The following is a 57671-nucleotide window of genomic DNA, read 5'->3' as shown; positions in this document are numbered from 1 at the left end:
GCCATGTCAGATGTGAAAATTTGAGCATTATCACGGCCTTTCTCTTTTGCACAGTACATAGCAATATCGGCCTGTTGAATCAGCTTATCAGCATCAGCCGTTTGTTCATTAGAAGATGTGATACCAATGCTAGTTGGAATAGAAAAGTTCTGACCGCTTAAATGAATAGGTTCTCGCATGACTTCTAATATTCTCTGGGCTCGATTTACAAGGTCGCTTTCAGTGACTTCCTTTGTCATCATAAAAACAAATTCATCTCCCCCCAACGAGCAATAACATCAGATTCATTCGAGGTATCAAGTAAACGTTTTGCCACTTCACATAAAAGCTCATCCCCAGCTTTATGGCCTAATGTATCGTTAATAAGCTTAAAGTTATCCAGATCTAAAAACAGTAAGCCGACAACAGTTTTTTCTTTAGTCGCAAAAAGCAAAGCACTATCTAATGCATCCATTAGATAGGTTCGATTATATAGACCAGTCAGAGGATCGCTATAAGCCAGAAACTTCAACTTCTCTTGTAACTTCATGTGACGAGTCATATCTCTAATATGAAGTGTATATTCACTATCAGATGATAATTTAGCATTTGCTTTGGTTATGGCTATTTCGGCAGGAAAGTGATTATTAGGACCTCGTTGCAAACGAAAAGGATTACGACGATTCAATATTAATCCGTTAGAAGAAAATCCTGAATTTAAACTCTCAAAAATTGTCTGTCTATCCTTTTCAAGAATAAACAAACCAATAAAGCTTTTTCCTTCAACCTGCCTTTTTAAACATCCAAAAGTACGCTCTGCAGCTGGATTAAACTCCATAACAGAACCAAATCGATTGATTGTTACAATACAATCCATAGATGAATTCAAAATCGCTGATTTTCGAATTTCGCTTTCTTGAAAACGAGCTAAAGCATCATCTCGCTGTGCTATCTCAGTACTTACGCGACTAATAACTTGGTTATATTTTTGTGCGATTTGTCCGACTTCTGTAAAAGGCTCTTCTGGAACAGGGTTAGAAAAATCAGCATTATTTTGTTGATATTGCATGGATGTCAGTAAATCAAACAATTCTGTGGTTGCCCGATGTTCTGCCACATTTAACCCTTGTTCCTCATGCTCCTTACTTGCTCGTAATGGCATCAAACGATTCAAAAACCACATAGCAGCATAACCAACAAAGAAACAGTACAAGCCAATCACAACGACACCTAAAAGCTGTACCAATAGCTGCTCTGAAAAGCTAAGACCATTATTAATTCTGTCGGTTTGCCCAAAAAAAGCCACACTTAAAGTACCCCATATGCCAGCAAAAAGGTGTGCAGGAACAACGTCAAGAGCATCATCTAAGCGCCATTTTTCCATCAATACACTACCGTAATACACGATAAAGCCTGAAATACTACCAATGATGATGGATGCTCCTGGGGAAACAATATGACAAGCAGCCGTTATACCAACTAAACCAGCAATACTACCGTTAAGAACAAAGCCAACTTCAACATAACCATCGCGGAAATAATTAATCATTGTTGCTATTAATCCGCCCCACGCAGCCGAAATAAAAGTGTTTAAAATGATCATTGGCACATCATTAGTTAACGCTAATGTACTACCACCATTAAAACCAAACCAACCAAACCAAATTAATAAAGCTCCAAGTGCAGACAAAGGAAGATTATTCCCAGGAGGTAAGCGTATACCTTGTTCAAAACGCCCGATACGAGGACCAATAATCATAATAGCCGCCAAGGCCAACCAACCTCCGACAGAATGAACAACGGTCGACCCAGCAAAATCGATAAAACCTAATGACTCAAGCCAACCTTGTGGACCTTCTGCTCGATAGGCCCCTGACCAAGCCCAGTGCCCTACAATTGGATAGATAAGCCCACTGAGTACAACTGTAATTGCCAAATAGCCAACAAAAGTCATACGTTCTGCAACAGCCCCTGAGGTTAAAGTCGCAGCGGTTCCACAAAACATCATTTGGAAAATAAAGAAACTAGTTTCCCATGGTGAATGTTGCTCATCAAAAAAGAAATCGCTCGCTCCAAACAGCCCAGCGACAGAGTCACCAAACATAATACCAAAGCCAAAAAGCCAAAAGAGAGTTGTTGAAAGGATAAAATCAGAGATGTTTTTTGCGGCCACATTAATGCTATTTTTACTACGAATACGACCACTTTCTAAACATAAAAAACCCGCCTGCATCATAAAAACAAATGCCGAAGCAACAAGTAACCAATAGAAGTTTTCCATATACATCCTAGGTAAACGCACTAAAAAAAGCGTGATAAGTAAAAGTAGTGCAAATAATATCCGTCATAAAAAATAACGACCGTAATCAAAACATAAAGACACGCAACTTAAGCCCCATTCAATAGTTAAGCCAACTATTACAGAATCCCCATCTATTCTTCAAAAACGAAAAAGGCCACCCTAAGGTGACCTTTTTAAAAGCTCTTTATTTAACTTAAATGGCTCTAGCCATTAAGTGTAAGTACACTTGTCTTACTAATACGATGACGATAAATTTCACGAAGATATTTAATCGCATTTTTCACATTATTTATATCTAAGCGAATGTCGTTAATAGACACAAAGCTTTGAGGGCTTTCTATCAATTCACGATATTTTTTCTCATACATTGGTTTAATTGCATACCAGTTTGTGTCCAAAATCTTAGCTGGGTTTTCATACGTCGTGAAGTATTCATCAATCAAAGATTCATCCAACTCTTCACTTTGAATCATGCTAATAATGGCTTGATCAATTTCATTTGTGTATCGATAAGCATCACGAGCAAAACAGCGCTTCATGTATGCAACCATAAGCGTTAAGAAATCATCACTTAAACAAGGGCTCTTAGCAATCAGAGTCGTTAATGACAAATTAGCCGATGCACCAATAACAAGAGCGTAACGCTTCAATGTTGTATTAGGGCATAGACGATTCAAGTGCATTTTTAAACGATTCAATGCCGTGAAAGACAACTTATAGTCTCGTGGCAAAGAAATAATAGAAACGATTGACGAACAGTTTTTAAAGAAATGCAGATGATTCAATGTGCTCGCATCATAACCACTCTTTCTATAAACCTTAATGGCTTCACGATATTTTTCTGATTCCACAGGTAAAACACTTACCCCTTCAATAGCCGAGGTATCTGCGTTGAAATGTGGTAATTCGATTGAACGACAGAACAAGTCATCAATATCAACATTGTCTTGACGTACACCTGCCCCCACAACACTTTCCGCATAAGCAACAGCAACTGGACCGGCTAAACTCATAAATAGGTCGTTGGCGTCTAGACGAATGGTTTCAGAGATATCAATCCCTGCACGACGGAAGTAATCTTCATCGTAATCTGTTGTTACCGCTTGAGCAGTTAGAATGTTAAAAATTTGCTGAGAAATATACTGGTTTGCATATTTCTCCATAGTATTCACGTCTATATTATCTGCATTACCACCGTTTTCTTCTTCTGCATAACGCATGATGTCATTAGAAATCAACATCATAGAGTTCCACGGACGAATACGCTCCATCACATCAGCTGGAACTTCGTCATTATCTCTTTCTTCGTTATAAGAGAAGTTCCACTCTTCAGAAATATATTTCGTTAACAAACGGCCTGCATTGATATGCAAAGCTTCTGAGATTTCAACATTCTTCCCAGAGATATTAGGTAAAATACAAATACCAGATGTAAAAATAGGTTCGAATACAAAGCTATGACGTTTATCAGCCAATTGGCTTTGACTCTGACCAGAACGATAATCAAACGTTTTACTTAAGTATGAAAACTGTTGTGCCAAACCGAACTCTGACGCCATACCAGACCCAGTACCACCACCAGCACTGAAGATATAAAAGTAAAGACGTGACTGGTTTGCTTTAATACCACACGAATCCACAAGATAAGAATGCATCTGTTTCCATTCTTCGTTAACAAATGTGGTCGCATCTTTATTAAGAATGATTTTGGCTAGATACTGACCCAATATAGGAGCATTACCCGCACCACCAGCATGAACTTCAGACAAATCCATTATCTGCAGTTTTTTGTATTCATCTAGAAACTGCGATCTTCCTTCTTGGCTAGAGAAACGAATTCGTCCTTCAATGTCTTTATCCAAATCACCAAGTAAAACAATCGGCTCGATTAAAAAAACAGGCTTAAAACCATCTTTTCCTTCTATCGGTAGATGTTTTCGAATCCAACGTAGGGGGCGAAATTCTCCTTCACCATCTAGCATCTCTTGGCTTTCGACTTCTCGCATATAGCTCGCTCTCGCTTCATATACGAGCGACGCAACATCTAATGCGATATTAGAACCACAACGACCTAGGCCAATAAGACAAACAGAAGGAAAAACCTGATCATTAACAACGGTTCCATCTGCTGCTGGTGGGTGAATTCTGTTACGAACTATATCTAAATTTTCTAAGATCTGTTCTAGATTCGTCTCAGTAAAATAAAGATGTTCTATTGGGAGGTTTTCTTGGCTCATGCGGTATCCTTTTTGAAGCAAATTACTTACAACAGATAATCATTCACGTTATTAACGAGATAATACGACATCAAAACAGATCTTCGACCTGTTAAATTTACAATTTTTTTGCTGTTTTGCGTATAGACAATATGCAAACAATATCATTCTTGATATAGCAATGACACTAATATGGTTAATCTGAATATAAAATAAATACAGATTTATAACCACCCACCATTAAATTTGTCGTAATAAAAATGTTTTTTTACAATGCTAAAAGTCAATTAACCAAAAAGTGCAATAACAACAGATATTTGTCATATAAAAAGATAGACAAAATACCTGGATGAAAAATGCATAACTTATTTTTTGTACTAAGCTATAGAAAGTCTCAGATAACTATCCAAGGTGGCTCCTTTGTCCGTTACTTCCATATCAAACAACAACGCATCCATGCTTTCTCTTTATTTACAGCCCGAGAAAGCAGAGGTTCGTCAAAGTATTAAGTACAACCAAGACGACTCAGTCCTGCTATCCAATCAAGCAAAGCAAATGCTATCGACCCAAGATCAAGCCGCAGAATCAAAAAAGGAAGATGAGGGGAAAGAGTCGGTACAAATATCGTCAAGTATAGGGAGAACCTCACGAATCACAGGATTGCATCGAGAAGATGTTGCTGCTTTGTACCGATCTATTGATAAGCTAACTTAATAGATAATCCATTAAATTTTCTTAGCTAAAAGTAAGAGTGTAGCCATTCGAAACAAGAGCTTCAGCCTCTCGTTGCAAATTAGCTAATGTTAAAGGTCTGCTATCTAACCATTCAGGTAGAAACTCAGCATGCAAATTTTTATTATTCGCTTTCAATGTAAAAATAGGCATATCGCCTTCTTTTCTATCGTCGTGCAATAAAATCGATAATCTTAATAAAATCGATAAGCGGTCTAGGTCTTGTTGATCACTTTTTGTGAAACGGTAATCAAGAGATTGTGTGAACTTGCGGCGATGACGCAAAATTAAATTCGCCAATGCTTGTTGCTCTTGTTGAGAGAAACCAGGCATATCAGATTCGCTTATAATATAAGCACCATGCTTATGATATCGACTATGTGAAATCCCAACGCCAACCTCATGAAGCAATCCAGCCCAACGAAGTAAATCTTCACTAGATATGCTGCTCAAGTTCCAATCATCTTTAACTTGGGCTAGAGCGGATAAAGCAGTGTGTGTTACCAGCTTAGCTTGCTCTGTATCAATATGATATTGATTCAACATATAGTTAACGGTGCGTTCTCGAATATCAGTTTCTGCATAACGTCCCATAATGTCATACAGCACCCCTTCTCTCAGTGCACCATTAGAGAAATCCATTTGCTTGATATCAAAACACTCAAAGACAGCGGTTAGTATTGCCATCCCTGCAGCAAATGTACCTTTACGCTCTGGCTTGAGACCAGGTAAATCTATGTTATCTGAGTGGCCAGCTAAAAATAATGCTTTTTGAATTTGTTTGAGTGATTTCGGAGTAATCCCTTTTTTGCTCCAATTATTTTCCTTAACAATATTAAAAGCGGCTTTAGCTGTTCCTGAGGAGCCAATCGCTACATCCCATGTTTCATCTAAATAATCATCTTGAATACTTAACAGTTCTAGACGTGCTGCAGTGACGGCCTTTTGAAAGTTAGATTTATTAATAGTACCGTCTGCGAAAAAACGTTGACGGAAGCTAACACAACCCATATGAAGGCTTTCCGTTAATATGGGCTCTAGCTGCTGACCAATAATGAATTCTGTACTACCGCCACCTATATCTACCACCAAGCGTTTTGAGTCACCATGATCCATGGTTCTTGAGACTCCTACATAAATCAGACGCGCCTCTTCCCTTCCTGCGATGATTTCAACAGGGTGGCTCATGATATCCATCGCTTTTCCAATAAAATCATATCGATTTTTAGCAACGCGTAGGGCATTCGTACCAACAACACGAACCGAGCCTGGTGGCATGTCTTCAATCACTTGCGCAAATTGCGATAAGCAATCCAAGCCCCTTTGCTGTGATGCATCATCCAGATAGCCATCCACCAAGCCTGCAGCCAACTGAACTTTTTCACCAAACTCCCCCGTAATACGCAATTGTCCATGCGTTACCTGAGCGACGACCATATGGAAGCTATTTGATCCTAAATCTATGGCGGCAATTTTTTCAAAGGGAAAGTCGTGAGATTGTTGCAAAAAGAGTGATTGCATTCAGAAAGCCTTTTTATTACAGAAGTCTTAATAGAAGGACAAAGTATATCAGCTACTGACAATATCTTTTGCAAGAAAGTATTAAAAAATAGCGATATATCTGATGATAGCGCAAATTCAGATAATAAGTGCACCACTCATGGTTGAGTAGGTGACGAGAGATCAACTGCCCATAGGTGGTATTCTAACGTCGCCAAACAATTAGAGTATTACCATGAGCTATAAGCAGTTGATCGAAGGACAACGATATCAGATTCAAGCCTATCTGAGCCAACATTTAAGTTACAGAGAGATTGGCAGGCGACTTAACATCAGTCATTCCAGTATCAGTCGAGAGTTAAAGCGGCATACTATCAATGGCACTTATGAGCCTAATGTCGCACAGCGCCGTGCTCAACATCGACGACACTGTGCTGCGAAAAGCCAGATATCACAGAAAACCATCGATTATGTTGAGTTTGGTCTAGCGCTAAAATGGAGCCCTGAACAGATATCAGGTGTAAGCCATTTAATAGGCTTACCTGTCAGTCATGAATGGATTTATGGCTATGTGCAAAGAGACAAGCGTCAAGGTGGAAAACTGTACAAGCATTTACGACACAACGGTAGGCGATATCGAAAAGGAAAGCATACCAAACGGGTCATTATTCCTAATAGAGTTGGTATCGAAGAACGCCCTGATATAGTGGATAGCAAGCAGCGTTTTGGTGACTGGGAAGTCGATACCGTTTTAGGCAAGCAAGGTACTGGAGCGATTGTTAGCTTGGTTGAGCGGAAGAGTAAGATGTACTTAATCCGTAAAGTGCCCAAGAAAAGTACTGAAGATGTGTGTCGAGCGGTTGGTGCTATGCTGTGGCGCTATCGTCGTCACGTGCATACGATTACCGCAGATAACGGAACAGAGTTTTGTGCCCATGAAAGCATTGCTCAAAAACTGAAGGCCGATGTGTATTTTGCTAACCCTTACGCTTCCTGGGAGCGCGGCTTAAATGAAAATTTTAACGGTCTGCTGAGGCAATATATCCCTAAGGGAACCGATCTTAGGACAGTGACAGATGAAGAAGTTGCGAAGGTACAAAGGTCACTAAATCTGAGGCCAAGGAAGTGCCTTGGCTATAGACAACCTGCGGTCGTGTTCGATGAACTACGAAGTGCAGCGTAATTTAGGGAGTGGTGCACTTCGGAGTTGAATTCGCGTAGTTTTATGAATTTTAGTGTTTCTTTGAGAAAAGCAAGCGTTACGTCACATGAAATTGAAAAAAAACCTCTCTCTCCCCCTATTATTCCTGAGTTTGATCAAAAAATTACCAGATTTTGTTTTTTTCCGAGGTTTGACTATAGACCTCGCCTGTAAGTCGAACTATAGTATGGAAGGTTTCAACAAAGATAAGACAAGCAATATATCTTGTTCGGACTCCAATCAAATTGTTTCGCGCTGTATTGGCTGTGCCCTATCCGGGCTTTTAAACAAGAACAAAAGACTTACTTATTATTGTTCCCTGTTTTTTTAGTGCCGAGTAGCTGATACATTGTTAAATACTTCCAGACACAAATTATTGTTACTTAACTCTAATTCCGTCAATTTTCCTCTAATGAGCTAACACAAAAAAAAACCCATTTATGAACCTTACCGACTTAAAACAGAAATCAGTACACGAACTTTTAGAAATCGCAGCAGAAATGGGCCTAGACAATATGGCTCGTTCTCGCAAGCAAGATGTTATTTTCTCAATCCTCAAGCGTCATGCTAAAGGTGGAGAAGACATTTATGGCGACGGTATTCTAGAAATTCTTCAAGATGGCTTTGGCTTCCTACGTTCTCCTGACTGCTCTTACTTAGCAGGCCCAGATGACATTTACGTATCTCCAAGCCAAATCAGACGTTTCAACCTTCGTACTGGCGATACAATCGCTGGGAAGATTCGTCCTCCTAAAGATGGTGAACGTTACTTTGCATTATTAAAAGTTAATGAAATTAACTTTGATAAGCCAGAAAGTGTTCGCAACAAGATTCTTTTTGAAAACTTAACACCTTTATTCCCAGATGAACGTCTATTAATGGAAGCCGGTAACGGTTCTACAGAAGACATTACATCTCGTATTATCGACCTTGTTGCTCCGATGGGTAAAGGTCAGCGTGCCTTGGTTGTTTCTCCGCCTAAAGCGGGTAAAACCTTCATGCTACAAAATATTGCAAACGCCATTACGCGTAACAGCCCAGATTGTCATTTGATCGTTCTACTAATCGATGAACGTCCGGAAGAAGTGACAGAAATGTCTCGTACTGTTCGTGGTGAAGTAGTTGCCTCTACATTTGATGAACCACCAGCACGCCACGTTCAAGTAGCAGAAATGGTAATCGAAAAAGCGAAACGTCTAGTTGAGCATAAACGTGATGTTGTTATTCTACTGGACTCTATCACTCGTCTAGCCCGCGCTTACAACACTGTTATTCCATCTTCAGGTAAAGTATTAACTGGTGGTGTTGATGCTAATGCCCTAGAACGTCCAAAACGCTTCTTTGGTGCTGCTCGTAATATCGAAGAAGGTGGTAGCCTAACTATCATAGCAACAGCACTTGTTGATACAGGCTCAAAAATGGATGAAGTTATCTTTGAGGAATTCAAAGGTACTGGTAACTCAGAACTTCATCTTGATCGTAAAATTGCGGAAAAACGTACTTTCCCTGCGATAAACATTCGTCGCTCAGGCACACGTCGTGAAGATTTGTTGACCTCCGAAGATGAATTACAACGCATGTGGATTCTTCGTAAGCTTTTGAACCCTATGGAAGATGTTGCTGCAACAGAATTCTTGATTGACCGTTTAAAAGTAACTCAAACAAACGATGAGTTCTTTGAGTCTATGAAAGGTAAGAATAAATAATTCTGCTTTGCACATTATAAAAAAGCCACTTTAATAAAGTGGCTTTTTTTTACTTATATAATCAAATTAGTGCATTATTATTGTTTGCCAGTTTTTACTGAAAATGACGGCGACAATATCGGAGTAACTATATGAAAGATATTACCGCTAAAGTAAACACCGTTGAATTAATTAATAAAGACGTATATCAAATAACACTGCAAGTGGATGGCTTTTCTTTTAAAGCTGGTCAATATTTAATGGTGACCTTACCAACGGGTGAACAAGTTCCCTATTCTATTGGTAGTGCCCCACATGAACTGCCTTATTTAACCTTATACATTCTAGTTTCAGACCCTGAATCACTCGCTAGTAAAGTAGTTGAGCATATGAAGTCAAATGACAGTGTCATAATCAAAGCGCCAGGTGGTGACTGTCATATACAAAACGGTGTCTTAGATACTGACCCAGAGCACATTTTATTAATCGCTGGCGGTACTGGTTTTGCTCAGGTAAAAAGCTTATTTGAAGATTTAGTAGCACGGGATTTTCAAGGTAAAGTATCTTTTTACTGGGGTGTAAGAACCTTTGAAGACACCTTCGCACATGCTTGGTTAGAGAACGCAAAAACAGATGCTAAGTTTGCATTAAATATCATCGTTAATGATGAAAATAAAAAGTGGCATGGCAGAACCGGTTGGTTGTATGAAGCTGTTTTGGCTGATCACTCAGACCTAAGCAAAAGTGTTGCTTTTATTAGCGGTTCAGTTGGCATGGTTTACGGAACATTTGATCAATTAGAGCTAAAGGGTTTAACAAAAGACCGCTGCTTCTCAGATGTTTTTGCCTACGCTCCACATCCGACGAAGCCACAACTATAGGAATCATATTTCATTTATTAAAAAAGGGGATAATCTAAAAGATTATCTCCTTTTTTAATTGCGCCTCATCTAACTTACTTGGCATTCTCACAGACTGTTTTCCATAATGTCAGAATGTATTCTTGATCACCCTCAGTTAAATTTTCAGCTTCTATCGTTTCATGCAAAATCACATCGAAATTAGCATCAAACTCTTCACTGCCTTCACCTTCAATACTACTATGCAAACCCAATAGCCCTAAAAGATAAGCACAATAAAAAAGCTGATCACCCTCTTCTGCTTGATGTTCTAGCTCTCGTAATTTATCGCACAATTGGTCTGCACGCTCAGCAAAAGTCATTGTCATATTAAATCTCTGTGTTGATGTATTTATGCCATACAAGTTAATCAATATAAAAAAGCTGGGAAATACCCAGCTTTTTAAAACACCATTACTTTATATCAATATTATGGTTTTAAATTAAGTATCTCTAAAGTGTGCTCTCGAATAGACAACAATAAGTCTGTATTTTCTACCAAGGACTCACCATAAGAAGGCACCATTTCTTTCATCTTCGTTTGCCATTCAATCGAAGTCAAACGATCTTCAAAGCAGCGTTCTAAAATGCCAATCATTGTATTCACTGTTGTTGAGGCTCCCGGAGAAGCACCAAGCAAAGCCGCCAAGGAGCCGTCTTCAGTCGTTATAGCCTCTGTTCCGAATTCCAACTTACCACCAGTTTTATCATCCTTCTTAATAATCTGAACACGCTGCCCTGCATAGGCAAGTTCCCAGTCTTTATCTTGAGCATCAGGAAAAAACTGACGTAACGAATCACAACGGTCTTTATGGGACTGCATTACTTCACTAATCAAATAACGAGTCAGGTCCATATTATTCTTACCTACGCTCAGCATAGGTTTAATATTATTAAAACGAACACTTTTTGGTAGATCAAAGAGCGAACCAGTTTTAAGAAACTTCGTCGTAAAGCCAGCAAATGGGCCAAACAAAATGGCTTTTTTTCCATCAATAATTCGCGTATCTAAATGAGGAACAGACATAGGTGGCGCCCCTATAGGCGCAGCACCATAGACTTTAGCAAAATGTTGATCAACCAGCTCTGGTTTTTCACATACCAACCATTGACCACTAACAGGGAATCCACCAAAACCACGACTTTCTTTTACTTCTGCTTTTTGCAAAAGAGGCAAAGCACCACCGCCAGCGCCCAAGAAAACAAACTTAGCGTCTATTTTGCTGCGAGAGCCATTCTGCTCAACAATGACATTCCATCGGCCATCGGCCTTTTTCTTTAAGTCTTTTACTTCAGTATTTAAACTAAGTGTAAAGTTCTCTAATCCTTCTAAATGCTTACTCATATTACGAGCAATCGCACCGAAATTCACATCTGTACCATGCTCAATACGTGTTGCCGCAAGAGGTTCACTATCATCACGATTATTCATAATAAGAGGCATCCATTCTCTCATTTTTTCACGGTCTTCTGTGTATTGCATTTCTTTAAAGGCAGGATGAGCACTCATGGCCGCATGGCGCGCTCTTAGCATTTCAACATTGTGCTCACCCCAGACAAAACTCTGATGTGGAACACGATGAATAAACTCTTGTGGCGCTGGCATCAAACCTTGCTTCACAAGATAAGACCAAAACTGAAGACTGATCTCAAAAGCAGCGTTAATACTCACTGCTTTATCTATATTGACAGAGCCATCTTCATTTGGAGAAGTATAGTTAAGTTCGCAATATGCAGCATGGCCCGTTCCTGCATTGTTCCAACCATCTGTGCTTTCTTTTGCGATACCATCCAAACGTTCAACCATAGTAATGGTTAACGTTGGATCAAGTTGTTTTAGTAACACTCCTAGGGTTGTGCTCATAGCACCCCCCGACTAATAAAACGTCTACTGAATTTGAGGTCATAGGATTTCGCCGTGTCATAGCCAATTGTGGATTTGAGACGTATTCAGAAAATAGGCTTTTGGCCAGCAGTAAATGTTTCGAAGGGTACTGCGTTGCTTTCTTATACTCTCTCTTCAGAACGTTTTTACTTGCATTTCGATGTTGCAAGCTAAAAAACTAACAACCTTTCAAGGGTTCTGAACAGGTTTGGCTAGATTATACGGATTTTAAAAATAATGTCTTGAGACCTTAGTATAAGAATGCAGATATATTCACATTCTCTAAAACAAGATAACACCATTTTCATTGACTTTAGCAGCAATAAGACGGATGTTAACAACATTAACAAAAAACATGCTTCGATTTTGCTGTTATATTTAAATTATAATATTGAATATAAATATACTAAATCTTCTCTTAGGTAACGGAGAGTACAAAATGAAAGCACAAGATATTATGGTTAAAAATGTTATTTGTGTGGATATGGATGACCGTCTTCCTGATATAAAGAAAATCATGGAAAGTCATGAGTTTCATCATCTTCCAGTTACTGACAGCGGAAGACTTGTAGGTATTATCTCGGATCGAGACCTTTTGCGGTTAATCAGCCCTTTTATTGACAAAGTATCAGAACAACCAAGAGATTTAGACACCCTAAACCGAGCTGCCCATCAGGTCATGACTCGCCAGCCGATTGCCGTAAAAGCAGAGACTCAGGTAGAAGAGGTTCTCGCGTGGTTTAAACGAGTAGATATATCTTGCTTACCTGTTATCGATGATAAAGAACAGGTTATTGGCATGATATCGTGGCGCGACCTTATCAGCCACGCCACGTTTTAGTCTTAAAAATAAAACTTAATGAACTTTGGCTTGATCACCAAGTACATCCTCTAAATCCGTTTCTGTAAATTCATATTTCTCGGCACAAAATTGGCAGTCAACTTTAACACTACCTTGCTCTATCAATATTTCGCGCACTTCTTCTTGACCAAGAGACATCACCGCATCCATGGTTCGTTGACGAGAACAAGAGCAACCAAATTGCATTGGTTTGATATCGTACAAACGAATTTCTTCTTCATGATATAAACGATGTAATAACTCTTCCGTTTCCAGCCCTAGTAACTCTTCTTCTTTTACCGTTGAAGCTAGATGTGTGAAACGCTCCCAAGCGTCTTCATCTCCTTCTTTAGATTGTTCATGCGGTAAACGCTGTAAAAACAAACCACCACACTGAGCACCGTTAGCAGCCAACCAAACTCGGCTAGGTAATTGCTCAGATTGGGAAAAGTATTGCTCAAGACATTCAGCCAATGTATCGCCTATGATTTCTACAATACCTTGATAGCGCTGTCCATTACGAGGTTGAATCGTAATAGCTAAATAACCGCCAGCCAATACATCTTTCAATGAAATAATATCTGGAACTTCTTGGCTTTCATCCCACTGTACAATACCGCGAAGATTTTGGAGTTCATCGCACTCCGTCATCAGCGTTGACAAAAAAGCATTGCCTTTTGCTTGGATAGATAACACACCATCTATTTTGATGATATCTCTTAATAATGCGATCGCAGCGACAAATTCACCAAGTAATTTCTCTAGCGCCAATGGGTATTGTTTGCGCTTAATAATTTCTTGATAAGCACTGTTTAAAAGCACTCGTTCGCCACGAACATTCGTGCCATCGAATGAAAATCGTTGGATTTCGTTGATTGATACATTATTCACTAAGTACACCTTGCCCAGTCCAAACGTCCTGAGTTAAAAATTCATATTAATATTTCCGCCATTTTACCCCTGTGTTAAGGAATCATCCACTTTAAACCATGGATATACTGGGAATATGCTTACTTGCTATTTCGTTTACGCTAACAGCACTCTAAAATGTTCCTCATTATATTTAAACGTCTATTTTTACTTCTCATAATAGAGATAAGAGATTTCTAGTTTTTATGATCCAATTTATTGAAGTTAGTTTACAGCGCGGCACTCAATTTTTACTTGAAGATGCCGACCTCACTATTTTCGAAGGTCAGAAAGTCGGTCTTATTGGTGCAAACGGGGCCGGAAAATCTTCTTTATTTGCGATGATAAAAGGCGATCTGCATGCAGATACAGGTGAAGTCATCCTCCCAAGTAATCGTCGTATTGCTTTTATGGCTCAGGAAGTGGAAGAAACGCAACGCAGTGCCCTAGATTATTGTCTAGATGGTGACGATAGACTGCGACTGATCGAAAGTAATATCGCAAAAGCACAAGAAAGCGGAGATGATCACGCTCACGCAACCTGGCTAGGCGAATTTGAAACCGCCCACGGCTATACAGCTCAGTCCAGAGCTGAAACGCTTCTTCAAGGTTTAGGCTTTAAAATGTCTGACATGCAAAAGCCTGTTTCAGATTTTTCTGGTGGTTGGCGGATTCGTCTAAATCTAGCCAAGGCGCTAATGTGCCCTTCTGATGTACTCTTACTTGATGAGCCAACCAACCACTTGGACTTAGATGCCGTTATGTGGCTAGAAAACTGGCTAAGACAGTACCCAGGCACTCTACTCTTAATTTCCCATGACCGTGATTTTCTTGATGGAATCTGTAGTCATATTGTTCATTTTTATCAGAAGCGTCTTACCTTATATAAAGGTAACTACTCAGACTACGAACGCCAGCGTGCAGAGCATCTTGCTCAACAACAGGCTAACCATGAAAAACAATTAGAAAAGCGTGCCCACCTACAAGAATATGTTGCTCGTTTCCGCTACAAAGCAGATAAAGCAAAACAAGCTCAAAGCCGTTTACGCATGTTGGAAAAAATGGAAATCATCGGGCCTGCACATATCGATTCGCAGTTTCAATTCTCTATTCCTGTCGCAGAGAAAACCTCACAGCAATTGATTGATTTATCACAGGCAGATTTAGGCTATACCTCAGATAACAATCAAATATCAATACAACTTAGTAAAGCCAATTTTACTTTGCGAGATGGACAACGTATTGGTCTACTTGGTCCTAATGGCGCAGGTAAATCGACCCTGATCAAATCGATTGTTGGCGAAATCAAAGTATTATCTGGAGACAGAGTCACAGGAGAAAACCTTAAAATAGGCTATTTTTCTCAACATCAGCTGAGTGCTCTGGACCTAGAAGCCTCCCCTCTGCTCCATATTCAACGCTTATCACCCAAAGTATTAGAAAGCGACATTCGTCGTTACTTGGGCGGCTTTGGGTTTGTTGGTGATGATGCTTTACGCGCGGTAAAAGGTTTTTCCGGTGGCGAGAAAGCTCGATTGGCTTTATCTCTTATTTCATGGACCAAACCAAATCTATTGGTGCTCGATGAGCCAACCAACCATTTAGATCTAGATATGCGTCAGGCTCTAACAGAAGCATTACAGGAATTTCCTGGGGCTATTTTGTTAGTGTCCCATGACCGTCATCTTTTAAACAGTACCGTCGATGAATTCTATCTTGTAGCAGATAACCAAATTCAAGCATTTGATGGCGATTTACCAGCTTATCATGCCTGGTTACAAGCACGACAAGCCAACGCCGCACAAATTGAAAAAGGCGAACAAAGTGTCGGTAAAATAGAAAAAACAGATCGAAAAGAAGAACGACGTAAAGCCGCAGAGATGCGTGAAAAACTTCGCCCCTTACGCAAGAAAATCGAGAAATTTGAAAAAACAGTTCTAATTGCACAAGAACACCTTGATAAGATCTCAGAAGCCATGTCCGATGCCACTCTTTATGAAGCAGAACAAAGGAATAAGCTACAAAATTTGTTAAATGAAGAAGCCAAATGGAAAAAAGCTCTGGCAGAAAGCGAAGAAGCTTGGTTTGAAGCTCAAGAAGAGTTAGAAGATGCTGAGTCACAATTGACCGAGCTGTAAATGCCTAGAAAGAATAAGAAAACCTAGAAATCCGTAAACATTGCCTTAACACAAAGCTTTTAGGCAAGCACTGACTTAATATTGTCACAATACTAAAGTAGATTTACAAACAGCGAAAAGGAGAAATATTGGATGACATTTCCATATACTCGTATGCGCCGCATGCGTAAAAATGATTTTTCTCGTCGACTCATGCGTGAACATCACTTAACAGCAGATGATTTAATTTATCCGATGTTTGTTATTGAAGGAGCGAAAGTACGCGAAGCTGTACCATCGATGCCAAACATTGATCGAGTTTCTATCGATTTACTTCTCGAAGAAGCTAAAGAATTAGTCGAATTGGGCATTCCTACAATTGCCTTATTTCCGGTTATTAAAAGTGACAAAAAGTCCTTGCTCGCAGAAGAATCTTATAACCCAGATGGATTAGTACAACGTGCGGTTCGTGCTTTAAAAGAAGCGTTCCCAGAACTTGGCGTTTTAACAGATATTGCTTTAGATCCTTATACCACTCATGGGCAAGACGGCATTATCGACGATACAGGTTATGTGCTTAATGACATCACTGTCGATACACTCGTTAAGCAAGCATTGTCACATGCTAAAGCTGGGGCTGACGTTGTGGCTCCTTCCGATATGATGGATGGTCGCATAGGTGAAATTCGCGATGAGCTAGAAGCTGAAGGATTCATCAATACCTTAATCATGGCATATGCGGCAAAATACGCCTCGGCTTATTATGGCCCATTCCGTGATGCAATTGGCTCAAGCGGTAACCTTGGTAAAGGCAATAAATTCACTTATCAAATTGACCCTGCGAACTCTAACGAAGCTATTCGTGAAGTGATGCTCGATTTGGAAGAAGGCGCAGATATGGTCATGGTGAAACCTGGTATGCCTTATCTGGATATTGTCCGCAGAGTGAAAACGGAATTAGAAGTACCAACTTTTGCTTATCAAGTAAGTGGCGAATACGCTATGCACATGGCCGCTTTCGAAAAAGGTTGGCTTGATAAAGATACGGTAATGATGGAATCACTTTTAGCATTTAAACGTGCTGGTGCAGATGGCATCCTAACCTACTTCGCAAAAGATGCAGCTCGTTTGCTTAAAAAACGCAATTAGCGAAAATAAGCACACAGAATCGGTGACCAATAGGCTGCATTGGTGTAATTTGTTAAGAAATACCTAAAAAAATCAAAGGGTAAAAAAATAACACTACACCAAAATCATGATATAGCGATATTTGGAGATAATAGAAGCACATGTCTGAGCAGTCAGTGAACGAGATCGAAAAAAAGAGTCTACGCCAAGCCAACCAGTTGAAATAGATGCTGAGTTGATCTTAGAGCCAATACCTGAACAGCCACAAGATCCTACCAAAATTGCGATCGAAGAACGCTTGCCGGAAGAAATTGACCTCGCCGACCCAGAACTCTATTTCAATAGAGAACTAAGCCATCTGCAATTTAATGCTCGTGTGCTTGAGCAAGCTATGGATGAAAACCATCCAATCTTAAATCGATTAATGTTTTTATGTATTTTTAGTTCAAACATGGATGAGTTTTTCGAAATACGAGTCGCAGGCTTAAAAAGTCAACTTGAGTACAGTCGGGAGAAGAATGGTCCTGATGGCATGCATCCGAAAAAAGTAATTGCTCTGATTAGTGAACAGGCTCACAAACTTGTTCGCCGCCAATACCGTATTCTTAATGACATTATTTTACCCAAGCTTGCGGAAGAGAATGTAAAGTTCATTCGCAGAACAGTCTGGAATGAAAAACAAGCCACTTGGGTCAAACGTTATTTCAGAGATAATGTACTGCCAATTATCAGCCCTATTGGTCTTGACCCTGCTCACCCATTTCCAAGACTGGCTAACAAAACATTCAACTTTGTTGTTGAACTAGAAGGTCGTGATGCTTTTGGTCGAGAGAACGGCCTTGCAATTGTTCCTGCACCAAGTTCATTACCTCGTTTGGTTAAATTACCTGACGATGTATGCGAAGGTGGCGATAATCTCGTCTTTCTATCTTCTATTATTCACGCTCACGCAGATCAACTCTTTCCAGGTATGACTGTAAAAGGTTGTTTTCAATTCCGTCTAACACGAAATGCCGATTTAGAAGTAGACTCTGATGATATTGGTGTGGATTTAGCCGGTGCACTGCGCACTGAATTACAAAGTAGACATTATGGTAGTTCAGTACGATTAGAAATAGCGGAAAATTGTCCTTCACATATCGTTGATTCATTGCTTAAACAATTTGATCTGGAACAACAGGACTTATACCGCATTAACGGTCCAGTAAATCTGAGTCGTTTAATGGCAGTGCTTGAACTTGTTGATCGCCCAGACCTTATGTATGCTCCTTTTTCTCCTGGTTTACCAAGAAAACTTGCCAGTTCAGGCGGAATATTTGAGGCAATACGTCAACGTGATTATTTGCTTATGCATCCGTTTGAAAGCTTCTCTCCAGTTATCGATTTGCTTAGTGAAGCGGCGAAAGATCCAAATGTTGTAGCGATCCGACAAACACTTTACCGAACAGGTGCACGCTCACCTATTGCCAATGCTCTTGTTGAAGCGGCACGTAATGGCAAAGAAGTTACTGTTGTTATTGAACTTCGTGCACGGTTCGATGAAGCCGAAAACTTAGCTCTAGCAAGCCGCTTACAAGACGCTGGAGCGATTGTTGTTTATGGTGTCGTAAGACATAAAACCCATGCCAAAATGATCCTCATTGTTCGTAGAGAAGGTGCAAACCTTAACCGCTATGTTCATTTGGGTACTGGCAACTATCACGCAGGTAATGCGCGACTTTACACCGACTACAGCTTCATGACCTGTAATAAAGATATTGGCGACGACGTTCATCGCGTGTTCCAACAATTAACAGGAATGAGTAAAGAGCTTAAAGTGAAAAAATTACTTCATGCTCCATTTACTCTCCGTGACCGTTTGTTAGAAATGATTGACCGTGAAGCAACCAATGCTAAAAACGGTGACCCTTCTCGCATTATTATTAAAGTAAATTCTTTAACAGAACAGAGACTGGTACAAGCTTTATATAAAGCTTCTCAAGCAGGAGTAAAAATAGACCTTATCATTCGAGGAATTTGTACATTACGCCCAGGTATAAAAGGCATATCCTCAAACATTCGGGTACGTAGTATTATCGGTCGATTCCTAGAACATACTCGAGTATATTACTTCTATAACAATCGCAATCCTGAAGTATATTTATCTAGTGCTGATGGCATGGACAGAAACTTAAATAACCGTATTGAAGTCGCCTTTCCTCTTCAAGATTACAAACAAACTCGTCGAGTCAAAAAAGAACTAGAATATTATTTAACCGATAATACTCAAAGTTGGATATTACAAAGCGATGGCTCCTACCAATTATCGAAACCGAGAAAGGGTGAATACAGAAGTGCTCAACGCGTATTGCTCAATGAACTAACAGACAATACTCGTTAACCCAAATGCTTTTAAGATGAAGTGACCCCAAAATATTGGCTGTCCAATTATTGAGAGCCACTTCAAGAGCCCTCTTTTCGAGGGCTTTTTTATACATATCCCACGTTATATTCTCTAATACCAAACCATAACGCTATAAAAATGCAAGTTGTTGTATATTTTGACTTTATTTACAATTAATAAAAGAGCTTAATAGAACTGTACTTTGTCATGCTACTTACTCATTTATAGTCTTACTTAATCAGACTATAGAAGTCATATATTTTTCAAATTTATTTGTACGCAAGTAACTACTAAAGACAAGGTTTAAAGCCTTATATTTACCACGCCACTTTGTACTTATTTACATCTAGGTTTTGGCTCGCATAAGAAAGCTAACGAATAATAATTTTCGATTGGAAAGAAATATGAAAAGGACAAACATAGAGAAGCTTCACCAGTTAACTACGGGGACTATGGTTGATTTAGAGATTTTGACATTAACTGGTAGCAAACGTGTAAAAACAGAGTTTGTGGGCTTATTAGAAAACCAATTCATTATTTTAAATTACCCTAGTGCAGCCCGATTAGCTAAAGCTGCAGACTACTTACCTGACGGCGTCACTGTAATAGTTAGAGCCTTAATAGAAGGAGATGGTGGCCAAATCATTGCTTTCCGACAGCCACTCTTAACCATATCCTTTCGACCGACTCGACTTTTATTCATTAGCTACCCTAAACAAGTACAACTATTTTCACTACGATCCCAAACACGTATACCAACATTACTATCCGCAAAATTAAAACTACCTAATGGGCAGATGCTTGCAGGCTTAATTAAAGATATTTCATTAACTGGCGTTATGTTCGAGATCACAAGCACACACTCAGTTGAAAATCTAAAAGACATACAATGCTCAATCATTATTGTGAACAATAATAAGAAAACAAATAATTTTGAAGGAATAATACGCAGTGTGAAGCTACATTCCTCAGGCGTACGTTGTGGTATTAAACTTTCAGCTAATAAAGATCAGATGAAAAATTTGATGCGAGAGTACTTTATAGACCCCTCCGTATTAGACCTTGAAACAAACTAAAGTATAAAACGATAAGCAAAGTGGATAAAACACGGAGTTATTCACAGTCTAGGCTTAACCTCATTTTCATGTATTGTATAAATGAAATACTAAGAAACCGTCCCATCAGAATTTTTCATTTATAGACATATCTCGACCCTCATTTACTCTTCCAATATCATTTTAGGTATTGTAGGTTGAGCTTCAGCTCACATTCAAAGCGACATTCAAATCAAGTATTGGCATAAATACCAGCCTACATTTTTTTGATTCCCAACAGCCAAAAAAGAAAAACGTCTTCCCTATTATTGACGCTGACACATGACGTTGGGATGTTGTTTTTCATTGACGCTGACGGGTCGAGGCACAGGGCACGAGGAAGGCCTAAACAATAGAAGGTAAGGTAAGTAACTTCTTGGTTGTCATTTACACTGATACCTTGAGCTTGAATTCAGAAAAATGATTAGGGCTGTAGTTTTCCATTTATGCAGACGCGTCGAGGCACGAGACAGGCGCAAGTAAATGGAGAGCCACACCCCATTTATTCAACGAGGCCTAAACGAAAAACCCCGCACGACATATTCGATTTCCTGCAGACGAAAAAAACCTGACAGCGGCTTTCTTAATTATAAGCTTGACGACTTAGTACTCTCTCACACGTGTGTTTGCAATCCCCCCACACACAGCGTTGGATATATGGGGCTCTTAGTATTATAAGCTTGACGACTTACTGCTCTCACATGCGTGTTTGCAATAAAAAGCCCCACACAGCGTTAGCTATCAGGGCTTTCTTAATTATAAACTTGACGACTTACTGCTCTCACATGCGTGTTTGCAATAAAAAGCCCCACACGGCGTTGGCTATGTGGGGCTCTTAGTATTATAAGCTTGACGACTTAGTGTTCTCACATGCTTATCTGCAATAAAAAACCCCACACAGCGTTCGCTATGTGGGGCTCTTAGTATTATAAGCTTGACGACGACCTACTCTCACATGCGTGTTTGCAATAAAAAGCCCCACACAGCGTTGGCTATGTGAGGCTCTTAGTATTATAAGCTTGACGACGACCTACTCTCACATGGGATCTCCCACACTACCATCGGCGATGACGCTTTTCACTTCTGAGTTCGGGATGGGATCAGGTGGTTCAACGTCTCTATGATCGTCAAGCAATTCGGTTGCGTTCGTTCTGGTGGCTTTCTTTCGTTGGCCTTACCAAAACACGCGAAGACATGCTTGGATCTTTAACAATTCGTTTTGAAATAACGTCAATCAAGTATTAAACCGATGCTCATCATTGCTGATGCTTTATCGTAATATGTGTCTCTTTCTGATGATCTATTAGAGTCTTTTTCATTCTCTCTTCATATCCATCCAAAACCACTTTGGTGTTATATGGTCAAGCCTCACGAGCAATTAGTATTGGTTAGCTCAATGCCTCACAGCACTTACACACCCAACCTATCAACGTCCTAGTCTCGAACGGCTCTTTAGGGGACTTATGTCCCAGTGAGATCTTATCTTGAGGGAGGCTTCCCGCTTAGATGCTTTCAGCGGTTATCCCGTCCGAACGTAGCTACCCGGCAATGCCACTGGCGTGACAACCGGAACACCAGAGGTTCGTCCACTCCGGTCCTCTCGTACTAGGAGCAGCTCCTCTCAAATCTCAAACGTCCACGGCAGATAGGGACCGAACTGTCTCACGACGTTCTAAACCCAGCTCGCGTACCACTTTAAATGGCGAACAGCCATACCCTTGGGACCGGCTTCAGCCCCAGGATGTGATGAGCCGACATCGAGGTGCCAAACACCGCCGTCGATGTGAACTCTTGGGCGGTATCAGCCTGTTATCCCCGGAGTACCTTTTATCCGTTGAGCGATGGCCCTTCCATACAGAACCACCGGATCACTAAGACCTACTTTCGTACCTGCTCGACGTGTCTGTCTCGCAGTTAAGCGTGCTTTTGCCTTTACACTCTATGCATGATTTCCGACCATGCTGAGCACACCTTCGTGCTCCTCCGTTACTCTTTGGGAGGAGACCGCCCCAGTCAAACTACCCACCACACAGTGTCCTCGATCCAGATAATGGACCTGAGTTAGAACCTCAAACATACCAGGGTGGTATTTCAAGATTGGCTCCAATAGAACTGGCGTCCTATCTTCAAAGCCTCCCACCTATCCTACACAAATAGGTTCAAAGTTCACTGTGAAGCTATAGTAAAGGTTCACGGGGTCTTTCCGTCTAGCCGCGGATACACAGCATCTTCACTGCGATTTCAATTTCACTGAGTCTCGGGTGGAGACAGTGTGGCCATCGTTACGCCATTCGTGCAGGTCGGAACTTACCCGACAAGGAATTTCGCTACCTTAGGACCGTTATAGTTACGGCCGCCGTTTACTTGGGCTTCGATCAAGAGCTTCGCTTACGCTAACCCCATCAATTAACCTTCAAGCACCGGGCAGGCGTCACACCCTATACGTCCACTTTCGTGTTTGCAGAGTGCTGTGTTTTTAATAAACAGTCGCAGCCACCTGGTATCTTCGACCGACTAGTGCTTACGGAGCAAGTCCTTCACACCGGCCGGCGTACCTTCTCCCGAAGTTACGGTACCATTTTGCCTAGTTCCTTCACCCGAGTTCTCTCAAGCGCCTTGGTATTCTCTACCTGACCACCTGTGTCGGTTTGGGGTACGGTTCGAACATATCTGAAGCTTAGAAGTTTTTCCTGGAAGCATGGCATCAACCACTTCACCCAAAAGAGGGCTCGTCGTCAGTTCTCGGTCTCCCCAATAAAGGGAGGTGCCCGGATTTGCCTAAGCACCTAACCTACCGCCTTAAACACAGACAACCATCGCTGTGCTGGCCTAGCCTTCTCCGTCTCTCCATCGCAATATGTACGAGTACAGGAATATTAACCTGTTTCCCATCGACTACGCATTTCTGCCTCGCCTTAGGGGCCGACTCACCCTGCCCTGATTAACATGGGACAGGAAACCTTGGTCTTCCGGCGGGGGAGTTTTTCACTCCCCTTATCGTTACTCATGTCAACATTCGCACTTCTGATACCTCCAGCCTGCCTTACAGCTTGACCTTCAACGGCTTACAGAACGCTCCTCTACCATGCCTAGTAAACTAAGCATCCGTAGCTTCGGTGTACAGTTTGAGCCCCGTTATATCTTCCGCGCAGGCCGACTCGACTAGTGAGCTATTACGCTTTCTTTAAAGGATGGCTGCTTCTAAGCCAACCTCCTAGCTGTCTAAGCCTTCCCACATCGTTTCCCACTTAACTGTAACTTTGGGACCTTAGCTGACGGTCTGGGTTGTTTCCCTTTCCACGACGGACGTTAGCACCCGCCGTGTGTCTCCCGTAATTGCACTCATTGGTATTCGGAGTTTGCATGGGGTTGGTAAGTCGGGATGACCCCCTAGCCCAAACAGTGCTCTACCCCCAATGGTGAGATACGAGGCGCTACCTAAATAGCTTTCGAGGAGAACCAGCTATCTCCGAGCTTGATTAGCCTTTCACTCCTATCCACAAGTCATCCCCGGACTTTTCAACGTACGTGGGTTCGGTCCTCCAGTTAGTGTTACCCAACCTTCAACCTGCTCATGGATAGATCGCCCGGTTTCGGGTCTATTCCCAGCAACTAAACGCCCTATTAAGACTCGGTTTCCCTACGGCTCCACTACTCGCTTAACCTTGCTACTGAAAATAAGTCGTTGACCCATTATACAAAAGGTACGCAGTCACGGAACAAGTCCGCTCCCACTGCTTGTACGTACACGGTTTCAGGATCTATTTCACTCCCCTCACAGGGGTTCTTTTCGCCTTTCCCTCACGGTACTGGTTCACTATCGGTCAGTCAGGAGTATTTAGCCTTGGAGGATGGTCCCCCCATATTCAGACAGGATATCACGTGTCCCGTCCTACTCGTTTTCATGATAAAGGTGTTTTCGTATACGGGGCTATCACCCTCTACGGCGGCCCTTTCCAGAGCCTTCTACTAACACCTAAACCACTTAAGGGCTAATCCCCTTTCGCTCGCCGCTACTTAGGGAATCTCGGTTGATTTCTTTTCCTAAGGGTACTTAGATGTTTCAGTTCCCCTCGTTCGCCTCGTATGGCTATGTATTCACCATACGATACCCGCAAGCGGGTGGGTTTCCCCATTCGGACATGTTCGGATCAAAGCCTGTTTATCGACTCCCCGAACCTTTTCGCAGATTACCACGTCCTTCATCGCCTCTGACTGCCAAGGCATCCACCGTGCACGCTTGGTCACTTGACCATATAACCCAAAATAGTTTCGGATCACATACCTAAGAGCTTTTGTACCTCCTAGGATTTACGATAATAGAAGTCACTAGGTTAAAGTGAACTTCCACCGGTTTAACGCTTGATTTATCGTTATTTCAAAATTCGAATTGTTAAAGAGCAAGTTTAGTGCAAAGCACTAAGTCAGAGACTAAAAATCACCAATCGCCAAGGCGCTTGATGCTTAGTGTCTTGCTTAGAACTTTGTTCTAATGCTTTTAAGATAGGTATCAGATAATTTGTGTGAACGCTCACCAGAGCTTCTATCGTTTAAGGAGGTGATCCAGCCCCAGGTTCCCCTAGGGCTACCTTGTTACGACTTCACCCCAGTCATTGACCACTCCGTGGTAACCGCCATCCCCGAAGGGTTAAGCTAGCTACTTCTGGAGCAATCAACTCCCATGGTGTGACGGGCGGTGTGTACAAGGCCCGGGAACGTATTCACCGTGGCATTCTGATCCACGATTACTAGCGATTCCGACTTCATGGAGTCGAGTTGCAGACTCCAATCCGGACTACGACGTACTTTATGGGATTCGCTCACTATCGCTAGCTTGCAGCCCTTTGTATACGCCATTGTAGCACGTGTGTAGCCCTACTCGTAAGGGCCATGATGACTTGACGTCGTCCCCACCTTCCTCCGGTTTGTCACCGGCAGTCTCCTTAAAGTTCCCACCCGAAGTGCTGGCAAATAAGGATAAGGGTTGCGCTCGTTACGGGACTTAACCCAACATTTCACAACACGAGCTGACGACAGCCATGCAGCACCTGTCTCACAGTTCCCGAAGGCACCAAGGAATCTCTTCCAAGTTCTGTGGATGTCAAGAGTAGGTAAGGTTCTTCGCGTTGCTTCGAATTAAACCACATGCTCCACCGCTTGTGCGGGCCCCCGTCAATTCATTTGAGTTTTAACCTTGCGGCCGTACTCCCCAGGCGGTCTACTTATTGCGTTAGCTGCGCCACTAAGTCATTACAACCCAACGGCTAGTAGACATCGTTTACGGCGTGGACTACCAGGGTATCTAATCCTGTTTGCTCCCCACGCTTTCGCACCTCAGTGTCAGTATCAGTCCAGGGTGTCGCCTTCGCCACTGATGTTCCTTCCTATATCTACGCATTTCACCGCTACACAGGAAATTCCACACCCCTCTACCGTACTCTAGCCTGCCAGTATCCGATGCCATTCCAAGGTTGAGCCCTGGGATTTCACATCAGACTTAACAAACCACCTACGCGCGCTTTACGCCCAGTAATTCCGATTAACGCTTGCACCCTCTGTATTACCGCGGCTGCTGGCACAGAGTTAGCCGGTGCTTCTTCTGGGGCTAACGTCAAAGTACGCTGGTATTAGCAACGTACCCTTCCTCACCCCTGAAAGTGCTTTACAACCCTAAGGCCTTCTTCACACACGCGGCATGGCTGGATCAGGCTTGCGCCCATTGTCCAATATTCCCCACTGCTGCCTCCCGTAGGAGTCTGGGCCGTGTCTCAGTCCCAGTGTGACTGGTCATCCTCTCAGACCAGTTAGAGATCGTCGCCTTGGTAGGCCTTTACCCTACCAACTAGCTAATCTCACGCAGGCTCATCTAATAGCGGAAGGTCACAAGTGATCCCCTCCTTTCCCCCTCAGGGCGTATGCGGTATTAGCATGCGTTTCCACATGTTGTCCCCCTCTACTAGGCAGATTCCTACGCGTTACTCACCCGTCCGCCGCTCGTCAGCAGGAGCAAGCTCCCCTGTTACCGCTCGACTTGCATGTGTTAAGCCTGCCGCCAGCGTTCAATCTGAGCCATGATCAAACTCTTCAGTTAAAGAACATGCTCACTCAAATCTATTACACTAACAAATAACTTAATTAATCCACCGTCCAATTAAGAACAGCAAACCAACATAAAGCGAATTGCGTGCAGACTCTCGTAAGTCTTCAATTTTTTTGACCAACTACACGCTACAAGTAGCAATGCGATGGTCTTCTGAAGTCTCTAGCGAGCGCCCACACAAATTATCTGATTATCTATTTTAAAGAGCGTTGCCGTTACACTTAAGCCACTTATCCTCTGCAAGAGAGTCAAGCCCTGTCCGTGTCAGCGAGGGCGTATATTAAGGATCTACAGATTTTCTGCAACCCTTTTCACCTAATTCTTTTAATTAAATGATAAAAAAGTGTTTTCTGGCTAATAAAGCACCAAAACAACCCTAAATAGATCAAATAGCAATCAACTACCTACCTGACAAGCATAAAAAAGCCCCAGACAAATTGAGGCCTATAAAGAGGGGACATTTTTAAAAACCAACTCATTCTGCATTTTGCGTTTGTAGTGACTCAAGCTGTTTTTGCAACTCTTCATATTTTGCATTTAGCACAGCCTCTTGCTCCAAAGGGTTTGAAATACTATTTAGATCCACTCTTGCATCTATATCAATCCCCATGTTTTGCAATTGCGCCACAATAGCATCAACTCTTGCTTGAGCATTAACAACAAATTCATTTGAAATAGTACTTTCAGCAGCAAACAGCCCCATTGAAAGAACTAAAACAATGCAAACCAAAATGGTCTTAAATGATGACTTCACGATAACCCTTCCAACCCATCCACTAAACATTAATCCATCAACACTAAATTAAGCCCACTTCCATCGAAACAGAAGTGGGCTTAGATACTATCGAATATTACTCGGCAGTTTTTGCTTGCAGGTCTTCAAGTTGAGCTTGTAACTCTTCATACTTAGCAGTCAATGCCGCTTCTTGTTCAATTGGTGTTGCCGCGGCATTAAGTTCAACAGTTGCATCGACTTCAGCACCCATGCTTTCAAGTTGTGCTGAAATAGCATCTACACGAGATTGAGCCTCTGCTAATGCATCATCATTTGCAAACGCTGCTGTTGAAATAGTCGTAGCTGCAAAAAGTGTTAACGCTGTTTTTGTAAATACATTCATGTCATATCTCCATTAATTAGATTTCAATTTTCAGATATAAATGTCAGCCAGTAATAAATTCTAGCGACGATAACGTTGAAATATCAGGTATTACTCAGCAGTTTGCGCTTGTAAACCTTCAAGTTGAGCCTGCAATTCTTCAAATTTAGCACCCAACATTGCTTCTTTTTCTTCAGGAGTTGCTGCTGCGTTTAAATCAACACTTGAATCAACTTCAGCACCCATGCTTTCAAGTTGAGCTGCAATTGCATCAACTCGAGACTGAGCATCAACTAAAGCATCGTCGTTTGCGAAAGCCGCTGTAGAGATAGCTGTTGCAGCAAATAAAGCTAGAGCTGTTTTTGTAAATGCATTCATAATATTTCTCCATTAATTGATAGTTTTCAATTCTAATAAAAGGTCTTTATTAAGAACGATTGCGTTCCCACGAGAGAAATAATAGCAATAGATTCTCATTAAAAAAGCATCTGAAAGCCGCTTCCCTGTTTGATTCAGAATGAAAGCAATAAACTCTCGATTGAGCGTTGAAAGTAAGAATAGGTAAAGAGAAATTGACGAAATAAAAGAAATACAGACACTTTATTTAGAGACTTAACCGCCAAATAAAGCACTGTAAAGTTGATATGATTTTTTAAGAGACAATCTTAGGAGCTATGACAGGAATGGAATAACTAACAATCATTTTTTTAGTGGTTATATCCACTTTATAAGCGAGCACTTCAACACCTCTACTCAACACATCATTAAAAGCGAGCGCATATTTTTCATCGATATGAGCCGCTGGAGAAACAGAATCAATACCCGTATGACTTACACAGAAAAACAAAACAGCTCTATGCCCTTCTTCAACCATTCTTGCTAATTCATATAAATGCTTACGTCCTCGCTCTGTTACCGCATCAGGAAAATAACCACCACCATCTTCTTCCAGCAAAGTCACGTTTTTCACTTCTACGTAACATTTTTGACCATCTCGTCCTGTCAACAACCAATCAATACGGCTATTTTCACCGTATTTCACCTCGGCTTTTTGCTCTGTATATTCAGATATTTCCTTTATCGCACCGTTACGAATCGCTTCCCCCACCAACTTATTAGGATAACCAGTGTTAATGCAGGCTAGATGCTTACCATCTATTTCGACTAACTCCCAAGTGTAGCCAAGCTTTCGCTTTGGATTATCACTTTTGGAAAGCCACACACGAGCGTCGTCTTGTTGGCAACGTTTCATCGAACCTGTATTTGGACAATGCGCAACAACCACTTCACCATTCGGCAGCTGGATATCAGATAAAAAGCGCTTATAGCGCTTAATTAGTCGACCTTCAATTAATGGGGTTGGAAAATCCACGTCATTACTCCAATGTTTTTATAGAAATAATATAAATAAAAAAACGGCCCTCTTTAACTAAAAAGAGAGCCGCCTATCTCTGAGCTCAAATCAAACGATTAATGAAAAAGAATTATTCCCACTCAATCGTTGCTGGCGGCTTAGAAGAAACATCATAAGCCACACGAGAAATGTTCTCGATTTCATTGATAATACGGCCAGAAACTGTTTCCAATAATTCGTACGGAAGATGAGCCCAACGCGCTGTCATAAAGTCGATAGTTTCAACTGCACGAAGTGCTACTACGTATTCGTAACGACGACCGTCACCAACCACACCTACTGATTTAACAGGCAAGAAGACAACGAACGCTTGGCTCGTCTTGTCATACCAGCCGGAACGGCGAAGCTCTTCAATGAAAATAGCATCCGCACGACGTAAAATATCAGCGTATTCTTTCTTCACTTCACCCAAGATACGCACACCTAGACCTGGCCCAGGGAACGGATGACGATAAACCATGTCATGGGGCAAACCAAGCGCAACACCTAACTTACGCACTTCATCTTTAAACAATTCACGAAGAGGCTCAACCAACTCCATTTTCATGTCTTCAGGCAAACCACCTACATTATGATGAGATTTGATGACGTGAGCTTTACCTGTTTTAGAAGCAGCAGATTCGATAACATCTGGGTAGATAGTGCCCTGAGCAAGAAACTCAATGTTATTCAGTTTCGAAGACTCTTCATCAAAGATTTCAATAAAGGTGTTACCAATGATTTTGCGTTTTTTCTCTGGGTCATCTTCACCTGCCAATTTACCAAGGAATAGATCCTCCGCATCAACACGGATTACTTTTACACCCATATTATCTGCAAACATCTTCATCACTTGATCGCCTTCGTTCAAACGAAGCAAGCCGTTATCAACGAAAACACACGTCAACTGATTACCAATGGCTTTATGTAACAAGGCCGCTACAACAGAAGAATCAACACCGCCAGACAAGGCTAACAGAACTTGTTTATCACCTACTTGCTCACGCATTCTTTCGATAGCATCTTCAGCAATATTAGCAGGAGTCCACAAAGTGTCACACTCACAGATATCCACAACAAAACGAGATAAAATTTTACCACCTTGTTTTGTGTGTGTTACTTCTGGATGAAACTGAACGCCATAAAATTTCTTAACTTCATTCGCCATCGCCGCGATAGGACAACTTTCAGTAGAGGCCATCAAAGCAAAATCTGCGGGCATAGCCGACACTTTATCGCCATGACTCATCCAAACATCTAATGCAGCAACACCGTTGTTTGCGACATGGTCTTGAATACCAGCCAACAAAGAAGTGCCTTCATGCTTACGAATTTGAGCATAGCCAAATTCACGCAACTCAGAACCTTGAACTTTACCGCCCAATTGTTCTGCCATTGTTTGCATGCCATAACAGATACCGAAAACAGGTACACCCAAAGTGAATACGGCTTCTGGAGCTCGAGGAGAACCCGGCTCAGGAACAGATTCAGGACCACCAGCCAAGATGATACCTTTAGGAGCGAAATCAATAACTTCTTGATCTTCCATATCAAAAGCACGAACTTCACAGTAAACACCAATTTCACGAACACGACGTGCAATCAGCTGAGTGTACTGGGAGCCAAAATCAAGAATAAGAATTTTATGAGCGTGGATATCTTGCGACATTGTTAGCCATTCCTTTCACTCTATCTAAAAGAACATCGTCTTTTAAAATAGAAGTAATTAATCAATAGATAGTAAGAGCAAAAAATAAAGATGGGGCGTGTTATACGCCCCATCCGAATATCAAATTATCAAGCGATTAACCCACGTGATAATTTGGTGCCTCTTTCGTAATTGTCACATCATGAACATGACTTTCACGCATACCAGCACCGGTGATTTGAGAGAATTGAGTTTTCGTACGCATCGTCTCAATGTCTGGAGATCCAGTGTAACCCATTGAAGAACGAACGCCGCCCATCAACTGATGAACAACAGCGACCATTGGGCCTTTTGATGGTACACGACCTTCAATACCTTCAGGCACAAGCTTTTCTACGCTGCTTGAATCTTGGAAGTAACGATCACTCGAACCTTGAGACTGAGACATAGCACCAAGCGAGCCCATACCACGATATGCTTTAAATGAACGGCCTTGGAATAAAACAACTTCTCCAGGAGCTTCATCTGTACCAGCAAGCAAACCACCAACCATGATGACACTTGCACCAGCGGCAATCGCCTTAGCAATATCACCAGAGAAACGAACACCGCCATCAGCAATAACAGGAATACCACGAGGATTCATCGCTTCAGCAACATTTGCTACCGCACTGATTTGAGGAACACCTACACCAGCAACAATACGAGTTGTACAAATTGAACCTGGGCCGATACCTACTTTCACGCCATCAGCACCTGCATCTGCAAGCGCAATCGCCGCATCCGCTGTTGCTATGTTACCACCGATCACTTGAATATGAGGGAACGTTTCCTTCACCCAACGAACGCGGTCAATAACACCTTTAGAATGACCGTGAGCCGTATCAACAACAATAATATCAACGCCTGCGTCAGAAAGTGCTTTGACACGATCTTCAGTATCAGCACCTGTACCAACAGCCGCACCAACACGCAAACGACCTTGGTCATCTTTGCACGCATTTGGATAGGTTGTTGCTTTATTAAAATCGGTTACAGTTACCATGCCACGCAATTCAAACTGCTCATTCACAATCAGCACTTTCTCAATGCGGTTTTCATGAAGCAATTTACGGATGGAACCAGAAGATGCACCTTCAAGTGCTGTTACCAGTCGATCTTTAGGTGTCATGATATCAGCAACGCTTTTATCAAAATCCTTAACGAAACGAACATCACGGCTCGTAACGATACCAACAAGATCCGAACCTTTAACAACAGGCACACTAGAAATACTGTTTGAAGCAGTTAATGCCATCAATTCATGCACAGTCGCTTCTGGATGGATAGTAACAAGATCACGGACAATACCGCTTTCGTATTTTTTAACACGACGAACTTCTGTCGCTTGCTCTTCAATGGTCAAGTTTTTGTGCACAATGCCTATGCCGCCTTCTTGAGCCAAAGCAATCGCCATGCGATGTTCGGTAACAGTATCCATTGCGGAAGACGTAAGCGGAATATTCAGCTCAATGTCTTTCGTGATTTTAGTTTTGAGGCTAACATCCTTCGGAAGAACTTCAGAATAGCCGGGGATAAGCAATACGTCATCAAACGTTAGGGCTTCTTGCACGATTCGTAACATAATAGGGGAGTTTCCAATGCCAACAAGGGTGTTAAGATGGCAAGTAATTCTACTCCTATAGTTGCATTCGGTAAATCAAAACCACGAGAGATTGATGAATAATTTTACAACTTCTGCCTCACAAGAAACTGCATTTAGCGTCTCGCAACTAAATAAGCAGATTCAACAGCTACTTGAAGCCAGTTTACCTTGGATTTTAGTGGAAGGTGAAATCTCCAATCTGGCCAAGCCAGGATCAGGACATTGGTACTTTTCACTCAAAGATGACAAAGCCCAAATCCGCTGCGCCATGTTCAAAAGTAAAAATAACGCCGTTCGTTTTCGCCCAAAAGACGGTGACAAAGTTCGATTACGCGCCAGAGTCACTTTTTATGGGCCACGCGGAGATTGCCAACTCAGCGTAGAAAGCATGGAATCCGCCGGTGAAGGCGCCCTTCAACAAGCGTTCGAAAGATTAAAAGCCAACTTACAACTTGAAGGACTGTTTGACGCATCCCATAAAAAGCCATTGCCAACCAAACCAGAGCGCGTTGCTATTATTACCTCTCCTGTTGGTGCTGCTGTACGAGATATGATTATTGCGTTTCGTCGACGCTTTCCCTTAACGGAGCTCACAATTCTACCTTCATTAGTACAAGGCCAAGACGCTGCAAAAAATATTTTAAGACAACTACAACGAGCAGACGACAGCAGTCATTTCGACGCTATAGTTCTTGGTCGTGGCGGCGGTTCACTGGAAGACTTATGGAGTTTCAACGATGAAGCCTTAGCCAGAGCCGTCTTTCATGCCAAAACACCGATTGTTTCAGCGGTAGGTCATGAAACAGACTTCACCATTACAGACTTTGTCGCTGACGTTCGCGCTGCCACACCGACGGCCGCCGCCGAATTACTCAGCCCAGACCGTAATCAACTGATTAGACAAATTGAGCAACAGGAAAAACAGTTGATTCGACGCATGTCTCGCATTCTCGAACAAAGCCAACAACAACTTGATTTCACGACAAAACGCATTCGCCACCCGAAAGAGCGAATTGATCAACAACAAAGTCAGCTCAATCAGCTGATACATCGCCTACAGCAAAACATTCAACGTAAAGTGTCAGAGCAACATATTCAGACGAGCAACATCACCCACCGACTTGAGAGAAACAGTCCTACTCGTCGCATCAACCAAGAAAGACAAACACTCAACAACATAGACACGCGACTTGCTCACGCCCTACGCAACAACTTAACCAGCAAACAAACCGCTTTTGCTCGCATCATCGACAAACTCAACCTCGTCAGTCCGCTCAATACCTTATCTCGCGGCTACGCCATCGCATCGAAAGATGAACAAGTAATTCGCTCTATTAATGATGTAGAGAAAGGTGATGCTATTAAAGTCAGAGTTCAAGATGGTGAAGTCAGCTGTACTGTTAAAACGACTAAAGCTGTAAGCTAACTTGAGTTGAATTAGACCAAAAACAAGAAACACGTTCGCTCCACGCGCAAGCGCGAAAAGTCGCGCCACTGTGTTTCTTATTTTTCTCCATAGTTATTAAAAGGAAGCAATAACATGTTTACGAACGACGCTATAAACTGGTCTGCCCCTAAAAGTATAGACGACGAAGACTTTCCGAAAGACACGCTCGACCGAGTGAAGTACGCGCAGTTCTTAACGCAGTTTTTAGTCGATCAAGGTTGTGATGCTTCCACCGATAAAAAACAAAATTATGTACTTAACCTCAATTCAGAATGGGGTTCTGGTAAAACTTACTTTCTTAAGCGTTGGTCAGAGGACTTAAAGCCACACTTCCCTGTTGTATACATCGATGCATGGAAACAAGACTATTCCGATGATCCGTTAATGACGGTTATTTCTTCTGTGATAAATCAGCTTAGAGAGCAAGCTGGTATAGATGTAAAGAAATCTGATTTTGCAATTCCTAACAAGGTTGTTGGCTTATTAAAAGCAGCGGCGCCAGCCCTAATAAAAACATTTTCTAAGAAGTACTTTGGTGATGAAGACTTCATCGATTTAAGTGACGTAGCTGCAGACGCTGTTACACACTTACTCGATGAACACGAAGAAAAGTCACAAGCAATTGACGATTTAAAAACCAGCGTTGCTGAATGGGTTTCTTTTATTACAGACAATCCAGAAGACGAAAAAACATATCCCGCTTTCATTTTCATCGATGAGTTAGATCGTTGTCGACCAAGTTATGCCGTAGAAATGCTGGAAACCATCAAACATATTTTTGATATCGAAGGCATTGTCTTCGTAGTTGCAACAGATACAGAACAACTACAACATGCAGTCAAAGCCATTTATGGTGAAGGTTTCGATGCGCGACTTTATCTTGGTCGGTTTTTCAACAGCCGATTCAGTTTAAAAGCGCCTGACCTAAAAGACTTCTTAGAAGTCCATGTGGATTACACAAAATTATCGGGTGAATACTTAGAACAAAAAGGTATAAAAATTCTGCCACCCAACCCAGATGGCAAAGTGACGTTAGGTAATATTGCTGTAATTTTAGATGCCTTCGATATGCTACCAAGAACAGCAATCCAAATTACTGATCGAGTAATAGCCACGCTATCAAATATGCCGGCTGGATCTAAAATTGATATTTTGATGCTGACAACTTTATTATGTCTTAGAGAGGAAGACAGAGAAGTTTTTTTAAAAGTCACCTCTAATTCATATTTTTATAAGCTTCCAAATACTCAATCCGTAGGTATTATTGGTCATCTTAAATACCGCTTCAAAGATCATAAATCTATAATGAAATTCCATTTCGTACCCCAGACAAGTTTTCCTTATTTAAGAACCTCAAAGCAGGCTAATGTACTTAATCCTTATCTTGAGCAAACATACTGTTTAACTCTACTGAAATATTTTGAAGGGACCTTTTCGCTATTTTTTGAAAAAAAGAACCACTCACTTAAAGACATAGAAGCCAATCTAATAACTTACTATGGACAAACTATGAACACCGAAGTAGGTTCATCATGGTTACAAGCCCTATATTACAAAGGTAATTTTAACGAAGTAACACTTGATCAATACAAGGATTATGTCGAACTCGCTTCTGCTTTAGATTGGATCGATGGCGACACAAGTTCTGATGACGCTTAAATAAGCGTCATCCTCACAACCCATACCTTTCTATTTTTTTGATTAATCCCTGTCTTGAGATACCGAGCTGTTTAGCAGCTTGAGTTCGATTACCTTGGCTTTTCTCTAAGGCGTGGTGAATCAGGCGAATTTCCAGCTCTCGAACTTGCTCGTCTAAGGTGGCTTCACTAATAGATGAATCAGAGATAAGTTGCGACTTGCTTATGCGATCAATACTAGGATAAAGAAGCTGAATATCGTCCATGCTAATGCGCCCTTCTGGACAAATAGACGCGACGCTTTCTAACGCATTTTTTAGCTCACGGACATTACCAGGCCAAGTTTGGTCTCGAAACCATTGCAACGCCTCTGAGCTAAGTTGTAAGTTTTTGGACTGCTGAGATTGCAAGCGATGCAGAAAAGCTTGCAGTAATACGGGAACGTCTTCCAATCGATCAGACAGAGATTGTGTTTCAATGTTTACGCCTTTAATTCGATAGTATAAATCTTCTCGAAAACTGCCTTCTTGAACCTTCCCTAGTAAATCCGCATTAGTGGCAGACACAACACGAATGTCGATGTGTTTTTGCTCTCGTCCGCCAACAGGGAAAAACGTGCCTTCTTGCAACACTCGTAGCAGTTTTACTTGCATCGCCAGTGGCATTTCGCCGATCTCGTCCAAGAATAATGTGCCGCCATCCGCAAGACTGAGCAAGCCGACTTTGTCTTTTTCCGCGCCGGTAAATGCGCCTTTCATGTAACCAAATAATTCACTTTCCAATAAATCAGCAGGAATCGCGCCACAATGAACAGAGACAAACGCTTTGCTCGCTCTGTGGCTCAAGTCATGCAAGGTGCGTGAAATCACTTCTTTGCCTGTGCCCGATGGCCCAGTGACCAAAACACGCACGTCTGTTGGCGCAATGCGTTCGATTAAGGCACGGATTTTTTGTGAACTCGCAGAGTGACCAATATAAGACGCCGCACCTTGAGATTGTTGTGTCGACTGTTTGAGCTGGTTTAATTCCCGCTCCAAGGTAGTTTTGGTGATAGCTCGGCGAACCACAACAGCCAACATATCAGGATCAATGGGCTTGGCGATGAAATCCCAAGCGCCAAGGGAAACGGCTTTTAACGCCAAGTCACGGTCTGCGTTACCAGTGATAATAATCACGGGGCGACCGTCAAAGTCTGACAAAGAATCCAAAGTCACTTGAGGATCAAAATGCGGTGGCATGGAAAGGTCGAGCAAGACTAAATCCGCATCGAATTTGCCGATCACATCACGCGCTTCTTCTAAGCTGCCAGCGGTTTTGACGTGATAATCTTGGTTCGCTAACCAACGACTGGCTAATTCTCGAAACGCTGGCTCATCATCGACCAGTAGAATTTTATTTTGCATCATGTTCTTCCTTCCGTTGAGGCAAGACTATTTCGAAAGTGACAGGCCAGTTCGTATCAGAACGATGACGAATTCGGCCACCATGAGCATCAAGAATACGACGTACTATCGCTAAACCTAAGCCACTGCCGCCTGCTCGTTTCGTCACAAAAGGTTGAAACAGCGCCTCACCTTGTAAGTGTTCATCAATTTCTGGACCATTGTTATGCACTTGAATCACCAGCATTTCACCATCCGACTTTGCTTCGATGAATAACTTTCCTTCCGATTGATTACGTAAAAAAGCCGTGGCGTTATCAATCAAGTTAACAAAGACTTGCTGAAGGCGTTGAGGGTCTGCGTCTAGCTCAAGGGATTCGTCAATCTCTAACTCGTAACGAATATCGCCCAGCTGAGCTTGCGCTAATACGCTGGTAATTAAAGCCCGTAACGGCGTAGAGGAAATTTGCAATGTGAGTCCACCCGAATACACCAGCATGTCGCTCACTAAGCGGTCTGCTCTTTGTAATTGAATTTGAATGTGCTGGCGTGTTTCTGGCGGTGTATCGTAAGCCGCCATCGCAATAATGTTTAAGGGATTGCGCAATTCATGGGCCATGGCGGCAGACAAACTTCCCAACTCCACAAGATGTTTTTCATCAAGGCGTTTTCGTTCTGCCACAGCCAATGCCAACGACCGTTCAAGCAAACCGCAACTGGTCGAAAACAAAGAAGCAAAAACCTCTGCGGTTAATCGCATTCCCGGACTCGCATCGTCCCAACCCAACAAGACGAAACGCCAGTCGGATTCAGAACGAGATACGTTTAAGGCTAATTCATGACTGCTATCAAGGTGTTTACTAGAATTTTCATCTGGTTTTTTATCAGCATAATCGGCGGCGCTAAAATCCAGCTTTATGGTCACGTTACGTCTGATCTGAGAAGAAAGTAAGCCTTCACCAACTTTTATTAATTGCTGCCAATCTTGTGCTTCTTTTAACTGACTAGACCAAGTATCCAAGACGGTTTCATTTAATACTGCACCGGGGTAAATCAATTTTGAAATCAAACGATTGAGCGGCTGATAAATCAATGCTGACATCACCAGAATCAATAAAGAATACAACCACAGTTGCCAGCTCGGAACATTCGCCAAAGCCTGTAAACCAATCCGTCCAGACACCACACTCATTACGGCGATTAAACACAAAATCACCAACATCATCGCCACCCAAAGCAAGGCACGATTGGCAAACGCATTCACTGAAAGGATTTGGTAACGAACAACGCCATAAACCAAAAGCAACAAATAGGTTGGCAGTAACAACATTGGATAAGGAAACCAACTGATGCCAAAAGAAGGGAAAACAAAGCTAGTAGCTAATAATAAGCCCCAAGCACCAACGCCAAACATAGCGAGAATCGAGCGTTTCTTATTGCCAGAATGACGGTACCAACCGAACAACAACACCCCATGGGCCAAGATACCAATCAATACGGTGTAAACCAGATTCAATAAACCGGCATCCGTAAAGACAAAAAAGGAACGCGTATCCGGCGTGCTAATGGCATCCCCACCGCCCGTCCACCAGCTTTCTAACACCACAACAAAACTCATTAAATAAAACCAAGGAATAGCCTGATGAAGCCGATCAAGAAACGTTTCTTTTGCGGCTCCTGAATTCACAAAACGAATGGCAAAATGCAGAAAGAATGTTGGCATTAGCGGATTGGCGAGAATAATAAAAATACCAAGGCGGTCATAACCTTGGAACAGGATTACATGACCAAAACACCAAATCGCCATCATGATGGCAAAACCCGCCAATGCCTGTAGATCGCCTTGATTTCGAGCACGCCATAACAGCCAAGCTGCAACTAAAAAGCCACATACACTAGACACCAACATGGCGACTTCAAACATTAATGAGAGCGTCACAACTGTAAACCTCGTTTACACCATAAATAGAGAGAAATCGTAAACTTCTTTTACGATATTAGCAAAAATAAAATAATACCTTTAAAAATCAATCAGATAAAAATCTATAAACATTGGCCTATCAATTGCTATCACTCTACTGAGTCTTTTGATCTATCTCAATCTTTTATCTATTAACGGGGCAAGCGTTATGAATACTGGCTTTTTTATGACTGAAATCATCGCACTTTTTAGCATTGTGGGTTTGGCGTTACTTCCATTGGCATATCAACAACTGCGCACTATCAGAATCAACAAGAAGTTCTGACACTGTGTGTAATGTTTTAAACCTATCTTACTAACTGAAGCCTGATACAGGCTTCCTATTCATTATTGGAATAACAATGGATCTCGACGTCGCTATCTTATCCCGACTCCAGTTTGCCTTTACTGTGAGTTTCCACATCATTTTCCCGAGTATCACGATCGGCCTTGCTACGCTGATTGCGATCTGGGAAGGCTTATGGCTAAAAACCCATAACCCGTATTATTTACAGCTGGCTAAATTCTGGATCAAACCCTTTGCGATTACCTTTGGCATGGGCGTCGTTTCTGGGATTGTGCTGTCTTATGAGTTCGGCACGAACTTCTCCAAGTTCTCTGAAATCACTGGCGCTGTTTTAGGGCCATTGATGGCCTATGAAGTGCTAACGGCATTTTTTATGGAAGCAGGTTTCCTTGGGGTCATGTTATTTGGCTGGCAACGGGTGGGTCGAAAACTTCACTTCTTTTCAACCATGGTCGTTATGATCGGCACTTGGTTTTCTGCATTCTGGATCATTGTGGCGAATTCTTGGATGCAAACGCCAACAGGCTACAAAATTGTCGAAGGCAAGTTTGAAGTGGAAAGTTGGATGGAAGTTATTTTCAACCCTTCTATGCCGTACCGACTTACTCACATGGTCATGGCGTCACTGATTACTGCAACCTTTCTTGTCGCAGGTATTAGCGCCTATTACTTGCTGAAAAAGAAAAACATTCCTTTTGCGAAAAAAGGCCTGTCTATGTGTATGTGGTTTGCCTTAGTGCTGACACCACTACAAGCTTGGATTGGTGACATGCACGGCTTGAACGTACAAGAACATCAGCCAACTAAATTGGCAGCAATGGAAGGCATTTGGGACGCAAAAGAAGAAAACGTGCCTCTGTTGCTTTTCGCAATGCCAAACATGGAAACAGAATCCAATGATTACGAAGTAGGCATTCCAAACCTTGGCAGTCTCATTCTTACCCATTCTTGGGACGGTGCGGTACAAGGTTTAAAAGCCGTTCCGCCAGAAGACAGACCTTATGTGCCATTAGTATTTTGGTCATTCCGCGTCATGGTCGGTATTGGTTTTGGTATGTTGGGCATCGCGTTATTGGCTCTGGTTTTACGTCGAAAAGATCGCCTATTTGAAAACAAGCCCTTTCTGGCTTTGGTGGCTTTATTCACACCGTCTGGAGTCATTGCCGTCTTGGCAGGTTGGTATGTGGTTGAAATTGGCCGTCAGCCTTGGATTGTTTATAACTTAGTGCGTACGTCGGAAATTGTCTCCCCATTACCGCCAGAACGAGTGTTATTTACCTTCATTATGTTTGTGATTATTTACACTTTATTGTTAGGCGTTTATCTCTATTTCATGCGAAAACTCATTAAGAAAGGTCCACCATCCATGGAGGCATTAGAAAAACAATTGGTCGGAATGAAGGCACCTGGTTACGCACTTGCTTGGGTGAAGCTTTTACAGAATAAAGAAGCAAAAAACAAAGAACAAGGAGATAAATAATGGATTTGGCTTTTTTCTACTTCCTCGTTTTAGGTTTTGCGATTTTCATGTATGTGCTGTTGGACGGTTTTGATCTAGGCATTGGCATTCTTTATCCATGGTTTAACCAAGAAGGTGAACGGGATCATTTAATGCGCTCTATTTCACACGTTTGGGATGGCAACGAAACTTGGCTGGTATTTGGTGGTGTGATTCTGTTCGCGGCCTTTCCAGCGGCGTATGCAGGCATCACTTCTACCTTTTACTTGCCAATTATGTTGATGTTGTTTGCCTTGATTTTCCGTGGTGTTGCCTTCGAGTATCGTTTTAAATCCGATACCTCTCGGCCTTATTGGGATTTCGCGTTTAGTGCAGGTTCTGCCATTGCTGCTTTTTGCCAAGGCATGTTACTTGGCTCCTTGGTTCAAGGCGTTCCAGAAGGCAGCAGTAGTATTTCTAGCCTGCATTGGTTAACACCCTTCTCTGTGTTGACGGGTTTTTCTGTCATGGCTGGTTATGCTTTATTAGCGGCGTGTTACTTATTCATGAAAAGCCGAGGGCGCATTCAAGAGCATGCTGCAAAACTTGGAAAGCATCTTTTATTGATCACACTTTTTGCCATGGTTGTGGTCAGCTTATGGACTGTGATTAGCCAGACCGAAATCCGAGAACGTTGGTTTACCGGTTATAACTTCTTACTACTGTCGCCTTTGCCAATTCTTACGCTTTTTGTCGCTGTTTTGGCCTGGAAGGACTTACTCTCTCATAATCAGGGAGCTCACAATAAACAAGCACAAAGCCATGAAGCTCGACCGTTTTGGTATGCCGCCACTTTGTTCTTGCTCGGTTTTGCAGGTTTGGTCGTTGGGCTATTCCCTTATCTCATTCCAAGACAATTAACCTTTCTGGAAGCCGCATCACCAGACAGCAGTTTGCTCTTTTTGTTACCTGGCGTTTGTATTTTTGTGCCGCTTATTTGTGCTTACACAATATGGGGTTATCGAGTCTTTGCGGGGAAAGTAGAAGATTATCAGGAGGGATATTAATGTTTTTTAAATCAATGAAAGACAAAGTCGCTCAGCTTAAATCCTGGCAATGGTTTTTGTTACTTTATTTAAGCGGCTCCATTGCACTCATTTTAACCTCCTATGGCATTAAACTACTCATGGCTGGGTTACCTTAAAAGCTCGTATTGCTCAAAAAACCATCTATTCAAGTTCAATTGAGTAGATGGTTTTTCTATTAAGTTATGATTCAACTTCAGCGGCGGTCATCGCCTCCGGTTTTGGCCGAACGCAAGCTTTCAACAACAGTCCAGCGAATAAAACAAAACCAATCACTCGTGCACCTACGACCATGAAAGACAGATCGATTGATGCTGTAGGCCAAGCAATTAGCACTGCTGAGACAACATACAACAATCGAGTTACCCACGATAAGTTCACTCTCAGCCAGCCAGAAAAGCCAATACTCATAGATGTCGTTGCTAAGGTAGCAAACGTGATCGCAGCCACTATACTTTCAGTCGAACCTATCAATAAAACGCCTGGCATGGTGACGAATAGGAAGGGCACCAAGAGTTTCACAAAGCCTAAACGCATGGATTCCACTGCGGTTTCATTCGGTTCTGCACCAGAGATTGTCGCCGCGGCATAAGCGGCTAATGCAACTGGCGGAGTAATGGCAGACACCAACCCAAAATAGAAAATAAACATATGCGCTGATAAAGTTTCCATCCCCAATTGTGTCATCGCGGGTGCAACCAATACCGCGAGTAATAAATACGCAGCAGATGTCGGCAAGCCCATTCCCAATACAAACGACGCCAACGCAGTGAGTAATAAAACCGCCCACAAATTGCCATCACCAAGCTCAATAATCAAACCTGACAACATCAACCCCATGCCAGTGAGGTTCAATATGCCAATGATTACACCCGCTGCAGCCACCGCGGCAACAATCGGTAATGTACAAGTTAATGTCTCTTTACAAGCGTCGATAATATCGACGACATTAATCCGTGTGGCTTTCTTCCAAGGGCACACTAGCAACCCCGCAACAATCCCCATCACCGCTGCTTGGGTAGGCGATTTTCCAGAAATCATCAGCCCAATCAACACCACCAACGGAAGCAATAAATAGCTTTTTGTTTTCAGGGTTTCAAGAAGTAACTGCAAGCCCGCTTCTGTATCTCTTGCTAAGTTAAGGCGACCAGCTTCTAGGCGTACCGAAATCATTAAAGCTAAGATATACAATAACGCCGGTACCAAAGCGGCTAACGCCACTTCTGCGTAAGGAATACCAATCATTTCTGCCATCAAAAAAGCTGCTGCGCCCATTACTGGAGGCATTATTTGCCCAGCAGAAGAAGCAGCAGCTTCTATTGCACCAGCTAATTTTGCACTGTAACCAACACGCTTCATCAAGGGAATCGTAAAAGTCCCCGTAGTTACAACATTCGCCACCGCGCTGCCATTTAGCGAACCCAATAATGCGCTGGATAACGCCGCTGACAAACCCGGGCCACCTTGCACTCGCCCTGTCAGGCCTCGCGCTATATTAACAAATACTTCTCCCGTACCGATCTTGGTTAAAATCGCACCGAACAAACTAAACAGGAAAATATATTCAACGGCAACGCCCATTGGTACACCATAGACCCCCTCTGTCGACAACATAAGTGTCGACGCCAAACGATTAAGATCGTAACCGCCGTGACCGTATTTCCCAGGAATCAAATCACCAAAGTAAGCGTATAGAAAAGCTGCAGTCATTAAAGTAATCAACGCCCAACCAACCGCCATTCTGACAAAAACAAACACTAGGGTAATCAAGGCTAAAAACACCCATTTGTCTTGCCCAATCGACATAGCGCCACGCATGATAATATCGATATAGTAATGCCATAAATACGGCCCTGGCACTAAGGCTATCAACGCTAATAGATAAAATGTGCTTCGACTCACCGCACTTTTGTATCGCAGCGCATAAAATAACATGGCACCACCAGCGACTAAGGAAAAAAACAACGATCTCAATAGAAGTGCTGTAATACCACCGTAATAGGCGCCATAAAGTACAAGCCCAGCAATGCCTACGGCAATAACACTAAACAGTATAGAAACCGATAGACGTTCCTTTTCACCGGCAAAAGTAGATTCAAGCAGCAAACTTTGTAGGCTTGTCTTCATGATGTGGCTCCTATTTATCGCTTACTTCATCAAAGTATTTTTTCGCACCAGGGTGCAAAGCAATCGGTGTGTACTTCGCCGTTTTCAAGGAGATCGCTTTCGCTTGCGGATGAATCTGTCCAAGTTCGTCTAAATTATCGAAAATTGCTTTGGTGATGTTATATACCGTGCTCTGATCTTCCTTGCTACTGGTAAACAAAATTGCAGGATCGTTAATCATGGTAACGGGAGAAGTCTGATCTGGGTACGTTCCAGCAGGAAGTGAATAAGCTTGATAAAAAGGATATTTTTGAATCAAACTTTCTAGTTTTTCGATATTAGCAGACAGCAGTTTCATGTCTGTCTGTGAATCCAAATCGATTAATGACGCTGTAGGCGCGCCCGCTAATACAACAGTAGCATCCACTTGCCCGTTTATTAATGCTTTAACGCCTTCATTGTAAGAAAGGAAACGCGGCGTGATGTCTTTAAACACACCATACTCTTGTAGCAAACGCGTCGCTAGAACTGCGGCGTTACTACCTGGAGGCCCCATGCTGACACGCTTTCCTTTCAATTCTTCGAAGGAGTTAACACCGGCACCTGAATTAGTCGCGATTTGGAGCACCGCAGGGTACAAATAGGCAACACCAGCAACCTCAAGTGCGCCACTAACTTTAAATGGACCTTGTCCATTTTTTGCTTCATATAGCGTTGAAGAGGAAGACAAACCTAAGGTCATTTGGCCTGCGGCAACGCGATGATTGTTTTCAACCGATGCACCTGTGACTTCCGCTCGTGCAGTAGTGTCATCCATGTGCTTATTGATACTTTCTGAAATCCCAGCACCAATGACGTAAAACAGGCCACCGGTTCCGCCAGTTCCGATGGAAACACGGTCTGCTGCCAGAACAGAAGTTGCTAAGGTTGCACATAACGTGCTCGCAATGAATACTTTTTTAAACATGGGTTTCTCCATTATTATTTTTGTTGTTGTGTGTCATACAAGGCCATTGTAACTATGAAACCTTTCACCAACCTTTCATGGCGCACTAACAAAATATTTAAGGTGAAGAAAATGACTCGGATACTGGCTGCATGGCATTGTCCCATTCATTGTAAATAAGCTGTTTTTTTGCGTCGTCCGTTTGAATGAGCAATTCAAGGCCAAGCGGAATAGGGCGAAAAATACCGTGTGGTAATTTACTTAGTGCATCTCGACTATAAGGCCCAACGGCTTTGATACTGATCGGCGTAAGGCCAGATTGGTTCGCTAAAATATGTTGCCCTAAAGGTGATAGCAAAAAATCAATAAAGCGCTTCGACAGCCTTGGCTGTTTGGTGTCTCGATAGATAAATGCCGTGCGCATAATTACCGAAGTATAATCGGTCGGCATGATGGTTTTAATCCATGGGTATTGCTCCGACCATTTATACGAATAGGCTCCGATCAAATTGTAGGCAACAAAAACTTGCCCTTTTAAAAGCGCCTGAAGCATAGAAGAGGTGTCGGTGTAGAGTTGCGCCTGATGATTTCCAAAGGCTTCCAATAAACGACCATAGCTACGTGATTGCTGTCCATCATACGTCCATGCCAAATAACCAACACCTGATTTTTTAATATTGAACAGACCCATTTTTTCATCCAACAAATGGTTTTTTTTGCGGATCAAATTAAGTAATTGCTCACGACTCAACGGCAAAGCATCAGCGCCTAAAATGTCAGTATTGATGGCAGTTACAATCGGCTCGTAAGTAAAACCAAATAATTCATTACGCCAATGTGAGTCGATTGGAAGTAGTTCAAGTTCTGGAGACCGATAAGCCAGTGCAAATCCATCGTTTGCCAGTTTAAATTGCAAATCCATGGCAGGACTCATGATGATATCTGCCCGCGTTTCTGGCTGAGAAAGAAAGCCTTCGTACAAGTCACGTGTATTCGATTCGATATAGTGAATTTTTACATTGGGATATTGCGCTTCAAACGCCTTAAACAGAGATTCAATCACGGTACGATTTGCGGCCCCATGAATGGTCAGCACGCTCTTTTCATTTCCGGAGCTTTCATTTCTAACGTTGTCTTGGTCTGCAAACGCAAGGGAACTCAGCGTAAGAAAAATCCATACGAGAAAGTAGGTCACTCCTATTAAGCGCGTCATAGTCGCGCTCCTTTCACTTTAGAATACCTGTTCTTAGGAAACATCCGCTTAGGAAAAATGACCTCCACGATCAATCCCGTGGGCTCGTTGTCTTTCAGATGGAACCTCGCATCATGGTGTTCGGCAACTTCTTTAGCAATCGACAAGCCAATACCAGAACCGGAAGCCTGGTTCTCTGGGCTGCGATAGAAATATTCAAAGATATGCTCTTTATCCTCGTCTGGAACACCCACACCTTGATCTCGAATTTGCAAAACTACCGCGACGTTTTTCATTTCGTTTGTCGACATCAGTTCAACCTCAACCAACCCCTTGTTTGGGCTGTATTTAATGGCGTTCTCTATGATATTTTGCAGCATTTGCTTAAGCGCAAACTCATCGCCATCAATCGTTGCTTGAATGTCACCTACATATTCAATTTCAACACCTCGCTCTAATGCCCAAACCACTAGTTCTCGACAAGTGTCTTTGGTCAGTTGATCTAACGACACAGGGCTAAATGGATGACTTTGATAACGGTGTGTCAGTGTGGCTCGATTGAGTAGCTGATTGACGGTATTACTCAGCACATTGCTACTTTCTAAAATATGTTGCAACTGCTTCTGACGTAGCACTTCATTTGTTTCATCAATGGCATTTTGTGCTTGAGAATTAAGCCCCGCAAGTGGTGTACGAATCTGATGAGCGGCCTCTGCGGTGAAGCGCTTAAGACGCTCCAATGTGGTGTCCAGTTGCACCATGAAATAATTGATACTTTTTAGTAGCGGCGCGATTTCACTCGGCACATTCGTCTCAAGTGGCGACAACTCCAATGGAGAGCGCTCCATAATGGCTTGCTTGATCGCTTGTAATGGTCGCAACACACGCCAAATAACGAAGAGTAGCAGGAGCAAGGTAATCACGAAAAATAAACTTACGAAATGCAGCGCCATTTGGTTAATTTCCGCGGCGGTGGCTTGGCGTGCGTCCAGAGTTTGCCCGACAATAATAAAAACGTCGTTCACCTTATCTGCTTCTAACAATCGTTTCCCAAGTGCAACAAAACGTACATTCTCTTCATGATACGGCGCCTCATAATAGATAGGGGTGAACTTCTGTTTTTCTGTGGACTGAAGCAGTAATTGTGTAAAAGGAATATCAGGCAAGTCATTATAACCTGTCAAAACTTGATACTGACTGCTCATGATGGAGTAAAAAGCACGGTCTGAATTTGAAAGTGCTAATGTCTCAAAAGCAGATATGGGCAGATCAATAAACACCTTACTGTCCAATATATTAATGTTTTCCGCCATCTGTAACGCAGCGCCGTATAAGAGTCGATCATAAGACACTTTAGTGACTCGGTTTGCGTAAATGTGTGCCCCCCAAAGTGCCAACACGTTAATGCAGATTAAGACAATACTGACCATTAGGATCAATTGCCGACGCATTGAGGTCGTCTTAGGCATGATTTTTTTCCAATAAGTAACCTAAACCACGAATGGTTCTAATGTGTACATCACTGCCTTGTAAGGACTTTCGTAATCGCGCCACGTAAATCTCGATAACGCTAGCGTTTGGATTTTCATTAAAATTGTAAATATGCTCGATCAAGACCTCTTTACTTAACACGCGACCTGTATGGCTAATAAATACCTCCAACAGGCGAAACTCTCGTTGCTTAAGCTCAATCTCATGATCTTTTACCTTAACAGTACAGGCTTGTAAGTCTAAGCAAACATTACCGTACTCTATAATGTTCTGTGCCTGTCCTTGACTACGACGAAGCAATGCACGGCAGCGGGCTTCTAACTCACCGAAATCAACTGGTTTGGTCATGTAATCGTCTGCACCCAAATCCAATAACTCGATACGATCTTTTATCCCATCACGCGCGGTCAGTACAATAACGGGCGTGCTAGAGTGCTTTTTACGGAGATTCTGTAAAATATGATTACCAGTCATGTCCGGCAAATTCAGGTCGAGTAACATCAAATCATATTCTTGAAGTGCCAACATCTGGTTCGCCTCGGTTCCTGTTTGAGCAAGGTCAAGACCATGCCCCATTCGACTAATTCGCTGACTGATTGCTTCGCCTAGAATTCGATCGTCTTCTACTACTAAAATACGCATGATAATGACGCTCTTTTGTTATTGTTCTGTTCACAATAAAATAATGCTTATCTGTAAGTAATTTAGCGCATATTAAGGTATGAAAGAATGCTCTATCTCTTCTATCAATGAGTTAAATTAAAAATAAATACCGGATAACAAATACCGAATAACAAATACAAAGCTCAAAGCCCCTCAATCTGTGTCCTTCTTTCTTTCGTTATCTGTCCATGTGCAAACTTTTCTAAAACACGTAAAGTGATGAGGTTATTGTTCCTCCTACATCACACGTTTAAGGGTTTATTATGATTCTCAAGGATATGTTACTCGGTCTCGCGATTATATTTGCGTGGGGGTTTAATTTCGTAGCAATTCGCTGGGGCTTGGATGAATTAACACCAATGATGTTAGGTGGCTTACGATTTTTAATTATCGCCGTTATTGGCTCCTTCTTTTTTGCTCGACCCAATACACCTTGGTTATGGATACTAGGCTATGCAATGTCGCTTAACTTTGGGCAATTTGCCTTTCTATTTACCGCTATGGAATTCGGCATGCCTGCAGGGTTAGCATCTTTAGTTATACAATCTCAGGCTATTTTCACAATGTTCTTCGCAGTTTTATTTCTGAAAGAGTACGTTCGCCCTTATCAATTATTATCTATTGGTGTTGCCGCAAGCGGACTCGCTGTAATTGGTTTAAATGGCGACGATACAACAATGACGGTATTAGGATTCGCCATTACATTGGCAGCGGCTTCAAGTTGGGCGTTAGGTAATGTTATTACTAAAATAATCAGTAAAAAAGGCTATGACGCAAATTTAAATTTGATTATTTGGTCTTGCTGGATCACACCTATTCCTTTCTTTATAAGCGCCTATTTCGTCGATGGTGCTGATGTTATGTGGCAAAACATTATCAATGTTAACTGGAAAACCGCAGCAACCTTAGCCTATTTATCGATTGTTGCAACGGGCTTGGGCTATGGCTTATGGAGTTATTTGATGTCTCGTTACCCTGCAGGAAGCGTCGCGCCATTAGCGTTAGGCGTTCCGGTTGTTGGCCTGACTTCTGCTTCGTTCGTATTAGATGAGCAGATTAGCCAGATTCAATGGATAGGTGTTTGTGTTGTGCTGCTTGGCTTAATCATGAATACATTAGGTGGGCGCTGGTTAGCTCGTCGAGCCAACCAGCGAGTATGAGTTTATTCTTTGTCTTGCGGTTTATGCGAAGACTGTTGTGCATCAATTTTATCTGACAAGCGAGCTACTTGAGCTTGTAGTTCCGCAATCTGATGAACCAACGCCTGATGGTGGTTTTCTTGATTTTCATGTTCTTCTTCTACGGTTTCTCTGGTCATAACATCAAGCACGACACCGACCATCATATTTAAAAAAACAAACGCCGTTAAGAAGATGAAAATGATGTAGAAGATCCAGCTCATTGGATACACTTCCATCGTTTCATACATCACATCGGTCCAATCCTCAAATGTTGCGACGCGAAATAAGGTTAGCATTGAGATAGCAATATCGCCCCACAGCGTTTCATTCACTCCACTGAAGAATATCGAACCAACCGCAGCAAAAAGATAAAAAATAATAAACATCAACAAAGCAATGTAGCCCATTTTGGGAATGGCTTTGAGTAATGCATTAATCAGATAGCGTAAATCTGGAATAACAGATACTAAACGCAGAACACGAAAAACCCGTAATAATCGTGCAACTAGAATCATGTCGGTGTCTGATATTGGCACCAGGCTACCAATCACAATAACACTATCAAAAAGGTTCCAAGGGTCTTTCAAGAATCTACGTTTATCATCACAAGCTATAAAACGCAGAGAAAGTTCAACGAGAAAAAAACGGTGATAAAATTATCTAAATAGTTAATACCCAACTCAACACCATAAGGTAAAGAGTAGGTTTTTGCGCCTACGGTTAACGCAGCAACAATAATGATGCCGATGATAAAACCCTGAAACCAAACACTGCTTTCAACTCGTTTCATCACGGCTAATAAATGCCCAGAACGCCTCATTTCCATTATTTTTTACACCTAGTATCCCCAAAAAAATACCCTGCAAAAAAGACAAGGTGACGCCATATTAAGGTCATCTTATGAAAAATAAAAGTAGAAGTGGTTTTGGATACAACGTTTGTTTATTAAGTTCGTTTTACACGTACTACTTTCATGATTTCAACAGGAATACCGGCTACTATCTCTTGTGTTGGGTAATAGGTTAAATTTACGCGAGCTCCACGTAATGTGCGGTATTTGCCTTGTCGTTTAAAGCGGAATGGCACGTCATAGCCTTCAATCATTAAGGTATGAAGCACCCAATCTTCTTGAGGCCGTTGCGCATGAGATTTTACTTTCATTGCATCAGAATGAATAAGCGCATCGTTATTTTTTAATAGAGATTCTGGATCAGATTTCACAAGACTTTCTCCTTTAATACGATGAAAGTCTCTTAGTATGACATAAGTAAACGAAATCCTGAAAAATTGATTGTTTTTTGTTCAACTTCAAGATACGTCGATTTTCTCATCTTTATTGAGCTTCTCAGTAAATTGACTCATAGCTTGTGCCTCTTCTTTGTTTGCGAAGCGCACAACGGCTCTTTGAAGAATAAGACTGTTAGGGTAAGTCACCACATCACCAGACAACCTTTGAATAATCACATGAAATGTCGATATCTCTAAAATCTGCCCCAGAATCTCATCGTCTTTATCAACGACTTTCACCCAGTCGCCTACTCGATAAGGAAAGCTGAAGAAAATAATTAAACTTGCCGTGATGTTGCTCAATATTGACCACTGGGCAAACAAAGCCACACCTACTACCGCAAATACAGACGAGAAAAAAATCGCCAATTGTCCGTAGCCAATCCCCAAAACCAAACATACTAATAAAACAAAAATGGCCGTAAAGCCGAGATTTAACATTTTAGACACATAATTTACACGAACCTCATTGGCCGATTTCTTATGTCCTAGCAAGGTGATAGAAGATTTAAGAAAACGAGAGATGAAAACATACCCCACAACCAATAAAATAATTAAGCCAATTTGTATCATCATATTTATTTCCTACGACTTATTCATAAAGCACCCTATGATATAAAGCACTATACCTGAGTTTGTTAAATTACCAAGATATGGAGAAAAGCTTATGCAGGCGAAGCGCATCTATCTCTCTTTTATAGATTCTGAAAAATATCTTTCATTGAATCAAAATGAAACTGTGCTTTCTGCTCTAGTAGACAATGGCATCCCCATTAAACAAGCCTGTATAAATGGCGCTTGTGGAATTTGCCTCACGCCCTTACTTTCCGGTGAAATCGATTATGCAGACAAAACACCACGGGGTCTGAATCAAAAAGAGAAACACGATGGTTATTTTTTACCTTGTATCGCAAGATGTAAGACGGATATTTATATTGGTCATCCTAAAGTGCCCCTGCGTTAATCCCTCAAAACCGTTATGATAGGTACAGCACACCAACGAGCCATTTTATGTCTAGCGAACTGCCCATTTATCAACTGATCCCTGACTTAAAACGTCAGCTAAATCAACATCACGAAGCCATTTTAGAAGCCTCACCAGGAGCAGGTAAAACCACTGTAGTTCCACTCGCTTTATTAGAAGAAAGCTGGTTGAAAGGTCGGCAGATCATTATGCTAGAACCTCGTCGCTTAGCGGCCAAGGCCGCTGCTAAACGTCTTGCAGACACATTAAAAGAACCTCTTGGCGAACGTGTTGGCTATCGAATTCGCCATGAAAATAAAGAAAGTAAACGCACTCAGGTTTTAGTCGTCACAGAAGGAGTATTGACTCGAATGCTCCAAGAGGATCCTAGTCTTGATGCTGTCGCCTTGGTTATTTTTGATGAGTTTCATGAAAGAAATCTGCATTCAGATCTCGCTTTCGCTTTGTGTTTACAAGCACGAGATTTATATAGAGATGAAGACCCGCTTAAATTGTTGGTTATGTCCGCCACGCTTGATACAGACGCGCTTCAGGCTCAGCTTGGTTGTTCCGTATTAACTAGCCAAGGGCGAAGCTTTCCTATTGAAACCCGCTACTCCAATCTCTCCTTGAAAACAGATCAAGTTATCGACGAAGTGATACGCCTTACTTGCCAAGCCTTTTCTGAAGAGTCCGGTAGTTTGCTTGTCTTTCTACCCGGTCAAAGAGAAATTCATCGCGTGGCGGGTCAATTACAACAACGTCTAGGTCATGAAGCACACCTTAGCATTCTCCCCTTATATGGCGAATTGAACCTAAAAGAACAAGAAGCCATTATTCAACCAATGATTGCCCCAGCGCGTAAAATCGTACTCGCCACCGCCATTGCTCAAACAAGTTTGACCATAGAAGGCATTCGAGTTGTTATCGACAGTGGTTTAAGTCGTGAGGCACGTTTTGATGCCAACACAGCAACAACTCGGCTTCATACTCGTCGTGCAACCCAAGCGGAAACCACGCAACGTATGGGACGAGCAGGACGAATCGAACCGGGAGTATGTTATCGATGGTGGAGCGAAGGTCAGCAATATCAGCTTGCCTCACAAGCTCAACCTCAAATTGAGATCAGTGAATTAAGCAGCCTCGTTATGGAATTAGTCAAATGGGGTGTACAAGACCGCTTAGAGCTAGATTGGATAACGCCGCCACCGAACAGCCATTGGCAACAAGCAGTGGACCTACTCACCAATTTAACTGCATTAGAAAAGCAGAGCGCCTTACAACTCAGTAAGCTCGGCACACAAATGAACAACCTCTATATTGAGCCTAGATTGGCTCGTATTCTTATTGAAGGAAAACGCCAAGATGCCGACAAATTAGCTTCTGCCATTTGTACCATATTGTCAGAAGGTGACCCTTTATCTCAACATCATAGCGACCTTGCTGATCGTCTTCATTGGCTAGATGACCCTAAACCAAAGGCCAATGCACATAAGCAAAAAACTTATAAAAAAGTACAGCAACAGTGGGATAAACGAAGCCTGAAAATAACCCTTGATGATTTCGAATCCATTCAAAACACAGATGAAATATCCTCCTTGCTAGTACACGCATTTACAGATCGGATAGCCCAAAGGGTGAACCAAGAACAAAATAAGGTGCGTTATAAACTGGCCAATGGTCGTATGGCGAGTCTCTCAGTTGAAGACCCTTGCGCACAAAGCGAATGGATAATTGTGCTTGCCATTGGTGGCCACAATGGACAAGAAGATCGTATTTTTCTTAGTACGCCACTTCAATTATCTACTATTACAGAAGATTTTCCTGACGTATTAGAATCCAAGAGACACTTTGCATGGTCAAAAAAAGAAGAACGACTGATCAGTGAATCACAACGTTGGATAGGTAAAGTTTGTGTTGATACACAAAAGCTTAAATCACCTTCTGAATCCGACATAACCAACGCAGTATGCCACTATATACAACAGGAAGGTTTGTCAGTTTTACCTTGGGATACATCAAGTGAGCAATTACGAGCGCGCATGCAATTTGCCTTTTCGCATGATCATAACAACCTTTGGCCTGAGTGCTCCGATATTGCACTACTAAACTCTTTAGAAGAATGGCTTGCTCCGTACCTAGGAAAAATAACCTCTCAACAGAATATGAACAAGCTTCCTTTAACTGATATTCTGCTTAATCGACTCGATTGGAACCAACAAAAAGTATTGAATAAAAGCGTTCCTGCGCGTATCACAGTCCCGTCTGGATCAAGTCATGCTATTGATTATTGCGAGCCTCAACCCACATTGAGAGTAAAGCTACAAGAGATGTTTGGGTGTACTGAAAGTCCTAAAATATTAAATCAGATTGTGCGCATTGAACTTTTATCCCCGGGACAAAGACCACTCGCAGTCACTCAAGATTTAGCTTTTTTCTGGCAACAGGCTTACCCTGAAGTTCGCAAAGAAATGCGTGGAAGATACCCAAAACACCCTTGGCCCGACAATCCTTTGGAAGCGCAAGCTACAGCAAAGACAAACCGAGCATTACGATCCTCTTAGCTGGGAAAGAGCTTGCTCTGTAATTTTACGACTAAACTCAGTGTTCTTTTTATGGGTCGGTGACCAACCTAGGATAAAACGATGGAAGTCAGCCCATGCAATAGGAAATAGGAAATACCATTCGTTGGCTACCGCCTCCGCTGTATCTGGTGACTCGCCAGTTGCAAGAATGCATCGAGACAATTCAGAGAAATACAATTCAAGCAGATAATCTAGATGATCATTTAGCTCTGATTCGGTAAAGCAACTCCCGAGGAAATAAGCCAAATCTTGAACACCAATTCCGCCCCCAACATATTGAAAGTCAACCGCAGCGACTGAAGTTAAATCATCATTGAAACAAAAGTTCGCTAATTTCGCATCACCATGAACCAAAGTCTGATAACGAGCTTGATCAATGCTTTTATCCAAACTTTCAGCGTGTTCTTTTAACTCTCCTTCTGGCATAGAACTCCACTCATCAGGACGAGTCATCAAATGCCAATAAGTGCCTCTGGGCCATAAACCTTGCGACCAATCATTGTTCCTCTTGGTTTGTAGAAAACGAGCGTGAAAACTTGCCAACCAATTAATAACAACAGTCGACTCTTCAACAGAAAGAGAATCACAACGACGACCATAACCAGCAAGGTCTAAGTCTTCCAATAAAAGATAGGTTTCACCTTCTTGGTGCCAAGCAGCGAGTAATTTAGGCAAACGCTCATTATCACTACAACTAGCAGCCCAGTCTTGATACCAATTAGCTTCAACTTTATAAGAATTAACTTTGCGATCATGAGCTAAAGAAGATTGCCAACCCTTAGGATGGCTCTGGATTTTTCCAAACTGGATAGACTTAAGAACAACACTAGTAGCGATGTCAGAGCCTTCAACAGAGAAACGAATGATTTCACCATAGCCACTCCATAAACTCTGAATGGATTCTATACGAACCACGAATGAGGCATTAAGAGCTCGTTTAATAAATATCTCTGGTGTAATAGAATCAGATCAAATGAGAATCGATTTCCTATCATAACTTAAGTAGACCTAGAGTCATAAAGCTAGCCGCTCTATCGGGCCATATTTTTGATTGGCATTTACGCTAATACCTTAAACTCGCAAAACGATAAGGTGTTATTTTTCATTGACGCTGACGGGTCGAGCACAGGGCACGAGGAAGTCCTAAACAATAGAAGGTAAGGCAGTAGATCTAAAGGAGTAGCTTCTTGGTTGTCATTTACGCAGACGCGTCGAGGCACGAGACAGGCACAAGTAAATGACAACCAAGACGCGCTCGTTTCCAAATAGCCCAAAACGAAAAAACCCTGACAGCGTTAGCTATCAGGGCTTTCTTAATTATAAGCTTGACGACTTACTGCTCTCACATGCGTGTTTGCAATAAAAAACCCCACACAGCGTTGGCTATGTGGGGCTCTTAGTATTATAAGCTTGACAACTTAGTGTTCTCACATGCGTATCTGCAATAAAAAACCCCACACAGCGTTGGCTATGTGGGGCTCTTAGTATTATAAGCTTGACGACTTACTGCTCTCACATGCTTAGCTGCAATAAAAAACCCCACACAGCGTTGGCTATGTGGGGCTCTTAGTATTATAAGCTTGACGACGACCTACTCTCACATGGGATCTCCCACACTACCATCGGCGATGACGCTTTTCACTTCTGAGTTCGGGATGGGATCAGGTGGTTCAACGTCTCTATGATCGTCAAGCAATTCGGTTGCGTTCGTTCTGGTGGCTTTCTTTCGTTGGCCTTACCAAAACACGCGAAGACATGCTTGGATCTTTAACAATTCGTTTTGAAATAACGTCAATCAAGTATTAAACCGATGCTCATCATTGCTGATGCTTTATCGTAATATGTGTCTCTTTGGGATGAGATTTTGCTTTCTCATCCAAAACCACTTTGGTGTTATATGGTCAAGCCTCACGAGCAATTAGTATTGGTTAGCTCAATGCCTCACAGCACTTACACACCCAACCTATCAACGTCCTAGTCTCGAACGGCTCTTTAGGGGACTTATGTCCCAGTGAGATCTTATCTTGAGGGAGGCTTCCCGCTTAGATGCTTTCAGCGGTTATCCCGTCCGAACGTAGCTACCCGGCAATGCCACTGGCGTGACAACCGGAACACCAGAGGTTCGTCCACTCCGGTCCTCTCGTACTAGGAGCAGCTCCTCTCAAATCTCAAACGTCCACGGCAGATAGGGACCGAACTGTCTCACGACGTTCTAAACCCAGCTCGCGTACCACTTTAAATGGCGAACAGCCATACCCTTGGGACCGGCTTCAGCCCCAGGATGTGATGAGCCGACATCGAGGTGCCAAACACCGCCGTCGATGTGAACTCTTGGGCGGTATCAGCCTGTTATCCCCGGAGTACCTTTTATCCGTTGAGCGATGGCCCTTCCATACAGAACCACCGGATCACTAAGACCTACTTTCGTACCTGCTCGACGTGTCTGTCTCGCAGTTAAGCGTGCTTTTGCCTTTACACTCTATGCATGATTTCCGACCATGCTGAGCACACCTTCGTGCTCCTCCGTTACTCTTTGGGAGGAGACCGCCCCAGTCAAACTACCCACCACACAGTGTCCTCGATCCAGATAATGGACCTGAGTTAGAACCTCAAACATACCAGGGTGGTATTTCAAGATTGGCTCCAATAGAACTGGCGTCCTATCTTCAAAGCCTCCCACCTATCCTACACAAATAGGTTCAAAGTTCACTGTGAAGCTATAGTAAAGGTTCACGGGGTCTTTCCGTCTAGCCGCGGATACACAGCATCTTCACTGCGATTTCAATTTCACTGAGTCTCGGGTGGAGACAGTGTGGCCATCGTTACGCCATTCGTGCAGGTCGGAACTTACCCGACAAGGAATTTCGCTACCTTAGGACCGTTATAGTTACGGCCGCCGTTTACTTGGGCTTCGATCAAGAGCTTCGCTTACGCTAACCCCATCAATTAACCTTCAAGCACCGGGCAGGCGTCACACCCTATACGTCCACTTTCGTGTTTGCAGAGTGCTGTGTTTTTAATAAACAGTCGCAGCCACCTGGTATCTTCGACCGACTAGTGCTTACGGAGCAAGTCCTTCACACCGGCCGGCGTACCTTCTCCCGAAGTTACGGTACCATTTTGCCTAGTTCCTTCACCCGAGTTCTCTCAAGCGCCTTGGTATTCTCTACCTGACCACCTGTGTCGGTTTGGGGTACGGTTCGAACATATCTGAAGCTTAGAAGTTTTTCCTGGAAGCATGGCATC

37 protein-coding genes, 5 rRNA genes and 3 pseudogenes (2 of these 45 only partly in view) are annotated in these 57671 nt (G+C 42.3%); 17 read left to right on the top strand and 28 right to left on the bottom strand.

Annotation, left to right across the window (positions count from 1 at the left end):
* Window positions 1-2212 (bottom strand): annotated as a pseudogene (locus AC0L3Y_RS07955) (putative bifunctional diguanylate cyclase/phosphodiesterase) (its annotated part extends 823 nt beyond the left edge of the window); the annotation flags it as partial.
* A 272-nt stretch (window positions 2213-2484) separates the two neighbouring features.
* Window positions 2485-4518: a hypothetical protein gene (locus AC0L3Y_RS07950; protein ID WP_473470324.1), complete on the bottom strand. Its 2034-nt coding sequence runs from the start codon at window positions 4516-4518 to the stop codon at window positions 2485-2487.
* A 399-nt stretch (window positions 4519-4917) separates the two neighbouring features.
* Between AC0L3Y_RS07950 and AC0L3Y_RS07945 the strand changes: the two genes are divergently transcribed.
* Window positions 4918-5211: a hypothetical protein gene (locus AC0L3Y_RS07945; RefSeq protein WP_473470322.1), complete on the top strand. Its 294-nt coding sequence runs from the start codon at window positions 4918-4920 to the stop codon at window positions 5209-5211.
* 21 nt (window positions 5212-5232) lie between these two features.
* Here AC0L3Y_RS07945 and AC0L3Y_RS07940 read toward each other — a convergent pair whose 3' ends face one another.
* On the bottom strand, window positions 5233-6750 hold the full coding sequence (locus AC0L3Y_RS07940) for a Ppx/GppA phosphatase family protein (protein WP_473470320.1): 1518 nt from the start codon (window positions 6748-6750) through the stop codon (window positions 5233-5235).
* A 214-nt stretch (window positions 6751-6964) separates the two neighbouring features.
* On the opposite strand from AC0L3Y_RS07940, the gene AC0L3Y_RS07935 reads away from it, so the two are divergent.
* The 3 genes from AC0L3Y_RS07935 (at window position 6965) to AC0L3Y_RS07925 (ending at window position 10496) form a co-directional block, all read left to right on the top strand.
* Window positions 6965-7912, top strand: a complete 948-nt coding sequence (locus tag AC0L3Y_RS07935) for an IS30 family transposase (protein WP_473462002.1) — start codon at window positions 6965-6967, stop codon at window positions 7910-7912.
* Window positions 7913-8370: 458 nt separating this feature from the next.
* Entirely contained in the window at window positions 8371-9636 is a 1266-nt protein-coding gene (gene rho / locus AC0L3Y_RS07930; protein ID WP_473470318.1) for a transcription termination factor Rho, read from the top strand.
* A 131-nt stretch (window positions 9637-9767) separates the two neighbouring features.
* Complete coding sequence (locus tag AC0L3Y_RS07925; RefSeq protein WP_473470316.1) at window positions 9768-10496, top strand: NAD(P)H-flavin reductase; 729 nt, start codon at window positions 9768-9770, stop codon at window positions 10494-10496.
* 74 nt (window positions 10497-10570) lie between these two features.
* Here AC0L3Y_RS07925 and AC0L3Y_RS07920 read toward each other — a convergent pair whose 3' ends face one another.
* A complete protein-coding gene (locus AC0L3Y_RS07920) occupies window positions 10571-10843 on the bottom strand; it encodes a YfcL family protein (protein ID WP_473470314.1) in 273 nt (90 codons plus the stop codon).
* A gap of 101 nt (window positions 10844-10944) precedes the next feature.
* Window positions 10945-12421 (bottom strand): annotated as a pseudogene (gene mqo / locus AC0L3Y_RS07915) (malate dehydrogenase (quinone)).
* A gap of 417 nt (window positions 12422-12838) precedes the next feature.
* On the opposite strand from mqo, the gene AC0L3Y_RS07910 reads away from it, so the two are divergent.
* Window positions 12839-13240, top strand: a complete 402-nt coding sequence (locus tag AC0L3Y_RS07910) for a CBS domain-containing protein (protein WP_473470312.1) — start codon at window positions 12839-12841, stop codon at window positions 13238-13240.
* A gap of 15 nt (window positions 13241-13255) precedes the next feature.
* On the opposite strand, the gene hslO is transcribed toward AC0L3Y_RS07910, so the two are convergent.
* Window positions 13256-14131: an Hsp33 family molecular chaperone HslO gene (hslO, locus tag AC0L3Y_RS07905; protein ID WP_473470310.1), complete on the bottom strand. Its 876-nt coding sequence runs from the start codon at window positions 14129-14131 to the stop codon at window positions 13256-13258.
* A 224-nt stretch (window positions 14132-14355) separates the two neighbouring features.
* On the opposite strand from hslO, the gene AC0L3Y_RS07900 reads away from it, so the two are divergent.
* From AC0L3Y_RS07900 to AC0L3Y_RS07885, 4 genes are all read left to right on the top strand, one after another.
* Window positions 14356-16287: an ATP-binding cassette domain-containing protein gene (locus AC0L3Y_RS07900; RefSeq protein WP_473470308.1), complete on the top strand. Its 1932-nt coding sequence runs from the start codon at window positions 14356-14358 to the stop codon at window positions 16285-16287.
* Between the two features lie 132 nt (window positions 16288-16419).
* Entirely contained in the window at window positions 16420-17415 is a 996-nt protein-coding gene (gene hemB / locus AC0L3Y_RS07895; protein WP_473470306.1) for a porphobilinogen synthase, read from the top strand.
* A gap of 214 nt (window positions 17416-17629) precedes the next feature.
* Window positions 17630-19774, top strand: a complete 2145-nt coding sequence (gene ppk1, locus AC0L3Y_RS07890) for a polyphosphate kinase 1 (protein WP_473470304.1) — start codon at window positions 17630-17632, stop codon at window positions 19772-19774.
* A gap of 407 nt (window positions 19775-20181) precedes the next feature.
* Entirely contained in the window at window positions 20182-20853 is a 672-nt protein-coding gene (locus AC0L3Y_RS07885; RefSeq protein WP_473470302.1) for a flagellar brake domain-containing protein, read from the top strand.
* A 1035-nt stretch (window positions 20854-21888) separates the two neighbouring features.
* Here AC0L3Y_RS07885 and rrf (AC0L3Y_RS07880) read toward each other — a convergent pair.
* From rrf (AC0L3Y_RS07880) to guaB, 9 genes are all read right to left on the bottom strand, one after another.
* Window positions 21889-22003, bottom strand: a 5S ribosomal RNA gene (gene rrf, locus AC0L3Y_RS07880).
* Window positions 22004-22228: 225 nt separating this feature from the next.
* Window positions 22229-25125, bottom strand: a 23S ribosomal RNA gene (locus tag AC0L3Y_RS07875).
* A 297-nt stretch (window positions 25126-25422) separates the two neighbouring features.
* Window positions 25423-26962, bottom strand: a 16S ribosomal RNA gene (locus tag AC0L3Y_RS07870).
* Together the 16S, 23S and 5S rRNA genes form the textbook arrangement of a ribosomal RNA operon.
* A 484-nt stretch (window positions 26963-27446) precedes the next feature.
* A complete protein-coding gene (locus AC0L3Y_RS07865) occupies window positions 27447-27725 on the bottom strand; it encodes a hypothetical protein (RefSeq protein WP_473470300.1) in 279 nt (92 codons plus the stop codon).
* 97 nt (window positions 27726-27822) lie between these two features.
* Window positions 27823-28089 carry a hypothetical protein gene (locus AC0L3Y_RS07860; RefSeq protein ID WP_473470298.1) on the bottom strand — a complete coding sequence of 89 codons (267 nt, stop codon included), beginning with the start codon at window positions 28087-28089 and terminating at the stop codon, window positions 27823-27825.
* Between the two features lie 90 nt (window positions 28090-28179).
* Window positions 28180-28446 carry a hypothetical protein gene (locus tag AC0L3Y_RS07855; protein WP_473470296.1) on the bottom strand — a complete coding sequence of 89 codons (267 nt, stop codon included), beginning with the start codon at window positions 28444-28446 and terminating at the stop codon, window positions 28180-28182.
* A 274-nt stretch (window positions 28447-28720) separates the two neighbouring features.
* Entirely contained in the window at window positions 28721-29440 is a 720-nt protein-coding gene (gene sfsA / locus AC0L3Y_RS07850; RefSeq protein ID WP_473470294.1) for a DNA/RNA nuclease SfsA, read from the bottom strand.
* Window positions 29441-29552: 112 nt separating this feature from the next.
* Window positions 29553-31130 (bottom strand): glutamine-hydrolyzing GMP synthase, encoded by a 1578-nt coding sequence (gene guaA / locus AC0L3Y_RS07845; RefSeq protein WP_473470292.1) that lies wholly within the window; start codon window positions 31128-31130, stop codon window positions 29553-29555.
* A 136-nt stretch (window positions 31131-31266) separates the two neighbouring features.
* Window positions 31267-32733: an IMP dehydrogenase gene (gene guaB / locus AC0L3Y_RS07840; protein WP_473470290.1), complete on the bottom strand. Its 1467-nt coding sequence runs from the start codon at window positions 32731-32733 to the stop codon at window positions 31267-31269.
* A 94-nt stretch (window positions 32734-32827) separates the two neighbouring features.
* Between guaB and xseA the strand changes: the two genes are divergently transcribed.
* The gene (xseA, locus tag AC0L3Y_RS07835; RefSeq protein WP_473470289.1) at window positions 32828-34180 is read left to right on the top strand and encodes an exodeoxyribonuclease VII large subunit; all 1353 of its coding nucleotides are present in this window, start codon (window positions 32828-32830) and stop codon (window positions 34178-34180) included.
* A gap of 114 nt (window positions 34181-34294) precedes the next feature.
* Window positions 34295-35860 carry a KAP family P-loop NTPase fold protein gene (locus tag AC0L3Y_RS07830; RefSeq protein WP_473470288.1) on the top strand — a complete coding sequence of 522 codons (1566 nt, stop codon included), beginning with the start codon at window positions 34295-34297 and terminating at the stop codon, window positions 35858-35860.
* 13 nt (window positions 35861-35873) lie between these two features.
* Here the strand turns inward: AC0L3Y_RS07830 and AC0L3Y_RS07825 are convergent, their stop codons facing one another.
* Together AC0L3Y_RS07825 and AC0L3Y_RS07820 are read right to left on the bottom strand one after the other, a co-directional pair.
* Window positions 35874-37244: a sigma-54-dependent transcriptional regulator gene (locus AC0L3Y_RS07825; protein ID WP_473470287.1), complete on the bottom strand. Its 1371-nt coding sequence runs from the start codon at window positions 37242-37244 to the stop codon at window positions 35874-35876.
* Window positions 37231-39159, bottom strand: a complete 1929-nt coding sequence (locus AC0L3Y_RS07820; protein WP_473470286.1) for an ATP-binding protein — start codon at window positions 39157-39159, stop codon at window positions 37231-37233. Before AC0L3Y_RS07820 ends, AC0L3Y_RS07825 begins: the two co-directional genes overlap by 14 nt.
* A 383-nt stretch (window positions 39160-39542) precedes the next feature.
* Between AC0L3Y_RS07820 and AC0L3Y_RS07815 the strand changes: the two genes are divergently transcribed.
* From AC0L3Y_RS07815 to AC0L3Y_RS07805, 3 genes are read left to right on the top strand one after another with little or no spacing between them, the layout of a single operon-like run.
* Window positions 39543-40967, top strand: a complete 1425-nt coding sequence (locus AC0L3Y_RS07815) for a cytochrome ubiquinol oxidase subunit I (RefSeq protein ID WP_473470285.1) — start codon at window positions 39543-39545, stop codon at window positions 40965-40967.
* On the top strand, window positions 40967-41992 hold the full coding sequence (cydB, locus tag AC0L3Y_RS07810; protein ID WP_473470284.1) for a cytochrome d ubiquinol oxidase subunit II: 1026 nt from the start codon (window positions 40967-40969) through the stop codon (window positions 41990-41992). Before AC0L3Y_RS07815 ends, cydB begins: the two co-directional genes overlap by 1 nt.
* The gene (locus AC0L3Y_RS07805) at window positions 41992-42129 is read left to right on the top strand and encodes a hypothetical protein (RefSeq protein ID WP_473470283.1); all 138 of its coding nucleotides are present in this window, start codon (window positions 41992-41994) and stop codon (window positions 42127-42129) included. The genes cydB and AC0L3Y_RS07805 overlap by 1 nt, the downstream gene beginning before the upstream one ends.
* A gap of 64 nt (window positions 42130-42193) precedes the next feature.
* Here AC0L3Y_RS07805 and AC0L3Y_RS07800 read toward each other — a convergent pair whose 3' ends face one another.
* From AC0L3Y_RS07800 to AC0L3Y_RS07780, 5 genes are all read right to left on the bottom strand, one after another.
* Window positions 42194-44137 (bottom strand): TRAP transporter permease, encoded by a 1944-nt coding sequence (locus tag AC0L3Y_RS07800; protein ID WP_473470282.1) that lies wholly within the window; start codon window positions 44135-44137, stop codon window positions 42194-42196.
* Window positions 44138-44147: 10 nt separating this feature from the next.
* Window positions 44148-45083, bottom strand: coding sequence for a TAXI family TRAP transporter solute-binding subunit (locus AC0L3Y_RS07795; RefSeq protein ID WP_473470281.1), 936 nt, complete (start codon window positions 45081-45083; stop codon window positions 44148-44150).
* A gap of 97 nt (window positions 45084-45180) precedes the next feature.
* A complete protein-coding gene (locus AC0L3Y_RS07790) occupies window positions 45181-46275 on the bottom strand; it encodes an ABC transporter substrate-binding protein (RefSeq protein WP_473470280.1) in 1095 nt (364 codons plus the stop codon).
* Complete coding sequence (locus AC0L3Y_RS07785; protein ID WP_473470279.1) at window positions 46272-47723, bottom strand: sensor histidine kinase; 1452 nt, start codon at window positions 47721-47723, stop codon at window positions 46272-46274. Before AC0L3Y_RS07785 ends, AC0L3Y_RS07790 begins: the two co-directional genes overlap by 4 nt.
* Complete coding sequence (locus AC0L3Y_RS07780; RefSeq protein WP_473470278.1) at window positions 47716-48387, bottom strand: response regulator transcription factor; 672 nt, start codon at window positions 48385-48387, stop codon at window positions 47716-47718. Before AC0L3Y_RS07780 ends, AC0L3Y_RS07785 begins: the two co-directional genes overlap by 8 nt.
* A 284-nt stretch (window positions 48388-48671) precedes the next feature.
* Between AC0L3Y_RS07780 and AC0L3Y_RS07775 the strand changes: the two genes are divergently transcribed.
* On the top strand, window positions 48672-49568 hold the full coding sequence (locus tag AC0L3Y_RS07775) for an EamA family transporter (RefSeq protein ID WP_473470277.1): 897 nt from the start codon (window positions 48672-48674) through the stop codon (window positions 49566-49568).
* A 2-nt stretch (window positions 49569-49570) separates the two neighbouring features.
* On the opposite strand, the pseudogene AC0L3Y_RS07770 reads toward AC0L3Y_RS07775, so the two are convergent.
* The 3 genes and pseudogenes from AC0L3Y_RS07770 to AC0L3Y_RS07760 form a co-directional block, all read right to left on the bottom strand.
* Window positions 49571-50415, bottom strand: a pseudogene (locus AC0L3Y_RS07770) (ion transporter).
* A gap of 119 nt (window positions 50416-50534) precedes the next feature.
* A complete protein-coding gene (locus AC0L3Y_RS07765) occupies window positions 50535-50810 on the bottom strand; it encodes a hypothetical protein (RefSeq protein WP_036163707.1) in 276 nt (91 codons plus the stop codon).
* A gap of 87 nt (window positions 50811-50897) precedes the next feature.
* Window positions 50898-51452, bottom strand: a complete 555-nt coding sequence (locus tag AC0L3Y_RS07760) for a mechanosensitive ion channel domain-containing protein (protein WP_473470276.1) — start codon at window positions 51450-51452, stop codon at window positions 50898-50900.
* 91 nt (window positions 51453-51543) lie between these two features.
* Between AC0L3Y_RS07760 and AC0L3Y_RS07755 the strand changes: the two genes are divergently transcribed.
* Both AC0L3Y_RS07755 and hrpB read left to right on the top strand, forming a co-directional pair.
* Window positions 51544-51840: a 2Fe-2S iron-sulfur cluster-binding protein gene (locus AC0L3Y_RS07755; RefSeq protein ID WP_473470275.1), complete on the top strand. Its 297-nt coding sequence runs from the start codon at window positions 51544-51546 to the stop codon at window positions 51838-51840.
* Between the two features lie 47 nt (window positions 51841-51887).
* Entirely contained in the window at window positions 51888-54404 is a 2517-nt protein-coding gene (gene hrpB / locus AC0L3Y_RS07750; RefSeq protein WP_473470274.1) for an ATP-dependent helicase HrpB, read from the top strand.
* Here the strand turns inward: hrpB and AC0L3Y_RS07745 are convergent.
* From AC0L3Y_RS07745 to AC0L3Y_RS07735, 3 genes are all read right to left on the bottom strand, one after another.
* A complete protein-coding gene (locus AC0L3Y_RS07745; protein WP_473470273.1) occupies window positions 54390-55340 on the bottom strand; it encodes a phosphotransferase in 951 nt (316 codons plus the stop codon). The genes hrpB and AC0L3Y_RS07745 overlap by 15 nt on opposite strands.
* Window positions 55341-56003: 663 nt before the next feature.
* Window positions 56004-56118, bottom strand: a 5S ribosomal RNA gene (gene rrf / locus AC0L3Y_RS07740).
* A 204-nt stretch (window positions 56119-56322) separates the two neighbouring features.
* Window positions 56323-57671, bottom strand: a 23S ribosomal RNA gene (locus AC0L3Y_RS07735) (it continues 1548 nt past the right edge of the window).

This window comes from Marinomonas sp. GJ51-14 (assembly GCF_055808695.1).
Note: the sequence above shows the minus strand (reverse complement) of the source record. Positions and strands in the feature narration are given on the sequence as shown.

What these genes read in the sequence shown, in the direction of transcription:
- AC0L3Y_RS07855 (WP_473470296.1), bottom strand. Translation starts at nt 28,446, where the DNA reads ATGAATGCATTTACAAAAACAGCTCTAGCTTTATTTGCTGCAACAGCT.
- AC0L3Y_RS07950 (WP_473470324.1), bottom strand. Translation starts at nt 4,518, where the DNA reads ATGAGCCAAGAAAACCTCCCAATAGAACATCTTTATTTTACTGAGACG.
- AC0L3Y_RS07785 (WP_473470279.1), bottom strand. Translation starts at nt 47,723, where the DNA reads ATGCCTAAGACGACCTCAATGCGTCGGCAATTGATCCTAATGGTCAGT.
- AC0L3Y_RS07755 (WP_473470275.1), top strand. Translation starts at nt 51,544, where the DNA reads ATGCAGGCGAAGCGCATCTATCTCTCTTTTATAGATTCTGAAAAATAT.
- hrpB (WP_473470274.1), top strand. Translation starts at nt 51,888, where the DNA reads ATGTCTAGCGAACTGCCCATTTATCAACTGATCCCTGACTTAAAACGT.
- AC0L3Y_RS07885 (WP_473470302.1), top strand. Translation starts at nt 20,182, where the DNA reads ATGAAAAGGACAAACATAGAGAAGCTTCACCAGTTAACTACGGGGACT.
- AC0L3Y_RS07815 (WP_473470285.1), top strand. Translation starts at nt 39,543, where the DNA reads ATGGATCTCGACGTCGCTATCTTATCCCGACTCCAGTTTGCCTTTACT.
- AC0L3Y_RS07760 (WP_473470276.1), bottom strand. Translation starts at nt 51,452, where the DNA reads ATGATGATACAAATTGGCTTAATTATTTTATTGGTTGTGGGGTATGTT.
- AC0L3Y_RS07935 (WP_473462002.1), top strand. Translation starts at nt 6,965, where the DNA reads ATGAGCTATAAGCAGTTGATCGAAGGACAACGATATCAGATTCAAGCC.
- AC0L3Y_RS07910 (WP_473470312.1), top strand. Translation starts at nt 12,839, where the DNA reads ATGAAAGCACAAGATATTATGGTTAAAAATGTTATTTGTGTGGATATG.
- cydB (WP_473470284.1), top strand. Translation starts at nt 40,967, where the DNA reads ATGGATTTGGCTTTTTTCTACTTCCTCGTTTTAGGTTTTGCGATTTTC.
- AC0L3Y_RS07795 (WP_473470281.1), bottom strand. Translation starts at nt 45,083, where the DNA reads ATGTTTAAAAAAGTATTCATTGCGAGCACGTTATGTGCAACCTTAGCA.
- AC0L3Y_RS07780 (WP_473470278.1), bottom strand. Translation starts at nt 48,387, where the DNA reads ATGCGTATTTTAGTAGTAGAAGACGATCGAATTCTAGGCGAAGCAATC.
- AC0L3Y_RS07940 (WP_473470320.1), bottom strand. Translation starts at nt 6,750, where the DNA reads ATGCAATCACTCTTTTTGCAACAATCTCACGACTTTCCCTTTGAAAAA.
- guaA (WP_473470292.1), bottom strand. Translation starts at nt 31,130, where the DNA reads ATGTCGCAAGATATCCACGCTCATAAAATTCTTATTCTTGATTTTGGC.
- AC0L3Y_RS07860 (WP_473470298.1), bottom strand. Translation starts at nt 28,089, where the DNA reads ATGAATGTATTTACAAAAACAGCGTTAACACTTTTTGCAGCTACGACT.
- AC0L3Y_RS07800 (WP_473470282.1), bottom strand. Translation starts at nt 44,137, where the DNA reads ATGAAGACAAGCCTACAAAGTTTGCTGCTTGAATCTACTTTTGCCGGT.
- AC0L3Y_RS07925 (WP_473470316.1), top strand. Translation starts at nt 9,768, where the DNA reads ATGAAAGATATTACCGCTAAAGTAAACACCGTTGAATTAATTAATAAA.
- AC0L3Y_RS07790 (WP_473470280.1), bottom strand. Translation starts at nt 46,275, where the DNA reads ATGACGCGCTTAATAGGAGTGACCTACTTTCTCGTATGGATTTTTCTT.
- AC0L3Y_RS07920 (WP_473470314.1), bottom strand. Translation starts at nt 10,843, where the DNA reads ATGACAATGACTTTTGCTGAGCGTGCAGACCAATTGTGCGATAAATTA.
- rho (WP_473470318.1), top strand. Translation starts at nt 8,371, where the DNA reads ATGAACCTTACCGACTTAAAACAGAAATCAGTACACGAACTTTTAGAA.
- AC0L3Y_RS07830 (WP_473470288.1), top strand. Translation starts at nt 34,295, where the DNA reads ATGTTTACGAACGACGCTATAAACTGGTCTGCCCCTAAAAGTATAGAC.
- AC0L3Y_RS07900 (WP_473470308.1), top strand. Translation starts at nt 14,356, where the DNA reads ATGATCCAATTTATTGAAGTTAGTTTACAGCGCGGCACTCAATTTTTA.
- xseA (WP_473470289.1), top strand. Translation starts at nt 32,828, where the DNA reads ATGAATAATTTTACAACTTCTGCCTCACAAGAAACTGCATTTAGCGTC.
- AC0L3Y_RS07825 (WP_473470287.1), bottom strand. Translation starts at nt 37,244, where the DNA reads ATGATGCAAAATAAAATTCTACTGGTCGATGATGAGCCAGCGTTTCGA.
- AC0L3Y_RS07805 (WP_473470283.1), top strand. Translation starts at nt 41,992, where the DNA reads ATGTTTTTTAAATCAATGAAAGACAAAGTCGCTCAGCTTAAATCCTGG.
- AC0L3Y_RS07775 (WP_473470277.1), top strand. Translation starts at nt 48,672, where the DNA reads ATGATTCTCAAGGATATGTTACTCGGTCTCGCGATTATATTTGCGTGG.
- hemB (WP_473470306.1), top strand. Translation starts at nt 16,420, where the DNA reads ATGACATTTCCATATACTCGTATGCGCCGCATGCGTAAAAATGATTTT.
- guaB (WP_473470290.1), bottom strand. Translation starts at nt 32,733, where the DNA reads ATGTTACGAATCGTGCAAGAAGCCCTAACGTTTGATGACGTATTGCTT.